The 55,324-nt window shown below is 69.7% G+C and carries 51 protein-coding genes (1 of these 51 cut by a window edge); 15 read left to right on the top strand and 36 right to left on the bottom strand.

Annotated elements, in window-relative coordinates:
• The 3 genes from BM162_RS03775 to BM162_RS03765 form a co-directional block, all read right to left on the bottom strand.
• Nucleotides 1–207, bottom strand: partial view of a GGDEF domain-containing protein gene (locus BM162_RS03775; RefSeq protein WP_093417975.1) — the beginning only. 750 nt of this gene lie to the left of the window's left edge; only the first 207 of its 957 coding nucleotides appear in the window; it begins with the start codon at nt 205–207; its stop codon lies off the left edge, out of view.
• Nucleotides 204–776 carry a heme NO-binding domain-containing protein gene (locus tag BM162_RS03770; protein ID WP_245759174.1) on the bottom strand — a complete coding sequence of 191 codons (573 nt, stop codon included), beginning with the start codon at nt 774–776 and terminating at the stop codon, nt 204–206. Before BM162_RS03770 ends, BM162_RS03775 begins: the two co-directional genes overlap by 4 nt.
• Nucleotides 777–853: 77 nt before the next feature.
• Nucleotides 854–1,564 carry an HAD family hydrolase gene (locus BM162_RS03765; protein ID WP_093417969.1) on the bottom strand — a complete coding sequence of 237 codons (711 nt, stop codon included), beginning with the start codon at nt 1,562–1,564 and terminating at the stop codon, nt 854–856.
• A 56-nt stretch (nt 1,565–1,620) separates the two neighbouring features.
• On the opposite strand from BM162_RS03765, the gene BM162_RS03760 reads away from it, so the two are divergent.
• Both BM162_RS03760 and BM162_RS03755 read left to right on the top strand, forming a co-directional pair.
• A complete protein-coding gene (locus tag BM162_RS03760) occupies nt 1,621–2,070 on the top strand; it encodes a MarR family winged helix-turn-helix transcriptional regulator (protein WP_093417965.1) in 450 nt (149 codons plus the stop codon).
• A 7-nt stretch (nt 2,071–2,077) separates the two neighbouring features.
• Nucleotides 2,078–5,275, top strand: coding sequence for a 2Fe-2S iron-sulfur cluster-binding protein (locus tag BM162_RS03755; RefSeq protein ID WP_093418644.1), 3,198 nt, complete (start codon nt 2,078–2,080; stop codon nt 5,273–5,275).
• Between the two features lie 4 nt (nt 5,276–5,279).
• Here BM162_RS03755 and BM162_RS03750 read toward each other — a convergent pair whose 3' ends face one another.
• A complete protein-coding gene (locus BM162_RS03750; RefSeq protein ID WP_093417962.1) occupies nt 5,280–5,558 on the bottom strand; it encodes a DUF3572 domain-containing protein in 279 nt (92 codons plus the stop codon).
• A 95-nt stretch (nt 5,559–5,653) separates the two neighbouring features.
• Here BM162_RS03750 and BM162_RS03745 point away from each other — a divergent pair, with 95 nt between their 5' ends.
• On the top strand, nt 5,654–7,039 hold the full coding sequence (locus BM162_RS03745; RefSeq protein ID WP_093417959.1) for a diguanylate cyclase: 1,386 nt from the start codon (nt 5,654–5,656) through the stop codon (nt 7,037–7,039).
• On the opposite strand, the gene BM162_RS03740 is transcribed toward BM162_RS03745, so the two are convergent.
• The 4 genes from BM162_RS03740 to BM162_RS03725 form a co-directional block, all read right to left on the bottom strand.
• The gene (locus BM162_RS03740; RefSeq protein WP_093417956.1) at nt 7,023–7,493 is read right to left on the bottom strand and encodes a periplasmic heavy metal sensor; all 471 of its coding nucleotides are present in this window, start codon (nt 7,491–7,493) and stop codon (nt 7,023–7,025) included. The genes BM162_RS03745 and BM162_RS03740 overlap by 17 nt on opposite strands.
• Before the next feature lie 3 nt (nt 7,494–7,496).
• On the bottom strand, nt 7,497–7,853 hold the full coding sequence (locus BM162_RS03735) for a hypothetical protein (protein ID WP_093417953.1): 357 nt from the start codon (nt 7,851–7,853) through the stop codon (nt 7,497–7,499).
• Nucleotides 7,840–8,430, bottom strand: coding sequence for an RNA polymerase sigma factor (locus BM162_RS03730; RefSeq protein WP_093417950.1), 591 nt, complete (start codon nt 8,428–8,430; stop codon nt 7,840–7,842). The genes BM162_RS03735 and BM162_RS03730 overlap by 14 nt, the downstream gene beginning before the upstream one ends.
• A 93-nt stretch (nt 8,431–8,523) precedes the next feature.
• The gene (locus tag BM162_RS03725; protein ID WP_093417947.1) at nt 8,524–9,150 is read right to left on the bottom strand and encodes an EF-hand domain-containing protein; all 627 of its coding nucleotides are present in this window, start codon (nt 9,148–9,150) and stop codon (nt 8,524–8,526) included.
• A 271-nt stretch (nt 9,151–9,421) separates the two neighbouring features.
• On the opposite strand from BM162_RS03725, the gene BM162_RS03720 reads away from it, so the two are divergent.
• Genes BM162_RS03720 through BM162_RS03710 form a run of 3 tightly spaced genes read left to right on the top strand, consistent with a single transcriptional unit; the run spans nt 9,422 to nt 12,027 of the window.
• A complete protein-coding gene (locus BM162_RS03720) occupies nt 9,422–9,817 on the top strand; it encodes a DUF983 domain-containing protein (protein ID WP_093417944.1) in 396 nt (131 codons plus the stop codon).
• Nucleotides 9,818–9,828: 11 nt separating this feature from the next.
• Nucleotides 9,829–10,512, top strand: a complete 684-nt coding sequence (locus BM162_RS03715; protein WP_245759161.1) for an NUDIX hydrolase — start codon at nt 9,829–9,831, stop codon at nt 10,510–10,512.
• 60 nt (nt 10,513–10,572) lie between these two features.
• Nucleotides 10,573–12,027 (top strand): cobyric acid synthase, encoded by a 1,455-nt coding sequence (locus BM162_RS03710; RefSeq protein WP_093418641.1) that lies wholly within the window; start codon nt 10,573–10,575, stop codon nt 12,025–12,027.
• On the opposite strand, the gene BM162_RS03705 is transcribed toward BM162_RS03710, so the two are convergent.
• The 4 genes from BM162_RS03705 to topA form a co-directional block, all read right to left on the bottom strand.
• Nucleotides 12,028–13,146, bottom strand: a complete 1,119-nt coding sequence (locus tag BM162_RS03705) for a hypothetical protein (RefSeq protein WP_093417938.1) — start codon at nt 13,144–13,146, stop codon at nt 12,028–12,030.
• Between the two features lie 100 nt (nt 13,147–13,246).
• Complete coding sequence (locus BM162_RS03700; RefSeq protein WP_093417935.1) at nt 13,247–14,620, bottom strand: TolC family outer membrane protein; 1,374 nt, start codon at nt 14,618–14,620, stop codon at nt 13,247–13,249.
• A 53-nt stretch (nt 14,621–14,673) separates the two neighbouring features.
• On the bottom strand, nt 14,674–15,327 hold the full coding sequence (locus BM162_RS03695) for a protein-L-isoaspartate O-methyltransferase family protein (protein ID WP_093417933.1): 654 nt from the start codon (nt 15,325–15,327) through the stop codon (nt 14,674–14,676).
• A gap of 180 nt (nt 15,328–15,507) precedes the next feature.
• Entirely contained in the window at nt 15,508–18,039 is a 2,532-nt protein-coding gene (gene topA, locus BM162_RS03690; RefSeq protein WP_093417930.1) for a type I DNA topoisomerase, read from the bottom strand.
• A gap of 251 nt (nt 18,040–18,290) precedes the next feature.
• Here topA and BM162_RS03685 point away from each other — a divergent pair, with 251 nt between their 5' ends.
• On the top strand, nt 18,291–18,986 hold the full coding sequence (locus BM162_RS03685) for a CoA transferase subunit A (RefSeq protein ID WP_093417928.1): 696 nt from the start codon (nt 18,291–18,293) through the stop codon (nt 18,984–18,986).
• 13 nt (nt 18,987–18,999) lie between these two features.
• Nucleotides 19,000–19,626, top strand: coding sequence for a CoA transferase subunit B (locus tag BM162_RS03680; RefSeq protein WP_093417925.1), 627 nt, complete (start codon nt 19,000–19,002; stop codon nt 19,624–19,626).
• A 74-nt stretch (nt 19,627–19,700) separates the two neighbouring features.
• Here BM162_RS03680 and BM162_RS03675 read toward each other — a convergent pair whose 3' ends face one another.
• The gene (locus tag BM162_RS03675; RefSeq protein ID WP_093417922.1) at nt 19,701–20,387 is read right to left on the bottom strand and encodes a hypothetical protein; all 687 of its coding nucleotides are present in this window, start codon (nt 20,385–20,387) and stop codon (nt 19,701–19,703) included.
• Nucleotides 20,388–20,563: 176 nt separating this feature from the next.
• Here BM162_RS03675 and cobT point away from each other — a divergent pair, with 176 nt between their 5' ends.
• From cobT to BM162_RS03660, 3 genes are read left to right on the top strand one after another with little or no spacing between them, the layout of a single operon-like run.
• Nucleotides 20,564–22,438 carry a cobaltochelatase subunit CobT gene (gene cobT / locus BM162_RS03670; RefSeq protein WP_093417919.1) on the top strand — a complete coding sequence of 625 codons (1,875 nt, stop codon included), beginning with the start codon at nt 20,564–20,566 and terminating at the stop codon, nt 22,436–22,438.
• Nucleotides 22,439–22,454: 16 nt separating this feature from the next.
• Nucleotides 22,455–24,302 carry an aminopeptidase P family protein gene (locus BM162_RS03665; RefSeq protein WP_093417916.1) on the top strand — a complete coding sequence of 616 codons (1,848 nt, stop codon included), beginning with the start codon at nt 22,455–22,457 and terminating at the stop codon, nt 24,300–24,302.
• Nucleotides 24,303–24,361: 59 nt separating this feature from the next.
• A complete protein-coding gene (locus BM162_RS03660; RefSeq protein ID WP_093417913.1) occupies nt 24,362–24,703 on the top strand; it encodes a DUF427 domain-containing protein in 342 nt (113 codons plus the stop codon).
• Between the two features lie 57 nt (nt 24,704–24,760).
• On the opposite strand, the gene BM162_RS03655 is transcribed toward BM162_RS03660, so the two are convergent.
• Nucleotides 24,761–26,449, bottom strand: coding sequence for a chloride channel protein (locus tag BM162_RS03655; RefSeq protein ID WP_093417910.1), 1,689 nt, complete (start codon nt 26,447–26,449; stop codon nt 24,761–24,763).
• 103 nt (nt 26,450–26,552) lie between these two features.
• On the opposite strand from BM162_RS03655, the gene BM162_RS03650 reads away from it, so the two are divergent.
• Nucleotides 26,553–27,926 (top strand): FAD-binding oxidoreductase, encoded by a 1,374-nt coding sequence (locus BM162_RS03650; RefSeq protein ID WP_093417907.1) that lies wholly within the window; start codon nt 26,553–26,555, stop codon nt 27,924–27,926.
• On the top strand, nt 27,923–28,375 hold the full coding sequence (locus BM162_RS03645) for an SgcJ/EcaC family oxidoreductase (RefSeq protein WP_245759160.1): 453 nt from the start codon (nt 27,923–27,925) through the stop codon (nt 28,373–28,375). The genes BM162_RS03650 and BM162_RS03645 overlap by 4 nt, the downstream gene beginning before the upstream one ends.
• A gap of 76 nt (nt 28,376–28,451) precedes the next feature.
• Here the strand turns inward: BM162_RS03645 and recN are convergent, their stop codons facing one another.
• From recN to ftsW, 13 genes are all read right to left on the bottom strand, one after another.
• Nucleotides 28,452–30,101 (bottom strand): DNA repair protein RecN, encoded by a 1,650-nt coding sequence (recN, locus tag BM162_RS03640; RefSeq protein WP_093417904.1) that lies wholly within the window; start codon nt 30,099–30,101, stop codon nt 28,452–28,454.
• Nucleotides 30,102–30,117: 16 nt separating this feature from the next.
• On the bottom strand, nt 30,118–30,960 hold the full coding sequence (locus BM162_RS03635) for an outer membrane protein assembly factor BamD (protein WP_093417901.1): 843 nt from the start codon (nt 30,958–30,960) through the stop codon (nt 30,118–30,120).
• Nucleotides 30,961–31,048: 88 nt separating this feature from the next.
• Nucleotides 31,049–31,969, bottom strand: a complete 921-nt coding sequence (gene lpxC / locus BM162_RS03630) for a UDP-3-O-acyl-N-acetylglucosamine deacetylase (RefSeq protein ID WP_093417898.1) — start codon at nt 31,967–31,969, stop codon at nt 31,049–31,051.
• 221 nt (nt 31,970–32,190) lie between these two features.
• On the bottom strand, nt 32,191–33,762 hold the full coding sequence (gene ftsZ / locus BM162_RS03625; RefSeq protein ID WP_093417895.1) for a cell division protein FtsZ: 1,572 nt from the start codon (nt 33,760–33,762) through the stop codon (nt 32,191–32,193).
• Nucleotides 33,763–33,940: 178 nt separating this feature from the next.
• Nucleotides 33,941–35,275: a cell division protein FtsA gene (gene ftsA / locus BM162_RS03620; RefSeq protein WP_093417892.1), complete on the bottom strand. Its 1,335-nt coding sequence runs from the start codon at nt 35,273–35,275 to the stop codon at nt 33,941–33,943.
• Nucleotides 35,272–36,165 (bottom strand): cell division protein FtsQ/DivIB, encoded by an 894-nt coding sequence (locus BM162_RS03615; RefSeq protein WP_093417889.1) that lies wholly within the window; start codon nt 36,163–36,165, stop codon nt 35,272–35,274. Before BM162_RS03615 ends, ftsA begins: the two co-directional genes overlap by 4 nt.
• The gene (locus BM162_RS03610) at nt 36,153–37,088 is read right to left on the bottom strand and encodes a D-alanine--D-alanine ligase (RefSeq protein WP_093417887.1); all 936 of its coding nucleotides are present in this window, start codon (nt 37,086–37,088) and stop codon (nt 36,153–36,155) included. Before BM162_RS03610 ends, BM162_RS03615 begins: the two co-directional genes overlap by 13 nt.
• 47 nt (nt 37,089–37,135) lie before the next feature.
• The gene (murB, locus tag BM162_RS03605; protein ID WP_093417884.1) at nt 37,136–38,065 is read right to left on the bottom strand and encodes a UDP-N-acetylmuramate dehydrogenase; all 930 of its coding nucleotides are present in this window, start codon (nt 38,063–38,065) and stop codon (nt 37,136–37,138) included.
• Complete coding sequence (locus BM162_RS03600) at nt 38,062–38,307, bottom strand: DUF2484 family protein (protein ID WP_093417882.1); 246 nt, start codon at nt 38,305–38,307, stop codon at nt 38,062–38,064. Before BM162_RS03600 ends, murB begins: the two co-directional genes overlap by 4 nt.
• On the bottom strand, nt 38,304–38,555 hold the full coding sequence (locus tag BM162_RS03595; protein ID WP_093417879.1) for a DUF2484 family protein: 252 nt from the start codon (nt 38,553–38,555) through the stop codon (nt 38,304–38,306). The genes BM162_RS03600 and BM162_RS03595 overlap by 4 nt, the downstream gene beginning before the upstream one ends.
• 40 nt (nt 38,556–38,595) lie before the next feature.
• On the bottom strand, nt 38,596–40,011 hold the full coding sequence (murC, locus tag BM162_RS03590) for a UDP-N-acetylmuramate--L-alanine ligase (RefSeq protein WP_093417876.1): 1,416 nt from the start codon (nt 40,009–40,011) through the stop codon (nt 38,596–38,598).
• Nucleotides 40,008–41,123, bottom strand: a complete 1,116-nt coding sequence (gene murG / locus BM162_RS03585) for an undecaprenyldiphospho-muramoylpentapeptide beta-N-acetylglucosaminyltransferase (protein WP_093417873.1) — start codon at nt 41,121–41,123, stop codon at nt 40,008–40,010. The genes murC and murG overlap by 4 nt, the downstream gene beginning before the upstream one ends.
• A gap of 1 nt (nt 41,124) precedes the next feature.
• Entirely contained in the window at nt 41,125–42,291 is a 1,167-nt protein-coding gene (gene ftsW / locus BM162_RS03580) for a putative lipid II flippase FtsW (RefSeq protein ID WP_093417870.1), read from the bottom strand.
• 146 nt (nt 42,292–42,437) lie between these two features.
• Here ftsW and BM162_RS03575 point away from each other — a divergent pair, with 146 nt between their 5' ends.
• Nucleotides 42,438–43,637 (top strand): BaiN/RdsA family NAD(P)/FAD-dependent oxidoreductase, encoded by a 1,200-nt coding sequence (locus tag BM162_RS03575; RefSeq protein WP_439332814.1) that lies wholly within the window; start codon nt 42,438–42,440, stop codon nt 43,635–43,637.
• Between the two features lie 72 nt (nt 43,638–43,709).
• Here the strand turns inward: BM162_RS03575 and murD are convergent, their stop codons facing one another.
• From murD to BM162_RS03530, 9 genes are all read right to left on the bottom strand, one after another.
• Nucleotides 43,710–45,107: a UDP-N-acetylmuramoyl-L-alanine--D-glutamate ligase gene (gene murD / locus BM162_RS03570; RefSeq protein WP_093417867.1), complete on the bottom strand. Its 1,398-nt coding sequence runs from the start codon at nt 45,105–45,107 to the stop codon at nt 43,710–43,712.
• Nucleotides 45,108–45,144: 37 nt separating this feature from the next.
• Complete coding sequence (mraY, locus tag BM162_RS03565; protein ID WP_093417865.1) at nt 45,145–46,230, bottom strand: phospho-N-acetylmuramoyl-pentapeptide-transferase; 1,086 nt, start codon at nt 46,228–46,230, stop codon at nt 45,145–45,147.
• Between the two features lie 2 nt (nt 46,231–46,232).
• Nucleotides 46,233–47,678, bottom strand: a complete 1,446-nt coding sequence (locus BM162_RS03560) for a UDP-N-acetylmuramoyl-tripeptide--D-alanyl-D-alanine ligase (RefSeq protein ID WP_093417862.1) — start codon at nt 47,676–47,678, stop codon at nt 46,233–46,235.
• Complete coding sequence (locus BM162_RS03555) at nt 47,675–49,165, bottom strand: UDP-N-acetylmuramoyl-L-alanyl-D-glutamate--2,6-diaminopimelate ligase (protein WP_093417859.1); 1,491 nt, start codon at nt 49,163–49,165, stop codon at nt 47,675–47,677. Before BM162_RS03555 ends, BM162_RS03560 begins: the two co-directional genes overlap by 4 nt.
• 17 nt (nt 49,166–49,182) lie before the next feature.
• Entirely contained in the window at nt 49,183–50,973 is a 1,791-nt protein-coding gene (locus BM162_RS03550) for a peptidoglycan D,D-transpeptidase FtsI family protein (protein ID WP_093417856.1), read from the bottom strand.
• Nucleotides 50,970–51,323 carry a cell division protein FtsL gene (gene ftsL / locus BM162_RS03545; protein WP_093417854.1) on the bottom strand — a complete coding sequence of 118 codons (354 nt, stop codon included), beginning with the start codon at nt 51,321–51,323 and terminating at the stop codon, nt 50,970–50,972. Before ftsL ends, BM162_RS03550 begins: the two co-directional genes overlap by 4 nt.
• Before the next feature lies 1 nt (nt 51,324).
• Complete coding sequence (gene rsmH / locus BM162_RS03540) at nt 51,325–52,320, bottom strand: 16S rRNA (cytosine(1402)-N(4))-methyltransferase RsmH (protein ID WP_093417851.1); 996 nt, start codon at nt 52,318–52,320, stop codon at nt 51,325–51,327.
• A 4-nt stretch (nt 52,321–52,324) separates the two neighbouring features.
• Nucleotides 52,325–52,843: a division/cell wall cluster transcriptional repressor MraZ gene (gene mraZ, locus BM162_RS03535; protein WP_093417849.1), complete on the bottom strand. Its 519-nt coding sequence runs from the start codon at nt 52,841–52,843 to the stop codon at nt 52,325–52,327.
• Between the two features lie 742 nt (nt 52,844–53,585).
• A complete protein-coding gene (locus BM162_RS03530) occupies nt 53,586–54,668 on the bottom strand; it encodes an Mrp/NBP35 family ATP-binding protein (protein ID WP_093417846.1) in 1,083 nt (360 codons plus the stop codon).
• 238 nt (nt 54,669–54,906) lie between these two features.
• Here BM162_RS03530 and BM162_RS03525 point away from each other — a divergent pair, with 238 nt between their 5' ends.
• Nucleotides 54,907–55,122, top strand: coding sequence for a DUF1127 domain-containing protein (locus tag BM162_RS03525; protein ID WP_093417843.1), 216 nt, complete (start codon nt 54,907–54,909; stop codon nt 55,120–55,122).
• The last annotated feature ends 202 nt before the right edge of the window (nt 55,123–55,324 follow it).

The following is a 55,324-nucleotide window of genomic DNA, read 5'->3' as shown; positions in this document are numbered from 1 at the left end:
CCGGCGGCCCGCCAGCCGCTCGACCGTCGGGTGCGCGACCCGCTCGTCCAGGTCGAAGAACTCGGTCAGCCCGCGCCCCGTCAGGTCCTGGCTTCGCGCCAGCTTGAGCAGGACGGGGCCCGCGTGCCGTATCGTCAGCGCTGCGTCGAGCCGCAGGTGCATCGGCATCAGGCGGTCGAGCGCGACGTCCGTGTCGGCACCGGTCATGCCGCGTCCCCCGCATACACAGGGGAGGCCGCCGCGTCCGCCGTCAGGCGCAATACGGCGCCCCCGCCCCGCAGAGGGCGGCGGCGAATGTCGACGCTGCGCCCGTATTCCGCCGCAACCGCCAGAAGTGCGCCGCGAGCCAGGTGCGTGAAGCCGTCCGGGTCCTTGAGGAAATGCAGGATGAGGCGCGTGTGCCCCGCCCGCCGCACGCGCATCGCCGGAACCCCAAGGTCGGGCAGTACCAGCTGCGCTCGGCCGGGCAAATCCTCGATCCGGCACAGGAAGTCCTCGAACGTCTCGCTTCCGAAGCGCAGAAGGTGCTTCAGCCGATAGCGGCTTGGATGGCTGACCAGGTATGCGCCGACCTGCTCCAGCAGGTCGGGCCGCGGAAGGTTCAGTCGGCGGACCGCCGCATCGAGCACCCGCGTGGTCAGCGCATCGTCATAGATGCGGAGCAGCTCGAACTCGCGTTCGTCCAGCTCCGCAAGGTCCGCGACGTCGTCCCAGACATCCCCACCATGGACGTCGCACAAAAAGCACTGCAACGCCCGGTTCACCGATCCATGCATCCCGCTCACCCACATTTCCCCGCGGCCTGCCTACCGCGGCGCGGGTTAACGAGTGGCGAATGCCGGGCGGCCTTCGTTTACACTTTTCCGGACTTGCGGTCATCCAGCCAGCGCGGCAGGTGACCGATGTCGGGCAAAACGGCGTCGGCAAGCGGGTTCAGACGGTCGGCGGGGATCGGTCCCGTCAGTACCGCCACGCACACCATCCCGGCCCCGCGGCCCGCGGAAAGGTCGTACGGACTGTCCCCGATCATCGCGACATGCGCGGGCGCAAGTCCCGTCTGCTCGGCGAAGGCCAGAAGGGGCCCCCGGTCGGGCTTGGCCCCGTGCCCGGTGTCCGAGCCGATGATCGCGTCGAAGCCGTCCGCCACGCCGGCCGCCTCAAGGTGCGCGCGCGCCGGCCCCTCGGCGTCATTGGTCACCACGCCCAGCCGAAGGCCCCGGCCCCGCAACTCTGCGAGCAACGCGGCCAAGGGCACGGCCTCGACCTGCGGCGCGCGGGCGGCCTCGCGGTTCATCCGCTCCACCAATCCCTCGACCACGTCGTCGGGCAGGTGCGGCGCCAGCAGCGCCGCGCCCTCGCCCGGCGTTCCCGCGATCACGGGGCTGTCGGGGTCGAAAACCTTGGTGGTCGTGTCGAAGCCGACCGCCCGGCCTAGGCGCGCGGCGAACGCCGCGTCGCCCTCGGCCAGGTCGTGCAGGAAACGGTCTGCCCAGACACTCCACGTGGCGTGGAAGTCGAACAGCGTGCCGTCCTTGTCGAAGATGATGCCGTCGATCCGGGCCATAAGCTCCCTCCGCGTTCGCGTTGACACCCACAGGGAAACCTTTGACCTTGTCAACCATGACCGCGCCCTACCGCCTGCACGACTCCCTCGGATACCGGCTTTCGCTCACCTCCCGCCTGCAGGAAAAGCGGCTGGACGAGGGGCTGCGCGCGCTGGGGCTGACCCGCATCACGTGGTGCGTCCTGCTCGCCGTGGGAAACGAGGGGCTGACCCAGCCCTCCGACATCGCGGGCTTCGTCGGCATCGACCGCACCGCGACCTCGCGCGCGCTCAGGCAGATGGAGGCCGACGGCCTGATCTCGCGCTGCACGGGGCGCGAGGACAAGCGCACCACGACCGTGGGCCTGACCGACCAAGGCCGCGCCGCGCTCGCCCGCGGCACGCCGATGGCCGAGGCGAACAACGCACGGATGGACGCCAAGCTGTCCGACGCCGAGCGCGCCGAGCTGCGCCGGCTCCTGTCCAAACTCACCGAAGGCGAGGACGTCTCGCTCACCCAACTCTGAGAGAATGATGGGCAAATTCCGCTCCTACGCCTCACGGCCCATGCACCTGGGGCCCTTCCCGCTGGAAAAGCTCAAGCGTGTCGACACCGCCGCCGGCCTCGACACGCTGCCCGCGCCCGAGGGCCTGTCGTTCCGGCGGCCCGGGGACCCGACCTCCATCGTCAACGCGATGCAGGAATTCCAGGCAATGCTCGACGCCACGCGCACCGGGAGCGTGAAGCGCGAGCGGGCGATCATTCCGGAAGACCCGGTGGAGCGCGCCAACCACCTCAAGGCGTTCGGCTATTACTGCGATGCGGCAATGGTCGGCGTGTGCGAGATTCCGGCCTCCGCCTGGCTCGACGAGCCGCTGACGAACCCCGACGTCGACCGGCTGGCCCGGAAGCTGCGCACGATGCAACCCAAGACGCTCGCCGCCGGCATCGACGTCATCATGGCGGGCCTGCGCGAAGCGCTGAAAGAGCCGCCCGGGGACTGCCGCCACCACACGCACGCGCTTGTCTTCCTGACCGATTACCTGCGCGAACCGGCGCCGCTGGAAGAAGGCTGCGACTGGATCCGCGACGCGCAGGAGCAACGCGCCTGCCTGCGGTCGATGGAGACGGCGGTGACGCTGGCCACCTATATCCGCCTGCTCGGGTGGGACGCCCGTGCCCACTCCGCCGCCGCGACCGACGTGCACCTCGACCGCCTGACCGTGCAGGCCGGCCTCGCCGCCGCCGAGGACGGCCGTGCCGTCAATCCGTTCGTCGGCGACCGCTTCACCGTCTCAGTCGTCACCACCACGCTGCCGATGGCCCCCGACCGCCCCATCACGCCCGGCCAGTCGCCGGCGATCAGCTATCGCCTCGGCACCGGGTCTCACGCGAAGTCGGCCCGCACCCGAGACCCCTTCTCCGACCGCCGCTTCACCGACGGCCCGCACCCGTTCGAGACGCTGAAGCGCGTGGAGGAGCCGACGACGTATATCGACCGCGCCAACGTCGCGCGGGTGCCCAAACGCGCCAACATGTTCGCCCGCGGGCTGTTCGGCGACCTGGGGCGAAACGTGCAGGAGGCCGCGAAGAACGGCAATTATGTCCGCAAGTCCGCCTCCTCCTTCGCCTTCCGCCCCTCCCTCGGCGCATTCACGCTGCTGCAGGACGGCGACGTGACGGCCGATCCGCACCCCTCGACCGCGGACCCCGCGCGCAATGCCGCGAACATCAAGGGCGCGCTCTACTTCCTCGGCCTCGATGCCGTGGGTCTTTCGGAGTGCCCGGAGTGGACCTGGTATTCCCACGACGCGCGCGGAGAGGAAATCGTCCCCTACCACGACCAGGCGATCAGCATGATCGTGGACCAGGGGCACGAGACGATGGAGGGCGCGTCAGGCGACGACTGGATCGCCTGCGCCCAGTCCATGCGCGCCTACCTGCGTTTCTCGCTGTTGGGCGGCGTGCTGGCACAGCACCTGCGCAACCTCGGCTTCTCGGCCCGCACGCACACCGTGATGGACGACGAGGTGCTGCACCCGCCGCTTCTGCTGCTCTCGGGGCTGGGCGAGGTCAGCCGCATCGGCGAGGTTATCCTCAACCCGTTCCTCGGCCCCCGCCTGAAATCCGGCGTCGTCACCACGACGCTGCCCATCACGCACGACAAGCCCATCGACTTCGGCCTCCAGCGCTTCTGCGACGCCTGCAACAAGTGCGCCCGCGAATGCCCTTCGGGCGCGATCACTGCCGGGCCGAAGCTGATGTTCAACGGCTACGAGATCTGGAAGTCCGACAGCCAGAAATGCACCACCTACCGCGTCGGCCAGAAGAACGGCGCAATGTGCGGGCGCTGCATGAAGACATGTCCCTGGAACCTCGAGGGGCTGTTCGCCGAGGCGCCCTTCCGCTGGACCGCGATGCATTTCCCCGGCACCGCCAAGGCACTCGCGAAGCTCGACGACATGGTGGGCAACGGCGAGGTCAACCACGCGAAGAAGTGGTGGTGGGACCTCGAGATGGTCGATGAAGGCCCCTATGGCCCGCCCGAAGCGCCGGTGAACGAACGTGCTCTGCAGAAGACGCTCAACCTGCGCTACGAGGACCAGACGCTCGCCGTCTACCCTGCCCCGCTTGCGCCGCCGCCCTATCCCTGGCCCTTCCCGATGGATCGCGAGGCCGGCATCGCCGCCTACAAGGCGATGATCCCGGCCGAGGAGCACAAGCGCCGCCGCGCCGCCGGCGTCCCGCCCGAGCATGTCTATGCCCCCGCGACGGACGACGCGCCGGTGATGCAGGTGGTGTTGTCGAAGGTCGAGAAGATGACCGAGGGCGTGACGAAGTACGAGTTCTCTCGCCCCGACGGGAGCGACCTGCCCGAGGCGACGGCGGGCGCGCATATCGACGTGGTCGTGGCGCCCGAGTTCTTCCGCCAGTATTCGCTCTCCGGCGACCCGGCCGACCGCTCGAAATACCAGATCGCGGTGCTTCGCGAGGATGCGGGCAAGGGCGGCTCGAAGCTCATGCACCGGATCTTCGAGGAAGGCCGCCACGTCTTCATCTCGAAGCCGATCAACCATTTCCCGCTGGCCGAGGATGCCGCCCACACCTACCTGATGGGCGGCGGCATCGGGATCACGCCGATGATCGCCATGGCCCACCGCCTGCACGCGCTTGGGGCGAGCTTCGAGATGCACTACAGCTGCAGCACCCGCGCGAACGCCGGCTTCCTCGATGATCTCGCGCAGGTCCCTTGGGCCGACCGGGTGCACCTGCACTTTTCCGACGAGGGCACCCGCGCGGACCTGAAGACCGTCCTGCGCCACCGCGACGGCGCGCACGTCTATACCTGCGGGCCCGATGCCTACATGGCCGCCGTCATGGGGGCTGCGGAGGCGAACGGCTTCCCGGAGGAGGCGCGGCATCTCGAATACTTCTCGGTCCCCGAGCAGCCGGAATACGAGAACCACGACTTCACGCTGAAGCTCGCCCAATCGGGGCGCGAGGTGCGTGTGCCGGCGGACATGACGCCCGCCGACGCGCTGATCGCGGCGGGCGTCCACGTGGACGTGAAGTGCTCGGACGGGTTGTGCGGCGTTTGCAAGTGCGGCGTCGTCTCGGGCGCGGTCGAGCACCGCGACTTCGTGCTGTCGAACCGCGAGCGCGAGGGCCACATGATCCTGTGCCAGTCCCGCGCCGCCGAGCCCGAGGGCGTGGTCGAGATCGACCTCTGACCCGTCAGGTCCAGTGGACCTGCGCGCCGCCCGGCAGGGCCTGCCGGGCGCGCATCGGCGCCTCGTAGTCTAGCCCCGCCTGGTCGCAGAACGTCGTCACCCAGGCGTCGTCCATGCACAAGAAGTCCAGCACCGCGCCCAGTACCTCGGGACTGTCGGCGGCGCCGCGCAGGTCGTCCACCGACATGCCGCTCGACCCCAGGAACACCGACAGCAGGTCCCCGGTCGAGGCCAGCCAAGCCAGCGCCTGAGCCGCTATGGTTTCGGCCTGTTCCTGCTTCATCGGCTCGTCTCCTCACTGCGGGAAAGCATTTGTTAACCCATTCCGTCGAGATCTGAACACCATTAGGAAAATCTGCATCAAAAAGCGCAGGACTCATGGCGAGTAGCATCCTCATCGCGGACGGAACGGCGAACCGCCGGATCCTGCTGAACGCGCGCCTGCAGGCCGCACGCTATGTCGTCGAACAAGCGGTGACGGTGGCAGAGGCGCTGAAGGCCATTCACGAACACCCCCCAGCGCTGGTCATCGCGCATGCCGATCTGCCGGGCGGCGGCGCCCTCGCTCTGTGCCAGAAGCTTCGGCAGGACGAGGACGCCGCGACGATCCCCGTGCTGGTCCTGACCCCGCGTGGCGCGGCCAAGGCGCGCAGCGCGGCACTTGCTGCGGGGGCGGACGACGTGATCGACCGGCTCGAACCCGAGGCATACTTCGCCGCGCGCGTGCGGGCGCTGCTGCGCTCGCGGCGCGACGCTGCGCGCTACGAATCGCATGGGGCCGTGGCCGCGCAGCTGGGCTTCGCCGAACCGGTGGCGGCATTTGCCGCCCCTGGCCGCGTCGTGCTTGTGCCCGAGGACGAGGCGCAGGCCGCCGCCTGGACCGCCGCGCTTGAGCGCGAACGCGGGCTGCGTTCCGTCGTCGCCACACCCGACGCGCTGCTGGCGGGCGACGGCCCGGCCCGCGCACCCGACGTCGTGGTGATCGCCGCCGCCCTTGCCGCGCCCGAGGACGGCCCCGCGCTGCTTGCCGAGCTCCGGACCGAGCCCGCGCTGGCCGAGGCCGAGATCCTGCTGGTCCACGGCGAGACCGAATCGGGCAGCGCCGCCCGCCTGTCCGACGTCGGCGCGACCGAGCTTCTGGAAAAGGCCTTCGTCGCGACCGAGCTTGCCTTGCGCGTCCGGGCCCGGCTTCAAAACAAGCGCACCCGCGAAAGGCGGCGGCGCGGGACCGAGACGGGGCTGCGCATGGCCGTCACCGATCCGCTGACCGGCCTGAGCAACCGCTGGCACGCCGACCGGCAGCTCGACCGCGTGGCGCGGCAGGCCACCGAGGACGGACGCGGCTACGCCGTGCTGATGATCGACCTCGACCACTTCAAGCGGGTGAACGACACCCACGGCCACGCGGCCGGCGACGTGGTCCTGCGGGCGGTTGCGGGGCGCCTGCGCGGCAACCTGCGCGGGGCGGATGTCGTGGCCCGGATGGGCGGCGAGGAGTTCCTCGTCCTGCTGGCGGGTGCCGAGGCGGGCGCGGCACATGGCGCGGCGGAACGGCTGCTCGACCTTCTGCGCCGTGAGCCGGTCGCGCTGCCGTGCGGGGCGCGGGTGCGCGTCACCGCCTCGATCGGGTTGGCCTGCGGCACCGGTGCCCTTCCCCCGCGCACGGTGCTGGAGGAGGCCGACCGCGCGCTTTACGCCGCCAAGGCCACCGGACGCGACCGGGTGGTCGCCGCGCCCGAGACGCCCTCTAGCGCCTCCGCCTGAGCGAGCGGTCCAGCCGGTCGGCGAAGGCCGCGCGCTCCTCGGGCGACATGGCGGCCAAGTGCTCGACCAGCAGCTCCTCGCCCAGCGCCTGCCGCTCGAACAGCGCGGCGCGCTGCTCTTCCAGCACCGCGCGCGTGGCCGCCTGGTCGAACGGGTGGGCCCGCAGGGTGTTAAGAAGCCGCTCGAAGCGGTGGCGCAGCGCCTCGCGGTTCTCGCGGAAGGGGCCGGCGCGTTCGGCGGCGCGGCGCATCAGCCGCTCGCGATTCTCGGGCTCCAGCGCCATGACGAAGGGCGTACCGATGTCGCGCAGGCCCGGCGGAGGGCCGCCGCGCCGATGGTCGCGCCCGTCGAACAGGGCGTCGCCCACCACCACTCCCGCAACGAGCAGGTTCACCGCCAGGGACACCGCCAGCGCCACCTTCGTCCAGCGCCCTTCGCGCGCACCGCCGTTCATCCCTCAGCCTTCCTCGTCCAGCGCGGGGTAGCCCGCCATCAGGTCCGTGATCTCGTACGCCTCGCCCTGCGTCGCGGCCGGCAAGAACGCCACCGCACCGGGCATCGCCGCACCGATCCACACGCCGCAGGCTGCCGCCGCCGTCAGCCCGGCCAGGGACGGCCAGCCGCCCACGGCACCGGCCAGCCGCGCGGCCAGCGACCACCGCTTGTGGCGCGGCGTGCCCGCCCGTGCGTCGGCCACCGCCTCGGAATCCGCAACGATCCGCGCCAGCAGCGCGGCAGAGGGCTCCGGCACGTCGGCCCGGGCGGCGGCGAAATGCGCCGCGAGCATGCGGTCGTCGTCGTCAGCAGTCGGCATATCCCAGCTCCTCGCGCCGGCCGCGCAACGCGGCCGCCAGCGCCCTTTTGCCCCGGGCGGTCAGACTTTCGACCGCCTCGACGCTGATGTCCATGATCCCGGCAATCTCGGGATTCGTCAGTCCTTCCAGGTGCCTGAGCACCACCGCCTCGCGCTGCCGGTCCGGCAGCGCCGCCAGCGCCGCGTCGAGCGCCGCCGCCCGCTGCGCCTGCTCGAGCTCCGCCGCCGCGTCGGGTCGGTCGTCCTCGGGCTCGCCCGCAACATCCAAGTCGACAGCGCGGCCGCTCTTGCGCAGGCGGTCGGTGCACAGGTTCGACACCACGCGGAAAAGCCACGTCGTCACCTTCGCCTCGCCCTGCCGCCACTCGCCCGCGACACGCCAGAGACGCAGCATCGCCTCCTGCGTCACGTCCTCGGCCTCGGCCCGGTCGCCGCCCAGCATGCGCGCGGCGAAGCTCAGAATCCGCGGCGCCAGCCGCAGGGTCAGCACGTGCGCGGCCGCCCGGTCGCCGTTGGCGAAGGCGACCAGTAGCGCCTCGTCGGGCACGTCGTCATGGACGTCGAACGGCATCAGCATCACGCATCGGGGCTAGCGCCTGAAGACGCGCCCCGCAATCGCCCGGGGCGCGCACCACCGGGCGGAGCGCGCCTGCGCCCCGCCCTGTCGCTCTCACTCGCTCTGCGGGCCGAACGGTACCATCGGCATGCCGCCGAAGCCTTGGTGCCGCCCGTGATGCTCGCCATGCTCGTGACGCGCGCCATGCTCACCATGCTCACCGTGGCGCCCGTCACGCGCGCCGTGCTCATGGCGCTCCCCGCGTGCCGAACCGCGCGCATGGTGCGCCGCGATCCGCTCGTGCGCCGCCGCGAACTCGTCGGCCGACACGGCGCCGTCCCAGTCCGCGTCCATCATGCGCAGCATCCGCACCGGCCCCTCGCCTGCGCCCGGCAGCTCCTCGGGCGACAGCACGCCGTCGCCATCGGTGTCGAGCCGGGCGACACGCTGCTCGGCCCACGCGATCCGGCGCTCCTGCTCACGCGCCTCGCGCCAGGCGACTAGCTCGGCGGCGTCCAGCGTGCCGTTGCCGTCCGCGTCGGCGGCGGCGAAGCGCTCGGCTGCGCGCGCCTCGAGATCGGCGGCCGTGACGGTCCCGTCGCCGTCGGTGTCGAGGCGGGTGAAGGCGGCGGGCGGACCGGCCGGAGCCTCGGGCGTTGTCGCCTCCTCCTGCGCGAGCGCGGTGCCCACGGCGGTCAGGGCCAGCGTGCTGCACAGCGCAGCGGTCAGAACATGTTTCATCGTCTCGCTTCCTTGTTGCCTGCGGCGCGGGGCCTGCTTCCCCGCGCCCTGTCCTGTCAAACGGGCGGGCCGTGCGCTTCCGTCGCCGCACCGGCGAAAAAATCGGCCGGATCGGGAACCCTGCCCGGCGTGACGGCTTCTTCTGCCGGCAGCGCCGCACGGTCCGGGGCGCGCCACGCGACATCCCGACGCAAGGACAGTGCGTCCTCTTTTGCAGAAGCAGCGGGCGGTTAAATTGCAGCGGTATCGCTAGAACAGGCGGGGGACGAACATGTACGATTCCGGGCAGGACCTGCCGACGGAACAGGACACGGCCGAGCGCGAACTGCGCCCGGCGCTTTGGCGCGGCTGGCGGCGGCGGTGTCCGAGTTGCGGCGCGGGCCCGGTGCTGAAGGGTTATCTGCGCGTGCGCGAAAGGTGCCCGGTCTGCGACCAGGAGCTTCACCATCAACGCGCGGACGACGGCCCGGCCTATCTGACGATCCTGATCGTCGGCCACGTGCTCGCCCCCGTCATGCTGTGGAGCTTCACGGCCTTCCGTCCCGATCCTCTGGTGCTGGCGGCGGTGTTCTCGGTCGGCGCGGTGGCGATGTCGCTTTACCTGCTGCCGCGGCTCAAGGGGGCGATGATCGCCTTCCAGTGGGCGCGGCGAATGCACGGCTTCTGAGGGCGCCGCGCGTGGCCGAGGCCCCCGTGCGCGACGCGGCGACAGTTATCGTGGTGCGCGACGCGGCCACCGCGCCCGCCGTCCTGATGGGACAGCGCGGGTCGCGCGCGGTGTTCATGCCCAGCAAGTTCGTCTTTCCCGGCGGCGCGGTCGATGCCTGCGACGCCGCGGTGCCGATGACACGGCCCTTGAACGGCCTGTGCGCGGCGCGCCTGCGCGACCGGTCCGGCGCGCTGGCGCCCGCGACGCTCGCCGCCTGCGCCATCCGCGAGTTGTGGGAGGAGACCGGCCAGGTGCTCGGCCGCCCGCGCCGCTGGGTGGGCACGCCCCCGCCGGGCTGGGAGGAGTTCGCCGCCACCGGGCACATGCCCTCGCCCTCGGCCCTGCGCTTCGTCTTCCGCGCGATCACGCCGCCGGGCCGCCCGCGCCGCTTCGACGCGCGCTTCTTCGTGGCCGATGCGGCGGAGCTTTGCACCGACCCCGACGACTTCTCGCGCGCCACGGACGAGCTGTCACACCTGCACTGGGTGCCGCTGGCCGAGGCGAAGGCGCTCGACCTGCCCTTCATCACGTCCGTGGTGCTGGCCGAGGTCGCGGCCCGCCTGCCCGACCTAGCGCCGCCCGACACGGTGCCGTTCTTCCGCAACGACGACGAGGAAAGCCTTTTTCTGCGCTTGGGCGGCAACGCGCTCTGACGTCTTCCCCGCGCCCCGCCGGACCGCTATGGCAGGACGGCGATGACAGAGGGAAGCGGCATGACCAGGGCCATCATGATCCAGGGCGCGGGGTCCAACGTCGGCAAGTCGATGCTGGTGGCCGGCCTGGCGCGGGCCTGCCTGCGGCGCGGCCTGTCCGTCGCGCCGTTCAAGCCGCAGAACATGTCGAACAACGCCGCCGTCACCGCCGACGGGGGCGAGATTGGGCGCGCGCAGGCGCTTCAGGCCCGCGCGGCGGGCCGCGACCCGGTGGTCGACATGAACCCCGTCCTGCTCAAGCCGGAAACCGACACCGGCGCGCAGGTCGTCGTGCAGGGCCGCCGGGTCGCGACGCTGAAGGCGCGTGAATACGGCGCGCGCAAGGCCGAATGGTTGCCGGCCGCCCTGCAGAGCTTCCGCCGCCTCGCCTCGACCGCCGACCTCGTGCTGATCGAGGGCGCGGGCTCTCCGGCCGAGGTCAACCTGCGCGCGGGCGACATCGCCAACATGGGATTTGCCGAGGCCGCAGGGCTACCGGTGGTGCTGGTGGGCGACATCGACCGCGGCGGCGTCATCGCGCAATGCGTGGGCACGCATGCGGTCCTGCCGGACGCGGACCGGGTGCGGATAAAGGCCTTCGCGATCAACAAGTTCCGGGGCGACGTGCGCCTGTTCGACGACGGGCTGGCCGAGATCGCGCGCCTGACGGGCTGGGACGCGCTTGGCGTGGTGCCGTGGTTCGACCGGGCGTGGCAGCTTCCTGCCGAGGATGCGCTCGACATCTCCTCCGGTCCCCGCGGCGGCGCACTGAAGATCGCGGTGCCGACGCTGAGCCGCATCGCCAACTTCGACGACCTCGACCCGCTGTCGAACGAGCCGGGGGTCGAGGTGCGCCTGGTCCGCGCCGGCGCGCCGCTGCCGGGCGACGCCGACCTTGTGCTGATCCCGGGCACCAAGGCCACCATTGCCGACCTCGCCTTCTTCCGCGCGCAGGGGTGGGACATCGACCTTCGGGCCCACGTCCGGCGGGGCGGCCGGGTGCTGGGCATCTGCGGCGGCTACCAGATGCTGGGCCGCGCCATCGCCGACCCCGAGGGCATCGAGGGGCCGCCGGCCAGGGTCGAGGGGCTAGGCCTGCTGGACGTCGAGACGGTGATGCGCCCGATGAAGCGCCTCGCCCTGTCGAACGCGGTGGACCGCGCGAGCGGCGAAGCGGTGGCGGGCTACGAGATCCACATCGGCAGGACCGAGGGGCCGGACTGCGCCCGCGCGTGGCTGGACCTCGACGGTCGGCCCGAGGGCGCGGCATCGCCCGACGTGCGCGTGAGCGGCTGCTACCTGCACGGCCTGTTCACCGCCGACGGCTTCCGCCGGGCCTTTTTGTCGGGGATGGGCGCTCCGGTCTCGGACGTGTCCTATGCCGCGACGGTCGAAGCGGCGCTCGATGCGCTGGCCGAGCATCTCGAGACGCACATGGACATCGACAGGCTGCTGACGCTCGCCGAGCCGGTCTGACTATTCGAACTCGCGGATCGAGGCGGCGCGCATTATCTCGCGGCGGACCAGCTTGCGCACGTTGCGGGTGATCCGCTCTCCCAGCGCGCCTTGCAGCTCCTCGCGCACGATCTCGGCAACCATGTCGCGAAGCACGTCCTCGTCGATGCCGGCAGGCCCGGCCGCCAGCGCAGGGGTAGCGGCCCTGGGCTCGGCGGCCTTCTCCGCGCGCTCGTCCTCCTGTGACATCGACAGGTGCAGGCGGCGCAGAAGCTCGTCCTCGCCCGAGGCCGTGGCGGGCTCGGCCTGCCCACGCGCATCGGGCGCGAACAGGTCGTCGCCTTCGTCCTGCGCCCGCGCGTCGCCCTCCGGCTCTTGCACAGAAGGTTCATCCCGCTCCGGCTTGGCCACCGCGTCGCGCACCGCCGTTTCGGCGGCATCGTCGCGCGCGTCGCCGACCGTGTGGCGAAGCACCGCACGCAAGGTTTCGTCGGCGTCCTGATCGACCTCGTCCGCCGCGGCGCTGTCTTCCACCGCTCCGTGCGCCGCGTCCTCGGGCCGCAGGCGAAGCGGCGGCGTCGGGACGTCCCCACGCTCGCGGCGCTCGGGCGCATCCGTTTGGTCTTCCGCCATCTCGGGCCGCTCGGGCGCTGTGTCCCGCTCGACCTCCTGCGGCGCGGCGGCGGGACGCGAACGGTGGGGCACCGAGTCAGGACGGTGTTGCGTCGTGTCCTCGCTGCCGTCGGGCTCGAAATCAAAGGATGACGAGGTGACGGCCGCCTCCAGCTCCGCGATCCGCTCTTCGAGGGTCATGTAGCGCGACGACGACGACGCGCTCGGGCGCGTGGGGCGAGTGGCGCTGCGCCGAAAGACGAAGGCGTCGCTTTCGGTGTAGGGGCTTCGTCCCTCCGGCGCAGTGGTCTTCGGCGGCGCGGCGGGGGCGGACGGTGCCTCCTCCGCCGCGGCTTTCGCCTCCTGCGCGGGATCGGCGATGCGCAGGTCCGAGGTCAAGACCAGCCGGCCCTGCGCGGGGGCGCGCTTCGGCTCGGCGTCCTTCTGCTCCGTACCGTCGGATGTGACCAGACGCCGGACCGACGCCAACACGTCCTCCATCTCCGACCGCGACACCGGATCGCTCATGACGCCTGCCCCTCGCTGCTCGTTCGTGGAAAGCCTAGCCAACCGCGCGGCATCGCACAACAGGTATGGCTCGCCCTTCGCGCGACCACCAGGTATGGCCTCAGTTGCGGCCGATCGCGCGCAGCACGTTCTCCAGCCGCTCGCCCTGCGGGCTGACGGTGTGCAGCGGCGCGTTGTCCACCGCCTGGTAATAGGCAGCCGGATCGTAGGTGGCGATCCCGAGGTCGAGGTGATCCACTGTCAGAAGCCCCATCGAGCGCAGCAGCGCATAGACGGCCAGGTATTCCTGGATGCGGGCCGAAATGCGGTTGGCGCGTGCGTCGAGCAGTTCCTGCTCGGCGTTGAGCACGTCCAGCGTGGTTCGCGCCCCCAGCGTCGCCTCTTCCTGGACGCCGCGGAACGCGACGGTCGCGGCGCGAACCTCTTCGTCGGTCGCCTCGAGGCTCGCCAGCGCGACGGCGAGGTTGGCCCAGGCCGTGCCCACGGCCAATTCGACGTCGTGGCGGGTGACGTGCAGGTTGGCGCGCTGCGCATCCCGCTGCGCCTGCGCCTGGCGGTAAAGCGCGGTCAGGCGCCCGCCGGTGTAAAGCGGCCCGCCAAACGAGATCCCGACCGAGGCGTCGTCCTCGAATCCCTCGCGCCACTGCACCTGAGCGTTTCCGGTGAGCGTCGGCTTCATCGCCGCCTCGGCCCGCTCGATGTTCAGGTCGGCGACCAGAACCTCGCGCATGGCGGCGCGTAGCGACGGCTGCTGCTTGACCGCAACGGCCAGCGCCGCCTGAAGAGAAGCCGGCACCTGCGGGGGTGTCGGCGGTTCGGCCAGGTTGTCGGGATAGCGGCCGACGGCGGACTGGTATTCCTCGCGCGCGACGGCAAGCTCGCCCTGCGCGGCGGCCAGGGCGCTTTGCGCGGCGGCCAGGCGCGCCTCGGCGATCGAGACATCGGTCCGCGTCACCTCGCCCACCTCGAACCGGTCACGGGCGGCGCGGAGTTCCTGCTCGATCAGGCGGACGTTGCTCTGGCGCAGGTTCACGAAGGCGGCGGTGCGGCGCACGTCGAGATAGGCCTGCACCGCACGGAACAGCACCTCCTGCTCGACCACAAGCAGCCGCTCGCGCGCGACGAGCACGGTTTCCTTGGCCGCGTCGATGGCCAGCTGGTTGGCGCCGAAATCGAACAGCGTCAGCTCGCCGGTAATCTGGCCGGTGGTGACGTCCTGATCGCCGGGGTTCTCGGGGCTGGCAACACGGTTGATCGCCCAGCTGAAGACCGGGCGCGTCCGCGCGACGGCGATGGCCACGTCCTCGTCCGCGGCGCGCAGCAGGGCGCGGTTCTGCTCGAGCAGCCCGCTGTGCCGGTAGGCGTGGATAAACGCGTCGGTCAGCGACTCGGCGCTTGCCGCCACGGGGGCCAGTGCCATGCCCAGGGTCAACGCCGCGCTTCTCAGAAGCTTTCGTCCGGCCTTGTACTGCATCTCGAAACTCCTACCCGCGCCGCCGGCGCCTGCTTATACGTCCGACACTTCCGTCAGAACTGGAACGCCGTCTCTTTCGCGAAGCCCGGCAGCACCGGTGCGCCCGCGTTGAATTCGAAGCGCCAGCTCAGGGCGCCGTCCACCTTGTAGCCGACCCGGCAGACGCCCAGCGCGCCTTCCATGAACAGCGCCACGATGCGCCCGCCGTCGGCCAGCTGGTCGGTCAGCGCCTGCGGCAGATCTTCTACCGCGCCCTCGATCACGATGACGTCGTAGGGGCCGTGCTTCGGTGCGCCCTCGGTCAAGGGCGCCTCGACCACGGCAACGTTGTCCGCGCCGTATTCGGCCAGCGCCGACTCGGCCTCGCGCGACATCTCTGGGTCTTCCTCGACGGCGACCACGGCCTCGGCAAGCTGCGACAGGACAGCGGCGGAATAGCCGTAGGCGGCGCCGATGTTCAGCGCCAGCTCGTCGGGCTGCACCGCGACCGCGTCCAGCATCTTGGCCAGCGTGCGCGGCTCGAGAATCGCGCGGCCGGGCCCGATGTCGAGGTTTTCGCCGATATAGGCGGCCTCGCGCATGCTATCGGGCACGAAATCTTCGCGCGGGACCGAAAGCATGGCCTCGATGATCGGGAATTTCGTCACGTCGGCCGGGCGAACCTGGGTGTCCACCATCATCGTGCGGCGCCGCGCGTAGTCTGTCATGAACTGAGCTCTTCCGATCCGAATGTTGATTTCGGTGTGCCACAACCGGTCTGACACGGCAACAGGGGCGAAATGCTTGCAGGGCCGGGTGATGCAGCCGCGCGGCAGCCCCGCCCGGTCCGGCAGACGAAAAGGCCGCCCCCAAGGGCGGCCATTCGGTGACGCGGGCTAACGCGTGGACTACGCCTTCTTCTTGTTCTTCTTGCGCGTCGTCTTCTTTTTGCCGCCCTTGGCCGCCTTCTCGGCGATCAGCTGCACGGCCATGTCCATGGTCACCTCCTGCGGATCGGTGTCCTTGGGCAGCGTGGCGTTGACCTTTTCCCACTTCACGTACGGACCGTAGCGCCCATCCATGACGTTCACCGCGCCCCCGCTCTCGGGATGTTCGCCCAGTTCCTTGAGCGGCGTCGCCGTCGCCCGGCCCCGCCCGCGCGAGGCTTTCTTGGCCAGCTCCTCGACCGCGCGGTTCATGCCGATGGTGAAGACGTCGTCCACTTCGGGCAGGTTGGCGTAGGTCTTGTTATGCTTCACGTAAGGCCCGTAGCGCCCGATGCCGGCCTCGACCGTCTCGCCATCCTCGGGGTGCGGCCCGATCTCGCGCGGCAGGCTCAGGAGCATGACCGCCTTCTCGAGGTCGATATCCTCGACCGCCCAGCCCTTGGGAAGCGAGGCGCGGGGCGGCTTGGGCTGCTCCTCGGTCGCGTCGCCGCGCTGAACGTAGGGGCCGAAGCGGCCCTTGCGCAGCGTGATCACGTCGCCCTGGTCCTCGCCCAGCACCTTGCCGTCGGGGCCGATGGCGTCGCCGTCCTCCATGCCCGGCGGGCCGAAGGGACGGGTGAAGCGGCACTCAGGATAGTTCGAGCAGCCGATGAACGCCCCGCCCGACCGCGCCGTGCGCATCGACAGCCGGCCCTTGCCGCAGTTCGGGCAAAGGCGCGGGTCGCTGCCGTCCTCGGTCGGCGGGAATAGGTGCGGCTCGAGCACCTCGTTGATCTTCTCCAGCACATCGGTGATGCGCAGCTCGCTCGTTTCGGCGATGGCGGCCGAGAAGTCGCGCCAGAAGCGGCGCAGCACTTCCTTCCACTCGCGCTCGCCCGCCGAGATGTCGTCGAGCTCTTCCTCGAGATCGGCGGTAAAGTCGTACTCGACGTAACGGCGGAAATAATTGGACAGGAAGGCGATCACCAGCCGCCCCTTGTCCTCGGGGATCAGGCGGTTGCTTTCCTTGCGAACGTAGCCGCGGTCCTGGATGGTCGAGACGATCGAGGCATAGGTCGAGGGCCGGCCGATCCCCAGCTCTTCCATCCGCTTGACCAGCGTCGCCTCGGTATAGCGCGGCGGCGGCTGGGTGAAGTGCTGCTCGGGCGTCACGCCCTTCTTCTCGGTCGTGTCGCCCTCGGACATCTGCGGCAGACGCTTGTCGTCGTCGTCCACCACGCTGTCGTCGCGCCCTTCCTCGTAGACGCGGATGAAGCCGTCGAAGAGCACGACCTGGCCGGTCGCGCGCAGCTGCACCTGCCCGTCCTTCGAGCCCACGTCGACCGTGGTGCGCTCAAGCCGGGCGGCCTCCATCTGGCTGGCGATGGTGCGCTTCCAGATCAGGTCGTAGAGCTTGCGCTGGTCGGCGTCGGTGATCCTGAGCGCGCCGGCATCCTTGGTCATGTCGGTGGGCCGGATGCACTCGTGCGCCTCCTGCGCGTTCTTGGCCTTGTTCTTGTACATGCGCGGGCTCTTGGGAAGGTAGTTCTCCCCGTAGCGGTCCTTGATTGCGTCGCGCGCCGCCATCACGGCCTCGGGCGCCATGTCGATGCCGTCGGTCCGCATGTAGGTGATATGCCCTGCCTCATAGAGCCGCTGTGCCGCGCTCATGGTCTGGCGCGCGCCGAAGCCGAACTTGCGGCTGGCCTCCTGCTGGAGCGTCGAGGTCATGAAGGGGGCGGAGGGATTGCGCGTGCCCGGCTTCGCCTCGACCTTCAGGACCGTCAGGTCGCGGCTCTGGATCGCCTGCACCGCAATTTCGGCCGAGGTGCTGTCCTTGAGCGAAAACTTGTCGAGCTTCTCGCCGCCCAGCACGGTCAGCCGCGCCTCGTATTCCTGCCCGCGCGGCGTGGTGAGCAGCGCCTTGACCGTCCAGTATTCCTGCGGCCGGAAAGCCTCGATCTCCATCTCGCGCTCGACGATGAGGCGCAGACAGACCGACTGCACCCGGCCCGCCGACTTCGCCCCCGGCAGCTTGCGCCAAAGGACCGGCGACAGGTTGAAGCCCACGAGGTAGTCGAGCGCGCGGCGGGCCAGGTAGGCCTCGACCAGTGGGGCGTCGACCTGACGGGGGTTCTTCATCGCCTCGGTCACCGCGTTCTTGGTGATCGCGTTGAACACGACGCGGCTGACCTCGGTGTCTTTCTTGATGGCCCGGCGCTTGCGCAACGCCTCTTCCAGGTGCCACGAGATCGCCTCCCCCTCGCGGTCGGGGTCGGTGGCGAGGATCAGCTTTTGGTCGTCCTTGAGCGCGTCGGCGATGGCCTTGACGTGCTTCTTGCTGTCGCTGCCGATCTCCCAGGTCATGTCGAAATCATGCTCGGGATCGACCGAGCCGTCCTTGGGCGGCAGGTCGCGGACGTGTCCGTAGGAGGCCAGAACCGTGTAGTCCGAGCCGAGATACTTGTTGATCGTCTTGGCCTTGGCAGGGGATTCGACAACGACAACCGGCATGAAATTCCTTTCGACTCTGGGCCCGGCACGGGCGGCGCAAGATGTGGGGGTTCCCCACGGGATGTCAATCGGGGCGCTTGACGCAGCGCACGGAGGGGGCGCTGCCCCCGCTCGCCTGCCGGCGAGCCCCCGGAATATTTCTGGACCAGAGAGTCCGGGCGCCCGGCCTCGCCTTCCGCTGCGGCGCGGCGTCGTTGACTCTCGGGCCTCCGACCTTAAAAGCGGGCCGAGGACATCCAGGGGAGAGTTTCATGAAGAAGGTCTATGGCTCGGCCGACGAGGCGCTCGACGGGCTGCTGCACGACGGGATGCTGATCGCCGCCGGGGGCTTCGGGCTCTGCGGCATTCCCGAACTGCTCATCGCGGCCATTCGTGACTCCGGCGTCAAGGATCTGACCGTCGCATCGAACAACGCGGGCGTCGACGATTTCGGGCTGGGGCTGCTGCTGCAGACCAAGCAGGTCAAGAAGATGATGTCGTCCTACGTGGGCGAAAACGCCGAGTTCATGCGCCAGTACCTCTCGGGCGAGCTGGAGCTCGAGTTCAACCCGCAGGGCACGCTGGCCGAGCGCATGCGCGCCGGCGGCGCGGGCATCCCGGGCTTTTATACCAAGACCGGCTACGGCACGCAGATCGCCGAGGGCAAGGAAGTGAAGGAGTTCGGCGGCGAACCCTACATCCTCGAGCGCGGCATCTTCGCGGACCTGTCGATCGTGAAGGCGTGGAAGGCCGACGAGACCGGCAACCTCGTGTTCCGCAAGACCGCTCGCAACTTCAACCCGCCGGCGGCGATGTGCGGCAAGGTGTGCGTCGTCGAGGTCGAGGAGATCGTCAAGCCCGGCGAGCTTGACCCCGACCAGATCCACCTGCCCGGCGTCTTCGTGCACCGTCTGATCCAGGGCGAGCACGAGAAGCGGATCGAAAAGCGCACCGTGCGCGAGGCCTGAGGGGAGAGAGACCATGTGGGACCGCAATCAGATGGCCGCGCGCGCGGCGCAGGAGCTTGAAGACGGCACGTACGTGAACCTCGGGATCGGCATCCCGACGCTGGTGCCGAACTACATCCCCGAGGGCGTGAACGTCACGCTGCAGTCCGAGAACGGGATGCTGGGCATGGGCCCCTTCCCCACCGAGGACGAGGTCGATCCCGACCTGATCAACGCCGGCAAGCAGACCATCACCGAGTTGCCGCACACCTCGTACTTCGACAGCGCCATGTCCTTCGCGATGATCCGCGGCGGCAAGATCGCCATGGCGATCCTGGGCGCGATGGAAGTGGCCGAAAACGGCGACCTGGCGAACTGGATGATCCCAGGCAAGCTCGTGAAGGGCATGGGTGGGGCGATGGACCTCGTCGCCGGCGTGCAGCGCGTGGTGGTGGTCATGGACCACACAAACAAGGCGGGCGAGCCGAAGCTTCTGAAGTCGTGCACCCTGCCGCTGACCGGCACGGGCGTCGTCAATCGGATCATCACCAACTACGGCGTGCTCGACGTGGTCGAGGGCGGCCTGAAGATCGTGGAGACCGCCGAGGGCGTGACCGAGGAAGAGATCCGAGAGAAGACCGAGGCGACAATCGTCAACTGACGCCCGCCCCGTTGCGAAATGAGAAAGGCCGCCGGATAGTCCGGCGGCCTTTTTCTTCAACGTGTGTCTTTGGCTCAGTTCTCGCTGCCGCCGCTCTGCTGCCGCATGCGGTTGCCCTGCATCCTTTCATTGTCCTCCATCATGCGCTGGATGAAGGCTTCGGGGCTCACGCCCGGGGGCAGGACGATGATCGAACCGCCGGGGCGTGCGGCGAGTTCTTCGCTGATCGGGCCGTCGCCGGGCGTGCGCATCTCGCCCTGCTGCATCTGCCCCTGCTGCTGGCCCTGCATCATCTGTCCCGGCTGCTGCCCGTCCATCATGCCGCCCTGCTGGCCCTGCATCATCTGCTGCCGGCGTACCTGCATCTCGCGCACGAACCGGTCCCGGGCGTCGGCGATGCCGCGGATATAGCCCTGGCGGAAACCGCGCTCGTAGATTTCCTGCGTGAAGCTGTCGATGTCGAGCATCACGGTCTGGCCCATCTGGTCGCCGGTCAGCGGCGGGCCGCCGACCTCGTTCGAGGCGGTTTCGTTCACCGGGTCGGTCTCGGCCGTGTCGGGGGCGTCGGCTTCCTCGATCGCCTCCTCGATCGGCTGGCCGCCGACCTGGGCGTCGTCGTCCGTGGCCTCGGCGCTCTGGTTCGCCTGGATCTCGTCGGTCTGCGGCTGCGTCGCGTCGTCCTGCGCCTGCGCAGCCAGCGGTGCAGCCAGGGCGAGTGCCAGGACCGAGGCGGTGGCGCGGGTCTTGAGCGTAACGAACATCGGGTCTCTCCTCCTTTACCGGTCGCGACTTCCGCCGCGTCACCGCCCTAACCGCCCGGTCCGTGTGAAGGTTTCGGCAGATCTCAAATCGTGATCCCGCCGGCGCAGGTTGTCCGCCCGGTTGAATCCGCCGCCGCTCCATTGTGTCCGGGGCGCAGGTCGCTAGATTGCGCCCCATGAGCAAGCCGTCCGACAACCCCGCCGATCCGTTCAAGAAGGCCCTGGCCGAGGCGACCAAGGTGCTGGCCGACGACCCCGAGCTGGCCGTCAGCTACTCGGTCGATCCACCGGGCATGTCGAACGACGGCGTGCGCTTGCCGCAGGTCAGCCGCCGGATGACCCGCGACGAGGTGATGCTGGCCCGCGGCACCGCCGACAGCTACGCGATGCGGCGCAAGTACCACGACGCGGGCACCTTCAACCGCTACGTGCCGCAGGGCCAGATGGCGCGCGATCTCTACGAGTCGATGGAGATGGCCCGGTGCGAGGCGATGGGCGCGCGCGACATGCCCGGCACCGCGGGCAACATCGATGCAAAGATCGGGTCCGAGGCCACGCGCAAGGGCTATGAACAGGTGACAGAGGCGTCGGACGTGCCGCTGCACGTCGCGGCCGGATACATGATCCGCCACCTCGCCACGGGCCGCGACCTGCCCGGCGGCGCGGGCCATGTCATGGAGCTGTGGCGCGGCTTCATCGAGGAAAGCGCGGGCGAGACGCTGGGCGACCTGCAGGACCGGCTGAATGACCAGGCCGCCTTCGCCCGGCTTGCGCGGAAGGTGATCGAGGACCTCGGCTACGGCGACCAGCTGGGCGACGACCCCGACAGTCAGGACGAGGACCAGGAGGACGAGGCCAGCGAGGAGACCGACGAGGACGAGCAGGAGTCCCTGGGCGACGACCAGGACGAAAGCGACGAGGCCGAGGCAAGCCCCGAGCAGAGCCAGGAACAGACGCAGGACCCCAGCCAGGCGCAGGTCTCGATGGACGAGGCGGCCGACTTGGAAACCGGCGACGAGACCGAGCTGCCCGAGGGCGAGGCCCCGCTCGAGCCGCCGCAGCCCGCGCCGGTGTCGGAGGCGGACCCGAACTACACCGTCTTCACCTCGGAGTTCGACGAGGAGATCCGCGCCGAGGACCTGGCCGAGACGGCCGAGCTGGAGCGCCTGCGCGCCTATCTCGATCAGCAGCTCGAGCCGCTCAAGGGTGCTGTCGGGCGGCTGGCGCACAAGCTGCAAAGACGGTTGCAGGCGCAACAAAATCGCTCGTGGGAGTTCGACCGCGAGGAAGGTATCCTCGACGCCGGGCGGCTGGCGCGCGTGGTGGCGAACCCGACGACGCCGCTGTCCTTCAAGGTCGAGAAGGACACCGAGTTCCGCGACACGGTGGTGACCCTGCTGCTGGACAACTCGGGCTCGATGCGGGGGCGCCCGATCTCGATCGCCGCGATCTGCGCCGACGTGCTGGCGCGCACGCTCGAGCGGTGCGACGTGAAGGTCGAGATCCTAGGCTTCACCACCCGCGCCTGGAAGGGCGGGCAGGCGCGCGAGCGCTGGCTGGCCGAGGGGCGGCCACAGGTGCCGGGACGACTGAACGACCTGCGCCACATCGTCTACAAGCACGCCGACGCGCCATGGCGGCGGGCGCGCCCGAATCTCGGGCTGATGATGAAGGAAGGACTGCTGAAGGAGAACATCGACGGCGAGGCGCTGGAATGGGCGCACCGCCGGATGGAGCGGCGGCCAGAGGCGCGCAAGATCATGATGGTGATCTCGGACGGCGCACCGGTGGACGATTCGACGCTCTCGGTGAACCCGGCGAACTATCTCGAGAAGCACCTGCGCGACGTGATCGCCATGGTCGAGCGGCGCAAGGCGGTCGAGCTGCTGGCCATTGGCATCGGCCACGACGTGACCCGCTACTACGAGCGTGCGGTGACGATCACCGACGTGGAGCAGCTGGCCGGCGCGATGACCGAGCAGCTCGCCGCGCTCTTCGACAGCGACCCGCGCGCACGGGCGCGCTTCAAGGGCATCAGGAAAGCCGGCTGAGGCCGCAGGAGTGACAATGACTTCCGACATCGCGCCGGCCGCGACCGGCTTCCAGAGCTTCGTCTCGACCGCCTCGCCCGAGCAGGGGCCGCCGCGCGTGGCGGCGCTGCGGGCACAGATGACGGCCGAGGGGCTCGACGCCTTCATCGTGCCGCGCGCCGACGTGCACCAGGGCGAGTACGTCGCGCCCCGCGACGAGCGGCTGGCCTGGTTGACCGGCTTCACCGGCTCGGCGGGCTTCGCCGCCGTGCTGGCGGACGAGGCGGGGCTGTTCGTCGACGGGCGCTACACCGTGCAGGCGCGGGCGCAGGTGGACACGGAGGTGATCACGCCGGTCGACTGGCCGAAGACCCGGCTGGGCCCGTGGCTTGCCGAGCGGCTGGAGCGCGGTGCCGTGGTCGCCTTCGACCCATGGCTTCACACCGCGAAAGAGATCGAGACGCTACGCGAGGCGCTGGAGCCGAAGGGCGTGGCGCTTCGGGAGACGGATAACCTCGTGGACCGGGTTTGGGAGGATCAGCCCGAGCCGCCGCAGGGCCAAGTCTCCGCCTACCCCGACGAATTCGCGGGCCGGACGCACGGCGAGAAGCGGCAGGCGGCGGCGGATGCGCTGCGCGAGGCGGGGCAGAAGGCTGCGGTGCTTACCCTGCCCGACAGCATCGCGTGGCTGCTGAACATCCGGGGCGCCGACCTGCCCCGCGTGCCGGTGGCGCAGGCCTTCTGCATCCTGCACGACACCGGGCACGCCGACATGTTCGTGGACGCGGCGAAGGTCGACGAGGTGCGCGACCATTTGGGCGACGAGGTGACCGTTCACGCTCCAAAAGAGTTCGCCGCCGCGCTGGAAGGGCTGGACGGCCCGGTGCGGGTGGACAAGGCCACCGCGCCGCTCGCCGTGTCCCGGCTGCTGGATCGGGCGGGGGTCGAGGTCACTTGGGGCGACGACCCGTGCATCCTGCCCAAGGCGCGCAAGTCCGGGGCCGAGATCGCGGCCACGACCAAGGCGCACCTGCGCGACGCCGCCGCGATGTGCCACTTTCTCGCCTGGCTGGACGCCGAGGCCGAGGGGCTGGCCGACCGCGACGCGCCGCTGACGGAGATCGACGTGGTGCGCCGGTTGGAAGCGTTCCGGCGCGACACCAACGCTCTGCGCGACATCAGCTTCGACACCATCGCAGGGGCCGGGCCGCACGCCGCCCTGCCCCACTACCGCGTGACCGAGGAGTCGAACCGCGCGGTGCAGCCGGGCGAGCTTCTGCTGGTGGATTCGGGCGGGCAGTACGTGGACGGCACGACCGACATCACCCGAACCGTGGCCGTGGGCGCGCCGTCGGACGAACATCGCGCCTGCTTCACCCGCGTCCTCCAGGGCATGATCGCCGTCAGCCGCGCCCGCTGGCCGCGCGGGCTGGCGGGCCGCGACCTAGATGCGCTGGCGCGCGCGCCGCTGTGGATGGCCGGGCAGGACTATGACCACGGCACGGGCCACGGCGTGGGCGTGTACCTGAGCGTGCACGAAGGGCCGCAGCGGCTGAGCCGCATCAGCGACGTGCCGCTGGAGCCCGGCATGATCCTGTCGAACGAGCCGGGGTACTACCGTGAAGGCGCCTTCGGCATCCGCATCGAGAACCTGATCGTGGTCGAGACGGCCCCGGCCCTGGCCGGCGGCGATGACCGAGACATGCTGCACTTCGCCACGCTGACCTGGGTGCCCATCGACCGCAGGCTGATCGACACCGGCATGCTGTCGCGCGACGAGCGGGCGTGGATCGATGCCTACCATGCCGAGGTCGCGCGCAAGCTCGCCCCCCGGCTCGACGGGGCGGCGGCGGCGTGGCTGGCGCGGGCAACCGCCCCCGTCTGACATCCGCGTGTCACGGACGCGCGGCTAACGTGCAACCGAATGGGAAAGGGAGGCCGGACATGGCAAAGCATATCGAGGTGGCGCAAAGCCCGTCGACATGGGTGGTCCGCGCGGGCGGCGCGGTGATCGCCGAAAGCGGCCAGGCGCTGGAGCTGAAGGAAGGCGACCTGCCCACGGTGATCTATTTCCCGCGCGAGGATGTGGGCGACGCGTTCCTCGAACGCTCGGAGACGCACACGCACTGCCCCTACAAGGGCGACGCGACCTACTACACGCTGGTCACCAAGAGCGGCGCCATCCCGGACGCCGCCTGGAGCTACGAGGCGCCGAAGGACGAGCGGGCGGACATCGCCGGCTTTGTCGCCTTCCACGACGACAAGGTGACGGTCGAACAGCTCTGAAAATCCGAATTTTCGTTGAAAATTTGGGGACGCGATTTTTTGAGAAAAATCGCTGGGTCAGGAGTGTTCTTCCGCCGCGGTGGCGGCGAGGGCGCGGTTGTAGGCGCGCAGCGCGTCGACTTGGAACAGCGCGCCGAGGATCTCGGGCGCCTCTCCCTTGGCGCCCAGGCGCACGACGGGGATGAAGGGGCGGTTGGTCTGCTCGAACAGCGGCATGGCTGTCTCCAGCGTGGCGTTGCCCTCGACCGTTACGCCCTCTTCGATCGCCGCCCAGAGCGCGTCGTCGGGCGCGGCCCGAGGGTCCTCGGGCTTGCGCATGACGTTCGACACCCGGAACATCGACAGAAGGTATGCCTGCGGCCCGGCGGCGAGATGGATGTTGCGCCGCTCGAGCTGGGTGAGGAAGAACGACCGGTGCACCATGCGCGAGGCCAGCGCGGTGGACAGCGACACGGTGACCATCACGGCAAGCCCCGTCTGCCAGTCGCCCGTCAGCTCGAAAACGATCAGCGTGGTCGAGATCGGCGCGCCCAGCACCGCCGCCGCCACGCCCCCCATGCCCGCCAGGGCATACAGCGTGGGCGAGCCCGACACCTCGGGGAAAAGTGCCGTCGCCACCAAGCCGAAGGACAGGCCCGTGAGAGCGCCGACCATCAGCGAGGGCGAGAAGACGCCGCCGCCCATCCGCCCGCCCACGGTGATCGCGACCGCGACCGTCTTGACCACCGCAAGCGCGATCGCCTCGTAGAGGAACATCCGCCCGGTAAGCGCCAGCGACGTCGTCTCGTAACCGACCCCGATGATGTGCGGGAACGGGATGGCGATCAGCCCCAGCAGAAGCCCCGCCGCCGCCGGACGCAGCATACGAGGGATCGAGAAGCGCGTTTGCAGGTTCGTCGCGACGTCTTCGGCGAAAAACATCGCGCGCATCAGGATCACCGATGCGACGCCGCAGACCAGCCCGAGAAGCAGGAAGGCCGGGAGCTCGACATAGAAGGCGAGGACGCCGTCCTCGCTGAGCACGAACTCGGTGACGTCGCCGAATTCGAGCCGGTTGATGACGGTGCCCGCCGCGCTGGCGATGACGATGGGGGCGAAGGCGTGCACGGCGAAATGGCGCAGCACGACCTCGAGCGCGAAGAGCGCGCCGGCGATGGGCGCGTTGAAGCTGGCCGAGACGGCGGCGGCCACGGCGCAGCCCAGCAGGTCGCGGCCCGTGATGCCGTCGGCGGCGATGCGGCGCGACACCCAGGTCGAGATCACCGCCGCGAGGTGCACCACCGGCCCCTCCCGCCCCGTGGAGCCGCCCGAGCCCAGCGTGATCAGCGAGGCTGCGGCCGAGGCAAGGCCGGCGCGCCGCTCTACCCTCCCCTCGTTCAGCGCCGCGCCCTCGATGACGTCGGCGACCGAACGCACGCGCCCGTCCGGGGTGAAGCGGTCCAGGATCAGGCCGACCACGGCACCGCCCGCCACCGGGATCAGCAGGATCCAGTACCATGGCAGCGTCTCGGCGAAGCTGTGCAGGCGGTGAATGTCCTCGGTCCCGTAGAGCGTGATCTGCAGCCACTCGATCCCCTTGCGGAAGAAGAGCGCCGCGAAGCCGGCGGCGATGCCGATGATCAGCGCGATGAACCAGAACTGCAGCTTGTCGGGGCCGCGGGTCTTGAGGATATGCCATGCCTCGCGCACCGAGGCGCTGGCGCCCTGCACGTGTTCCGCGATCATCGATGGGCTCTTGCCCGACATGCCCCTCTCCGGCTCCGCCCGTTCGCGGGCCGCCTCCCCGGTCTTTCCCCGGCCGCGCGCTTCGCCTAGGGTCCCGCCCGGCAGGATGCAGGGGACCAGACAGATGACGATACCGGACGCTCTCGCCGAGTTATCCACACTTCTAGGCGATCGGCTGAGCCGGTCCAAGAGCGATCTGGACCTGCACGGCCGGTCCGAAACGCACTTCGCGCCGACGCCGCCGGACGCGGTCGCCTACCCCGAGACAACCGAGGAGGTGCAGGCACTGGCGCGGATCTGCGCGCGCCACGGCTGCCCGATGGTCGGCTGGGGCGCGGGCACCTCGCTCGAAGGGCACGGGCTGGCGGTGCGCGGCGGCGTGGTGGTGGATTTCGCCCGGATGAACGCCGTGCTCGAGGTCAACGCCTCGGACATGGATTGCCGCGTGCAGCCCGGCATCACGCGCGAGGCGCTGAACACCGAGCTGCGGGCCACCGGCCTGTTCTTCCCCGTCGATCCCGGCGCCAACGCCTCGCTGGGCGGCATGGCCGCGACGCGGGCGAGCGGGACCACCGCCGTGCGCTATGGCACGATGCGCGACAACGTTCTGGGGATGAAGGTCGTGCTGGCCGACGGGCGGGTGATCCGCACCGGGTCGCGGGCGCGCAAGTCCTCGGCGGGCTATGACCTGACGGGGCTGATGGTCGGCTCGGAGGGCACGCTTGGGCTAGTGACCGAGCTGACGCTGCGGCTTTACGGCCAGCCCGAGGCCATATCGTCCGCGATCTGCGCCTTCCCCGACATGGGCTCGGCCGTGGACGCGGTGATCGCGACGATCCAGATGTGCGTGCCCATGGCGCGGATCGAGTTCGTGGACCAGGCCACGGTCGAGGTGTTCAATGCCGCTGCGGGCGCCGACCTTCCGGCAGCGCCGCACCTGATGGTGGAGTTCCACGGCTCCGACGCCTCGGTCGCCGAGGACGCGCGGCGCTTCGGCGAGATCGCAGGCGAGTTCGGCGCGACCGGCTTCCGCTGGGCTACGCTGGCCGAGGAGCGCAACAAGCTGTGGAAGATGCGCCACGACGCCTACTGGTCGATCCTTCAGTCGCGCCCCGGGGCCACGGCCATCGTCACCGACATCTGCGTGCCGTTGTCGAAGCTGGCCGAGGCGGTGGAAGAGACGCGGGCGGACATCGCAGGATCGTTCATTCCGGGACCGATCCTGGGCCACGTGGGCGACGGCAACTTCCACGCCATCCTGATGGCTCGCCGCGACAGCGCCGAGGAGATGGACGAGGCGAAGCGGCTGTCGGGCCGCTTGGCCGACCGGGCGCTGCGGCTGGGCGGCACCGTGACCGGAGAGCACGGCATCGGCATGGGCAAGCTGGGTTACATGGAGCGCGAGCACGGCGCGGGCTGGAGCGTGATGGGCGACATCAAGCGCGCGCTCGACCCGCAGGACCTGATGAATCCGGGCAAGCTGGTGCCCCCGGCGTGACGCTGGCCGCGCCCGAGGAGATGCCGCACGCCTTAGCCGACGCCTGGACGGCGCGAGACGCGGACGCCTTGGCAGCCCTTTTCGCCGAGGACGCGGATTTCGTGAACGTCGTGGGCATCTGGTGGGAGGATCGCTCCGCGATCCGGGCGGCGCATGATTACGGCCTGACGACGTTCTTCCGGGACTCGCGGCTGGCGGTGCGGCGGGTGAAGCTGCGGCGGCTGGGCGCGGATGCGGCGGTGGTGCACGCGAGGGTCAGCCTGACGGGTCAACTGACGCCGGACGGCCGGCGGGCGGGGCCGCGCTCGGGCGTGCTGACCCTCGTGATGGAGCGGCGCGGGGACGAGTGGCTCTGTGTCGCGGCACAGAACACCGACATCGTGCCGGGGGCGGAGACGTTGCGGCGCGGAGACGCGGGGCTCGCCCCGGAGGATTACCGGGAGAAGTAGAGCTCAGAAACTGCCGCGCCTGCGGCGCGATGCCTCCGGCGGGGATATTTCCGGACCAGAGATGCAAAGGGCGTGCCTATCCGGCCAGCAGGGCGCGGGCGGCGCCGCGCGCTTCGTCGGTGACGATGTCACCCGAGATCATGCGGGCGATTTCGTCGATGCGTGCGCCGGGGTCGAGGGGAACGACGTTGGAGGTCGTCATCTCGTCGGTCTCACGCTTCTCCACCCGCCAGTGGTGCTGGCCCAGCGCGGCAACCTGCGGCGAGTGGGTCACGACCAGGACCTGCGCGTCGCGCGCGAGCGCGGCGAGGCGGCGGCCCACGGCGTCGGCAGTGGCGCCACCCACGCCGCGGTCGATCTCGTCGAAGATCAGCGTCAGGCCGGCGGTGTTCTGGGTCAGGCAGACCTTGAGCGCGAGCAGGAAGCGCGAAAGCTCGCCGCCGGAGGCGATCTTGTCGAGCGGGCCGGCCGGCGCGCCGGGGTTGGTGGCGACGGTGAAGGCCACCGCGTCGTGGCCTTCAGGCCCCGGCTCGGCGGCGGCGAGCTTCGTGGTGAAGACCGCGCGCTCCATCTTGAGCGGGGCGAGTTCGGCGGCCATGGCGGCGTCGAGCCTGGCGGCGGCGGCCTGTCGCGTCTCGCTCAGCGCGGTCGCGGCGGCGGCGTAGGCGGCTTGCGCCTCGCGCACGGCTTTCGCCAGCGCGTCGCGGTCGGCCTCGCCCGCATCGAGGGCGGCAAGCTTGCTGCGCAGGGTGTCGGCGAAGGTGGCGAGGTCGTCGGGCAGCACGTCGTGCTTGCGGGCCAGCGCACGGATGGCGAAGAGCCGCTCTTCCGTCGCCTCCAGCTCCGAGGGGTCGAAATCGAGCGCCTGGAGGCAGTCGGCGACGCCCTGCTCGGCCTCTGCCAGTTCGTTCTGTGCCCGGGCGAGCGCGGCGAGCGGCTCGTCCAGGCGGCCGTCGGCCCCTTCGGCGGCACCGTCGAGCCAGCGCATGGCGTCGGTCAGCAAGCTTTCGGCCCCGTCGCCGGCGAGCGCGGCATGGGCGCGGGTGATGTCCTCGCGCACGCGTTCGGCCGACTGCATCAGGCGGCGGCGGGTGTCGAGATCGGCTTCCTCGCCCGGTTCGGGCGCTAGCTTGTCGAGTTCCTCGACCGCGTGGCGCAGGAAGTCCTCCTCGGCGCGGACGGCGTCGAGCGCGGCCTCGGCCTCGGCCTGCTTGCGGCGGGCGTCGGAGAGCGCGCGCCAAGCTGTGCGGGCGGCGTCGAGCTGCGGCGCAGCCCCGGCGAAGGCGTCGAGAAGCTGGCGGTGGCCGCGGGGGTTCAGCAGGCCCCGGTCGTCGTGCTGACCGTGCAGTTCCACCAGCCGGTCGGACAGGCGGCGCAGCACCTCGCCCGAGCAGCGGCGGTCGTTGATCCAGGCGGTCTTGCGCCCGTCCCTCGTGTTCACGCGGCGCAGGATCAGCTCGTCGCCGTGGTCGAAGCCAGCCTCTTCCAGCACCTCTTGGGCGGGGTGGCCGTCGGGCAGGTCGAACACGGCGACGACCTCGCCCTGTTTCGCGCCGGCCCGCACCAGCTCGGCCCGACCGCGCCAGCCCAGCACGAAGCCGAGGGCGTCGAGCAGGATCGACTTGCCGGCGCCGGTTTCCCCGGTCAGCACGTTGAGGCCGGACTGGAAGTCGAGTTCCAGCCGGTCGATCAGCAGCATGTCCCGGATATCGAGACTTCTGAGCATCAGAGGTGACCCCGTTTCAGAGCCACTCGCCGCGGATGACCTGGCGATAGACGGTGGTCAGCCAGTTGTCGCCCGCGGCCTCGAGCGTCAGGCCCCGGCCCGTCAGCAGCGCGTAGCTGTCCTGGTACCACTCGGTCGAGCGGTAGTTGTAGCCGAGGATCGCGCCGGCGGTGCGGGCCTCGTCCTCGAGCCCCAGCGACAGATAAGCTTCCACCAGACGGTGCAGCGCCTCGGGCGTGTGGGTCGTGGTCTGGAACTCCTCGACCACCACGCGGAAGCGGTTGATCGCCGCCGGGTAGTGCTTGCGCTTGAGGTAGTACCGCCCGATCTCCATCTCTTTCGCCGCGAGGTGATCGAAAGCGAGGTCGAATTTCAGCACCGCCGAACGGGCGTATTCGCTGTCGGGGTAGTTCTCGATCACCGCGCGCAGCGCCTGCAGGGCCTGGAACGTCAGGCCCTGATCGCGGCCCACATCGTCGATCTGATCGTAGTAGCTGAGCGCGAGGAGGTACTGCGCATAGGCCGCGTCCTCCTCCATCGGGTAGAAGTCGAGGTAGCGCTGCGCGGCCGAGCGGGCGCTTTCGTAGTCGCGGTCGCGGTGATAGGCGAAGGCCTGCATGATCAGCGCGCGCTTGGCCCAGTCTGAGTACGGGTAGAGCCGCTCGACCTCGGAGAAGTAGCGCGCGGCCTCTTCCTCGTCCTCCTTCTCGAGCTCAAGCTCGGCCCGCTGATAGATCTCTTCGGCCGAGAGGCTGTCGAGGGGCGCGTCGCGGCTGACCGTTCCGCCGCCGCAGCCCGCCAGCATCGCCAGTGTCACAAGGAACGCCGCGCTCTTTCCGCCCGAGATGGGACCGAACATCCTGCTACCTCACCCAAGTCTCCGCCGCCGGGTCTAGCACAGAAGATCCCGGTGCAAAACGCCTTAACCGAGGTCCCCTGCCCGCGCCTCAGGCGGCTAGCGGCAGGTCCGCCCGGCGCAGCCCCGAGCCCGGCAGGCGGGCCGCCAAAGTGGCGTCGCAGGTGACCATGCGGCAGGCACCCGGCCGCGCGAAAAGCGCCCGCAGGAGCGCGTTGGTCATGGCGTGCCCCGCGCGGATGCCGGTGTAGCGCGCCAGCAGCGGTGCGCCTGCGAGCGCCAGATCGCCCAGGGCGTCGAGCATCTTGTGGCGCACGGCCTCGTCCGCGTGGCGCAGGCCTCCAGGGCTGAGCACCGCGTCGCCGTCGACGACGACGGCGTTCTCGTAGGTGCCGCCGAGCGCCAGGCCCGCGGCTTGCATCGCCTCGACATCCGCGCGGCGGCAGAAGGTACGGCTGTCGCTCAGCTCGCGCACGAACGCGCCGTTACCCAGGTTCAGGCGACGGGCCTGCCGCCCTATGGCGGCGTCGGCAAATTCGATGCGGAAGTCGATTTCTAGCGTGTCGGCCGGGTCGAGCCGCGCCACCGCCGCGCCGTTGCGCACCTCGACCGGTTCGAGCACCTGGAGCGCGCGGATCGGCGCATTCGTCTGGCGCAGGCCCTTCTTGAGAATCGCGGCAACGAACGGGGCGGCCGAGCCGTCGAGGATCGGAACCTCGGGACCGTCGATCTCGATCAGCAGGTTATGGATGCCGCAGCCAGCAATGGCGGCCATAACGTGCTCGATGGTCGAGACGGTGACGCCGTCGGCGTTCGCGATGCGGGTACACAGCTGCGCGGGCTCGACGTTGTCCCAGCGCGCGGGGATCAGGTTGTCACGGTCGGTGACGTCGGTGCGCCGGAACCAGATGCCGTACTCGGCCGAGCCCGGGCGCAGGACGAGCCGCGCCGGACGGCCCGAGTGCAGGCCGACGCCGGTGAACGCGACCGGTGATTTGATCGTTGTCTGCATCTCTGCCCCACCACGTTATCGAGCCATTCGCGCGTCCCCATCGCGGCTCGTTTTCTCCAGCTAGAAGCTGGGGCGGGTCATCACAACTCAATCTTTGTGACGCTTTGTAACATCGCCGCCCGGGTCTGGCGGGAACATGCCGCTGGTCCAGCAAGGGATTGGCGGACAAAGAAAAAGGGCCGGCTTGCGCCAGCCCCTCAAGACGTGGTCCGTGAGTGCGTTCAGTTGGCCTGGCGGCGCAGGAAGGCCGGGATCTCGATCCGCTCCTGCTCGGCAGACAGCTCGGGGTCGTCCTCGTACTGCTGCGCGGGCTGGCGGCGCACGGCGGGCTGGGCCCCGCCCGCGGCACGCTCGTTCTGCGCTTCGTGACCGGTCATCCGGTTGATCAGCGAGTTGATGCCGAAGCGCGGGCGCTCGCCCGCCGCGGCACCGCCCTGCGAGGGCACGGCGCGGGGCGCGGCACGCGGCGCGGCCGGTTCTTCGCCGTACTCGGTGCCGGGCGTCTTGTTGACGGCGGCGCGCAGGCGGGCCATCGCCTCGGGCGACGGCGTGCCGGGGGCACGGCGCTGCGGCGCTTCGGCGGCGGTCGGCTGCGCCTCGGCCGGGCGCGGCTGGTAGGCCGGCGGCGGCAGGTCGTCCTGGCTGTCCTGCTCGATCACGGTGTCGTCCTGGCGGCGCGGCGCCTCGAAGTCCGAGAAGAAGTCGGGCTCGGACGCCTGTGCGGCCTCCGTCTGTGCCTCGGCCTGCGGCGCCTCGCCTTCCATTTGAGCGGCCGGGAGCGGCTCGGCCAGGCGGCGGCGCGGCACGGGCACCTCGTGGGTCGCGGCCGAGGCGTCGATGCCGGTGGCGACGACGCTGACGCGCATGCGGCCTTCCATCGTCTCGTCCAGCGTCGAGCCGACGATGATGTTGGCGTCGGGGTCGACCTTCTCGCGGATGACGTTGGCGGCCTCGTCGAGCTCGAACAGCGTCAGGTCGTGTCCGCCGGTGATGTTGATCAGAACACCCTTGGCGCCGTTAAGGCTGATCTCGTCGAGCAGCGGGTTCGCTATGGCCTTCTCGGCCGCCTGCATCGCGCGATCCTCGCCGTCGGCTTCGCCGGTGCCCATCATCGCCTTGCCCATCTCGTCCATCACGGCGCGGACGTCGGCGAAGTCGAGGTTGATGAGGCCCGGACGCACCATCAGGTCGGTCACGCCCTTCACGCCCTGGTAGAGCACGTCGTCGGCCATCGCGAAGGCGTCGGTGAAGGTCGTCTTCTCGTTGGCGAGCCGGAACAGGTTCTGGTTCGGGATGATGATCAGCGTGTCGACCATCTTCTGGAGGTTCTCGACCCCCTCCTCGGCCTGGCGCATCCGCTTGGTGCCTTCGAACTGGAAGGGCTTGGTCACCACGCCGACGGTCAGCACGCCGAGCTCGCGCGCGGCCTGCGCGATGATCGGCGCGGCGCCGGTGCCGGTGCCGCCACCCATGCCGGCGGTGATGAAGCACATGTGCGCGCCGGCGAGGTGATCGACGATCTCCTCGATGGTCTCTTCGGCGGCGGCGGCGCCGACCGACGGACGCGCGCCCGCGCCCAGCCCCTCGGTCACCTTCACGCCCATCTGCACCTTCGCCTGGCTCAGCGATTGCTGAAGCGCCTGCGCATCGGTGTTGGCGACGACGAACTCGACGCCGTCGAGCTGCTTCTCGATCATGTTGTTGACGGCGTTGCCGCCGGCACCGCCAACACCGAACACGGTGATCCGCGGCTTCAATTCGTCCTGCTGGGGCATCATGAGGTTCAGTGTCATTTTGATCTGTCCGCCTGCTTTGTTGTGTCCGCCTGCGTGAGGGCCGGTCTGCCTGATTACTTCAAATCCTAGAGGTTGGGGGCTCTCGCGTCACCCAAAAAACACAGTTCCGCAACAAAATCTGCCTACAGAAACAAGCCGGTCAGCGGCATTTGGGCATCACGTCAAGATGTAGCGATTACCAGTTGTCCTTGAACCATTTTACCGCCCGGCGCAGCGACCGGACGGGGTACCTGTCGGTCGGAATCTCGAAATCCCACCACTCGTCCTGGGGATGTGCGGCGAAAAGGCAAAGGCCGACCGCACTGGAAAAAGCCGAGTCCGACGCCGCCTGCGGCAGCCCCTGAACCCGCAGCGGGCGGCCGATTCGCACCTGCTGACCGAGGATCTTGGGCGCCAGCCCGTCGAGCCCCGGAATCTGGCTGGCCCCACCGGTCAGCACGATCTGCTGGCTCGGCAGGTATTCGAACCCCGCCGCGTCAAGCCGGGCGCGGACCTCTTCGAGGATCTCCTCGACCCGGGGACGCATGATGCCAATAAGCTCGGCCCGGCTGACGGTGCGCCGGTCGTGTTCCCAATCGCCGGTCTCTCCGCCCAGCTCGATCATCTCGCGGTCGTCCATGCTGGTGGCGACGACGCCGCCATGCACGGTCTTGATCCGCTCGGCTATGGCGAGCGGCACCTGCAAACCCTTCGAGATGTCGCTGGTCACGTGATCGCCGCCCAGCCGCACGCTGTCGGCATAGATCATGTGCTTCTTGATGAAGATTGACAGGCCGGTCGCCCCGCCGCCCATGTCGACGCAGGCCGCGCCCAGCTCTTGCTCGTCCTCGACAAGGCTTGAGACGCCCGAGACATAGGCCGATGACGCCAGCCCTGCGAGTTCGAGGTCGCAGCGTTTCACGCAGTGCAGGATGTTGCGGATCACGGTGCCGTCGATGGTCAGCAGGTGCATGTCGCAGGCTAGCCGGTTGCCGATCTGCCCGCGCGGATCGCGCAGGCCCGAGCGGTGGTCGAGCGCGAAGTTCACCGGCTGGGCGTGCAGCACCTCGCGCCCCGGCCCGAAATCCGGCACGTCGCACGAGGCCAGCACCCGCGCCACGTCCTGCTCGCTCACCGCCTGTCCGTCCAGATCGATGGCCCCGGCCAGCCCGTAGGAGCGCGGCTCGCCGCCGCCGATGCAGGCGATCACGTGGTCGACGCGTACTTCGGCCATCTTCTGCGCGGCCTGTACGGCGGTGCGGATGCCGCGCTCGGTCTCGTGCATCGCCTCGATCTCGCCGAAGCGCACCCCGCGCGAGCGGGTCGTTGCCGCGCCGATGACCCGGAACGACGACTGCCCCGCCATCGAGCCCACGCCGTCGCCGTCGCGGAAGCGCTCGGGGCCGTCGAAGCGCAGGACGAGACAGGCGATCTTGGACGTGCCCACGTCGAGGATCGCGATCACGCCCCGCTGCATCGCCGCCTTGCGCATCGCGCGCATTGCACGCTGGGACTCGTAGAGCGCGGTCATTCGGTGCGGACTCCCATTTCGATCTGCTTGATGCGGCGCAGGTTCTCGGCGGCGGCCTGCGCCAGGCGTACGGTCGGGCGGCGCGGGTTGCGCATGTCAACCAGCTCCACGTCGCGGTCCAGGATCTCCTGCGCCTGGTGCAGCGCGAGCACCTGTTCCAGCGCCCGGACGGGCGAGACCTCGGGCAGAAGGATGCGTCGATCATCCTCGAGCATGACGTCCCAGCGCCGCTCCCCCACCCGCACGAGCCCGCGCAGCCGGTCGTCCAGCGGCCGCGCCGCGGCGACAAGTTCCAGCGCCTCGTCCACCAGCTGCTGCGCCCCGCGGCCCGCGATCAGCGGCAGATCCGGGCGGTCGGTCCGGGCATCCAGCGTGGCCACGCGCTGGCCGGTGACGTCCAGCATCTCGATCCGGCCGCGTTGACGCCAGACCACGACCGGCATGCGCTCGGACACGCGCACCTGGAGGATACCGCCGGGCCGGATGCGCAGGTCAGCGCGGGCCACGGCGTCCAGGCCCGCGATCGTCCGCTGCATCGCCGGCAGGTCCAGGTCGAACGAAGAGACGGGGAAGTGCACCGGCACGATCTCGCGGATCGCCTCGGCAACCCGGTCCGACGCGCCGTCGATCGCCATGAGCTTGACCATGAACTCGGGCCGTTGCTGGACCGAAAGCTTCACGTCCTCGACCCACAGCGCCACCGTCTCGCGCCGCTCAGGGCTCAGCGCCACGACCGCGACCGAAATCGCCAGAATGCAGAGCGGCAAACCGATCCGGAGCGAACGGTGAAACAGCGGCGTCAGCAGAAGCCGGTTCAGCCGGTAGGCCAGGCGCGACGGTGCGGGATCGGCCCGGTCGCCGCGGGAAAGCTGCGGGATCAGCGATCGCATGAGGCATCCTCCGCGATCCATCGGCAGAGCGTGCCGAAGTCGATGCCGCACTGCGCCGCCTGCTCGGGGACGAGCGAGGTGGGCGTCATGCCGGGCTGGGTGTTCGTTTCCAGCAGGATCAGCCCGTCGACGCCCCGCGCAGCGTCCCAGCGGAAATCGGTGCGCGACACGCCGCGGCAGCAAAGCGAGTCGTGGGCCCGCAGCGCGTAGTCGAGGCAGGCGTCGAAGACCTCCCGCGGGACCTCGGCCGGAACCACATGTCGCGACCCGCCGGCCTTGTACTTGGCGTCGTAGTCGTACCAGCCGTCGGTCACGATATCGGTCACGGTCAGGGCGCGCGCGCCCTCGCTCCCCAGCCCCGCGCCCAGGACGGTCGTCGTCAGCTCGCGCCCCGGCGCGTAACGTTCGACCATCACCGTGCCGGGCATGTCGTCGGCCAATTGCGGCGGCCCGTTCGCCGCCTCGTTCACGAGGTAGACGCCGACCGAGGACCCTTCGTTGTAGGGCTTCACGACATAGGGCGGGTCCATCACGTGGCGGCGCCGCACCTCGTCGGCCGAAGCCAGCATTGACGGCATTACCGGCAGGCCGGCGCGCGTGAACGCGTCCTTGCTGCGGATCTTGTCCATGGCAAGCGCCGAGGACAGGACGCCGGAATGGGTATAGGGCAGCCGCATCCACTCAAGCAGGCCCTGCACGCAGCCATCTTCGCCCCACCGGCCGTGAAGCGCGTTGAACACGATGTCGGGAGAGATTTCGAGCAGACGTGCAGGAAGGTCCGGACCCGCGTCCAGTTCGACGACCTCGAAGCCTTCACCCCGCAGCGCGGCTGCACATTCGCGTCCCGAGGACAGTGACACCTCGCGCTCGGCCGAGGGTCCGCCCTTGATCACCGCTACTTTGGGGGCTGCCCTGCTCGACATGCCCGCACTCTTGCCACTCGGGTCCTGCCTTGGACCCTGATTTCTTTTTATTCGGCGGCCGGTTCTCCGATCCGCATCACTTCCCATTCTAGCGAGATCCCGGACATTTGAAATACTTTTTCACGAACCTGCTCGCCCAGCCCCTCCAGGTCGGCGGCTGTCGCGTCTCCCGTGTTGATGAGGAAGTTGGGGTGCTTCTCCGACATCTGTGCCCCGCCCCGCCGCGCGCCGCGCAAGCCGGCGTCATCGATCACCTTCCAAGCCTTCAGCTCGTGGCTGTCGTCGGCCCGGCCGGTCGAGGAATAGCCGGCCGGATTGCGGAAGGTCGACCCCGCCGTCCGCTCCTTCGTGGGCTGCGTGGCGTCGCGCTTGGCGAGCTGCTCCTGCATCTTCCGCTCAAGCGCTTGGGGCTCGCCCTCGGGCGCTTCGAACAGCGCCGAAACGATGACCGCGCCCTCGGGCAGTTCGCTGTGGCGATAGGCCAGCCGCAGGTCAGCGTTCGACAGCGTCTCATGGCTGCCGTCGCGCAGGATCACGTCGGTCGAGAGCAGCACGTCGGCGACATAGGTGCCGTAGCAGCCGGCGTTCATGCGCACCGCGCCGCCGATGGCGCCGGGGATCGTGCGCAGGAAGGTCAGGTCACGCCCCGTCTCGGCCGCCGCCTTGGCCACACGTGCATCGAGCGCGGCGGCCCCGGCCCGGACGCGGCCACCCTCGATAGTGGTGTCGTTGAAGCCGCGCCCCAGCCGGATCACCACGCCGCGCACGCCGCCGTCGCGCACGATAAGATTCGAGCCCACGCCCATCGGGAAGATCGGCACCTCAGCGGGCGCGTCCCGCAGGAAGCAGGCAAGGTCGTCCACGTCGGCGGGTTGGAACAGCCAGTCGGCCGGACCGCCCACACGCAGCCACGTCAGGTCGGCGAGCGCTCGGCCCTTGGTCAGCCGGCCGCGCACGGGGGGCAGTGCCACGCTCATCCGCCCCTCCGCGTCAGCCAGCGGCCGAGATAGAGGAGCGGCCAGCGCAGGATCGACGCGCCGGCCGCCAGCGCCACCAGACCCACCCAGGGGCCGTGTTCGTAGGTGACGAAGCCCAGAAGCGGCACGCCAAGGGCGATCAGGACGTAGGCCGCGAGCCAGTGGCTGTGGCGGCTCGGCAACATGCCCAGCACGTTCGCCACGACGATCCAGAGGAAGGCCAGCACCAGCGACAAAGTCATGGCGCATCCCCCATACCGGGTACGGCCCGGCGCAGCAGCGCCAAGAGCGGGCGGCGGAACATCGAGACGGCGGCGGCGGTGCCGGCGAGCGCCGGCAGCGTCCCGTGCGCCTGACCGATCCAGCCGATAAACAGCGGCGCGGCCAACAGAAGCGCCAGACCCGGCAGGATCTGCATCCGCATCGGCAACAGCGCCACGACGGCGGCGGCGAACACCCACAGGCAGGCAAGCAGAAGCGGAAGACTCATGCGGCATCTCCCCGCGCCGGATATGCGCGCCGCGCCAGCGTCACGCCGTCATCCGCTCGGCCGCCAGGCGTTCGGGCAGGTTGTTGGCCCAGGCGCTGATCGTGCCAGCGCCCAGGCACACCACCATGTCGCCCGGCGCCGCCTGCTCGCGCACCAGCCGCTCGAGGTCGTCCTCGGAGACGATGGCGCGCGCGTGGCGGTGGCCGTGACGGATCAGCCCGGCCACGAGGTCGTCGCGAGTCGCCCCCTCGATCGGATCCTCGCCCGCCGCGTAGACCTCGGCGATGGCCACCACGTCGGCTTCGTTGAAGCAGGCGCAGAAGTCGTCGAACAGCGTGTGCAGGCGCGAGTAGCGGTGCGGCTGATGCACCGCGATCACCCGGCCCTTCGTCGCCTGCCGCGCGGCCTTGAGCACCGCCGCGATCTCGACCGGGTGGTGGCCGTAATCGTCGATGACGGTGACACCGTTGACTTCGCCCACCCGAGTGAAGCGCCGGTTCACGCCGCCGAAGGCCGCGAGCGCGTCGCGAATCTCGGCGCCCTTCATTCCCAGGTGCCGCGCCACGGCCACGGCGGCCAGCGCGTTCGACACGTTGTGATCGCCGGGCATCGGCAGGGTGCAGCCCTCGATCACCTTGTCCTCGGCCTGAAGTGCGATGTCGAAATGTGCGATGCCGCCTTCATAGCGCAGATTGGTCGCGCGCACGTCGGCTTGCGTGTTAAAGCCGAAGGTGATCACGCGGCGATCGGTGATCCGCCCGACGAGGTTCTGCACCTCGGGATGATCCGTGCAGCACACCGCCACGCCGTAGAACGGGATGTTCGACACGAAGTCGTAGAAGCCCTGGCGCAGCCGGTCGAAGTCGCCCCAGTGCTCCATGTGCTCGGGGTCGATGTTGGTGACGATGGCGATGGTCGCCGGAAGGCGGTTGAAGGTGCCGTCGCTCTCGTCGGCCTCGACCACCATCCAGTCGCCCTCGCCCACCCGCGCATTCGAGCCGTAGGCGTGGATGATCCCGCCGTTGATCACCGTGGGATCGATCCCGCCCGCGTCGAGCAGTGTGGCGACCATGGTCGTCGTGGTCGTCTTGCCGTGGGTGCCCGCGACGGCGACGTTCGACTTGAGCCGCATCAACTCGGCCAGCATCTCGGCCCGGCGCACCACGGGCAGGCCGCGCTTGCGGGCTGCGTCGAGCTCGGGGTTGTCGCACTTGATGGCGGACGAGATGACCAGCACCTCGGCCTCTTCCAGGTTCTCGGCCTTCTGCCCGATGAACACCCGCGCGCCCAGCTTCTCGAGCCGGTCGGTGATCTTCGACGGCTTCAGGTCCGACCCCTGCACGATGTAGCCGTGGTTCAGCAGCACCTCGGCGATGCCCGACATGCCGATGCCGCCGATGCCGACGAAGTGGATGGGGCCCATCTCGGTGGGAAGCTTGGTGACCGCCGCGTTCATGCCTGTCCCTCGATTGCGCCCTCTCCGGGGCTTGCCAGTTGCTCGACCATCCGCACCAGACGCTCGGTGGCGTCGGGGATGCCCTGCCGTGCCGCGTTGCGCGACATCTCGAGGGCGCCGTCCGGATTCGAGAGGATCAGGTGTATCTGCTCCGAAAGCGGCTGTACCTCAAGCTTGGATTCAGGGATTCGCACCGTCGCCCCTGCGGCAACGAGTCCCTTGGCGTTGGCGCTTTGGTGGTCGGCGGTCGCGGCGGCATAGGGGATCAGGATCGAGGGCCGCCCGATCACGCTGATGTCCGCCACCGACGACGCGCCGGCGCGGCTGATGACAAGCTGCGCCTCGGTCATGCGGCGGGGGATGTCGGTGAAGAACGGCTTGACCTCGGCGTCGATGCCGTGCTCGTCATAGAAGCGGGTGACGCGGTCGTTGTCCTCGTCCCGCGCCTGGTGCGCCACGCGGATGTTCTTCAGCATGTCGAGCGGCAGCGCCGCGATTGCGGGCGGCACCGTGTCCGACAGGACGCGCGCGCCCTGGCTGCCGCCGATCACGAGGATCGACATCGGGTAATCGCCCGGCGGGATGTACGCCGCGCCCGCCCGTTCCAGCACCGCCGCGCGCACCGGGTTGCCGGTGTGCACGGCCTCGACCCCCTCGGGCAGCCTGGTGGGCCAGGTGCCGCAGGCCACGGCATCGACGCGGGGCGCGAAAATCTGATTCACCCGTCCCAGCACCCCGTTCTGTTCGTGGATCATGCGGGGGATGCGCAGCGTCCACGCCGCCGCCATCGCCGGGATCGAGGGGTAGCCGCCGAAACCCACCACCACCGCCGGCTTGTCGCGCAGCATCTTGAGCTGCGCCGCCGCGACGCCGCCCAGCACCTTCAGCGGCACACCCGCCTTCGCCAGCACCCCGCCCCGCGCGAAGGTGGCCGAGGCGATCTGCACGATCTCCACCCCGTCTGGAAAGCCGCCGGTATAGCGTGCACCTCGGGCGTCGGTCGTCAGGCGAACGCGCCAGCCACGCTCCAGCATCGCCTCGGCCAGCGCCTGCGCCGGGAACATGTGCCCGCCGGTGCCGCCCGCGGCGATCACGAGAAGCGGCGCCGCCACCTCAGCGCCCCCGCTGGATCAGGATGTCGCCGATCTCGCCCTGCGGGCGGGTGCGGGTGAAGGCCAGGAGCATGCCGACCATGATGCCGCCCGCGATCAGCGACGAGCCGCCGTAGCTGACGAAGGGCAGCGTCATGCCCTTGGCCGGCAAGAGTCGCACCGCGACGCCCATGTTGATCAGCGCCTGCACGCCAAAAGTGCAGGCCAGCCCGGTGCCGGCCAGGCGGATAAACGGGTCCCGCTCGCGCATCAGGCGGATGAGCGAGCGCACGACGATGGTGGCGTAAAGCGCGATGATGCACAGGACCAGCACGAGGCCGTATTCCTCGGCCGCGACGGCGATGATGAAGTCGGTATGCGCGTCGGGCAGCGACCACTTCACCTGCCCCTCGCCCACGCCGACGCCGAAGAACCCGCCCTCCTGGATCGCGTTGGTGGCGTAGCCCAGTTGCGTCGTCGGGTCGACGTCGGGCGACAGGAAGCCGTCGATGCGCCGCGCGAAGTGCTCGGAGCTGTTATAGGCGACCGTGCCCGCCAGCACGACCGCGCCCGCCAGCACTACCAGCAGCGCGATCGGCGCGCCCCCCACGAAGTACATCACGCCCCAGGAAAACAGGATCAGGCAGGCCTGTCCGAAATCCGGCTGCATCGCCAGCATCGCCACGATCAGGATCGTCAGCCCCAGCGACCACGCCCGGCCCGGCGGCCCGCCCAAGTCCTGGCTCGCCGCGATCAGCCACGCGGCCACGACGACGAAGCCCGGCTTGAGGAACTCGGACGGCTGAACGGACGCGAAGCCCAGCGAATACCACCGCACCGCCCCCTTGCCGAAGTCGGTGCCAAGGGCGGGAAGCAGCGCAAGCGCCACGAACGACAGGGCGAAGCCCAGCACCGCCAGACGCCGGACGAGCTGCGGCGACATCATCGTCGTCATCCAGAGCGCGAGAAGCGCCGCACCGCCGAACACGGCCTGTCGCTGCACGTAGTGGAACGGCTCGAACCCGTTGCGCGCGGCCAGCGGAGGCGACGAGGCGAGGCCCAGAAGAAGGCCGATGCCGAAGAGCAGAAGCACGCAACTCAACGACCACTTGTCCACGGTGCGCCACCACCGGGGAAGCACCGGCTCCCCCGCACGCACGGGCACGGTGCCATAGACCATCTCAGTCATGGGAATCCGCCTTCCACTGCCTCTTTCGCGCCCGTTTTCCGGGTCTGCGGAAAGCCTAACCGATGCGGTAGGGCGAGGCCAGCGTTTTACGGGTGCGGCGCGCCGTCCGCTTGCCTTCGCCCGCCCCGCCTGTCACTGCCCCGGCCATGAGCGACGGCCTGACCTACGACACCCTGATCCTCGGCGCTGGCGCGGCGGGCCTGATGTGCGCCGCCCATGCCGGCGGCCGAGTGCTGGTGGTGGATCACGCCAAGGCGCCGGGCGAGAAGATCCGGATCTCGGGCGGCGGACGCTGCAACTTCACCAACATGTACGCGGACCCCGAGGCGTTCCTGTCGGGCAACCCGCATTTCTGCAAGTCCGCGCTAAAGCGATACACGCAGTGGGATTTCATCGACCTTGTGCAGCGGCACGGCATCCCCTGGCACGAGAAGACGCTGGGCCAGCTGTTCTGCGACCGCTCCGCCAAGGACATCATCCGGATGCTCCTGGACGAGATGGAGGCGGCTGGGGCCGAGCTGTGGCTGCGCACGGAGATCGGAGAGGTGTCGCACGGCCCCGACGGCTTCCGCGTCACGCTCGACCGCGAGGGGCGGCGGCTCGAGGTAACGGCGCGCACCCTGGTCCTGGCAACCGGCGGCAAGTCGATTCCGAAAATGGGCGCGACCGGCCTCGCCTATCGCCTGGCGGAGCAGTTCGGGCTTAAGGTGACCGAGACGCGCCCGGCCCTCGTGCCCCTCACCTTCGGAGAAGAGGCCGGGTTCAAGCCGCTGGCCGGCGTCGCGACCCCCGCCCGCGTCTCGGCCGGCGGCGCGGGGTTCGAAGAGGCGCTGCTGTTCACTCATCGCGGGCTGTCGGGGCCGGCAGTGCTTCAGGCGTCGTCCTACTGGCGCGAAGGGCAGCCGATCACGGTTGACCTCGCCCCTGGCGGGGCCTTGTTCGACACGCTGAAGGCGCGCCGCGCCACCGACGGGCGCAAGGCAATGGCTACGGTGCTGGCCGACCTTCTGCCCGCGCGATTGGCCGCGGACCTGGCGAAGCGGCATGGGCTGACCTGCAACCTTGCCGACATGTCCGACGCCGCCCTGCGGGATCTGGCCGGGGCGCTGACGGCGTGGGAACTCAAGCCCGCGGGCTCGGAAGGCTACCGGACCGCGGAGGTGACGCTGGGTGGCATCGACACCGCCGGGCTCGACAGCCGCACGATGGAAGCGAAGGCGGTGCCGGGATTGCATGCCATCGGCGAGGCGCTGGACGTCACCGGCTGGCTTGGCGGCTATAACTTCCAATGGGCCTGGTCCTCGGGCTGGGCCGCCGGAACGGCCATCGCGGCGCGAGGCCGGTAAGCGCCGAGGGGGGCCGTCCGCCCCCCGCGCCCTGCGGGCGCTCCCCCCGAGGATATTTCGAGACCACAGATGTCAGGGGAGCGCGGCGACGTGGGCGACGAAATCCTCGCCGCGCTTTTCGAAATCCGGGTACTGGTCGAAGCTGGCGGCCGCGGGCGCGAGCAGCACCGTCTCGCCCGGCTCGGCCTCGGCGGCGGCGCGGGCGACGGCGGCTTCCATCGTCTCGCAGATCTCGTGCGGCGTCTCGCCGAGTTGCAGGGCAAACTCGCGCGCCGAATGGCCGATGAGATAGGCCTTGGCGACCCGGTCGAAGTGCGGCGCGAGCGAAGCGATGCCACCTTCCTTGCCCAGCCCCCCGACGATCCAGCGAATGCGGCCGAAGGCCTGCAGCGCCTTCGCGGCGCTGTCGGCGTTGGTCGCCTTGCTGTCGTTGACGAAGCGAACGCCCCCCCGCTCGGCGACCAGTTGGCTGCGGTGCGGCAGGCCGGCGAAGGTGTGGAACGCCGCCTCGATGTCCTTCGGCGACAGCCCCAGGCCGCGCACGGCGGCATAGGCCGCGCAGGCGTTCTGGTGGTTGTGCGTGCCGGGCAGACCCTTGATGTCGCGCAGGTCGAGGCTGGCGACCTGCCGGCCCTTGCGCCACTCGGTCAGGAAATCCTTCCGCGCGAAGACCAGCCAGCCGGGGCCGGTGAGCTTGCGGTCGACCGATACGCGGATCAGCCGGTCGTCGGTCGGCCCCTCGGCCATCTGGTTGGCGAGGAAGCGTCCCTCGGGCTCGTCCACGCCGATCACCGCGCGGTCGGGGCCGCCTTCGGCGAAGAGCCGGCGCTTGGCGGCGAAGTAGCCGCCCATGCCGCCGTGGCGGTCCAGGTGGTCTGGCGTGAGGTTGGTGAACACCGCGACGTCCGGCGTCAGCGCGCGGGCAAGCTCGGTCTGGTAGGACGACAGCTCAAGCACCACGACGCCGCCATCCGCCGGCGGGTCGATGTCGAGCACGCCGCGGCCGATGTTGCCGGCCAGTTGCGAGGGGCGGCCACACTCCGTCAGCACATGATGAATGAGGGCCGAGGTCGTGGACTTGCCGTTCGAGCCTGTGACCGCGATCACCCGCGGCGGCTGGTCGTGCATGTGCCAGTCGGTGGAGCCGAGAGAGCGGAAGAAGAGGCCGATGTCGTTGTCGACCGGCACGCCTGCCTCCATCGCCCGCGCGATCCACTTGTTCGGCTCGGGATAGAGGTGCGGGATGCCGGGCGAGACAACCAGCGCCGCCACCTGCTCCCAGGCATCGGCGCGCGCGGGATCGTGCAGCGTCAGTCCCGCCGCCTCGGCCTTCGCCCGCGCTTCGGGGCTGTCGTCCCAGCAGAGCGCCCGCGCGCCACCGACCTCGAGCGCGCGGGCGGTCGCGAGCCCCGAGCGGCCGAGGCCCAGGACCATGACGCGCCGCCCCTCGAAGCCCGCGACCGGGATCATGCGTCGCCCCTCCGGGCGAGAGTCGGCGAGACCTTCATCAGCGCACCTTCAGCGTGGCCAGCCCGATCAACGCCAGGATCAGCGAGATGATCCAGAAGCGGATCACGATCTGGGGCTCCGCCCAGCCGCGCTTTTCGAAGTGGTGGTGGATCGGGGCCATGAGGAACACGCGCTTGCCCGTCCGCTTGAAATACAGCACCTGGATGATCACCGACAGCGCCTCGACCACGAACAGGCCGCCGACGATGGCCAGCACGATCTCGTGCTTGATCGCCACCGCGATGGCGCCGAGCGCGCCGCCGAGGGCCAGCGAGCCGGTGTCGCCCATGAAGACGGCCGCCGGGGGCGCATTGTACCACAGGAATCCCAGCCCGCCGCCGATCAGCGCGGCGGCGAAGATCAGGATCTCGCCCGTGCCGGGGACGTAGTGCACCTCGAGGTAGTCGGTGAAGTCCACCCGGCCCACGGCATAGGCGATGACGCCCAGCGTCGCGCCCGCGATCATCACCGGCATGATGGCGAGCCCGTCCAGCCCGTCGGTCAGGTTCACGGCATTGGCCGCGCCCACGATCACGATCATCGCGAAGGGCACGAACAGGAAGCCCAGGTTCAGCAGGAGTTCCTTGAACACCGGGAAGGCCAGTTGCCACGACAGCTCGGCCGGGTGGAAGAACGCGGCCCACGTCCCGGCGATGGCGGCGATGGTGAAGCCCAGGAGCAGCCGGACCTTGCCGGGCACGCCCTTGTGGTTGTTCTTCGACACCTTGGCGTAGTCGTCGGCGAAGCCGATCAGCCCGAAGCTGGTCGTCACGAAGATGATCATCCAGACATACGGGTTGTCGAGCCGCGCCCAAAGCAGCGTGCCTACCCCCAGCGCACCCAGGATCAGCACGCCGCCCATGGTGGGCGTGCCCGCCTTCGACACCACATGGCTTTCCGGCCCGTCCGAACGGATCGGCTGGCCGTGGCGCTGCCGCTTGCGCAGCAGGTCGATCAGCGGGCGCCCGAACAGGAAGCCGAAGATCAGCGCCGTGAAGAACGCCCCGCCCGCACGGAACGTGATGTAACGGAACAGGTTGAAGACGTCCCCGCCGTCAGAGAACTCGGTCAACCAGTAGAGCATGTTCAGCGGTCCCCTTCGCCTTCGGTCGCGCGGCGATGGCCCAATTTTCGGATGGCGTCAACGACGAGAGAGACGCGGCTGGACTTCGACCCCTTCACCAGCACGATGTCGCCGGCATCGGCCAGCGTGTGGGCGCGCGTGGCGAGTTCCTCGGCCGTTTCAGCCCAGGCGCCGCGGCGGTCCTCGGGCAGCGCGTCGTGCAGGTGTCGCATGAGCGGCCCAACGCAGTGCACGACGGCGACCTTGTCCATCGCCGGCAGGTCGGCCAGGTCGGCATGCATCCGCGCCTCTTCCCGCCCGAGCTCCAGCATGTCGCCCAGGATCGCGATGCGCCGCCCGCGCGACACCCGGCCCTTGCCGTCCTGCGGCTTGGCCGAGGCCAGCATGTCGAGCGCGGCGGACATCGAGGCGGGGTTGGCGTTGAATGCGTCGTCGATCAGGTCGATCGTCAGGTGGTCGTCCACGGTATCGAGCACCAGCGTCTCGCGCGTGCCGCGCCCCTCGGGCGGCGTCCACGTGGCCAAGTCGCAAAGCGCGCGGGCCGGGTCGGCGCCGACGCCGCTCGCTACCGCCAGCACGCCGAGCGCGTTCATCGCGAAGTGACGTCCCGGCGTGGCGACCTTCAACAGCACCTCCGCCCCGCCCGAGACGGCGCGCGCCGTGGTCGTGGTTTCGCCCACGGCGACCTCTCGTAGCCGGTGGTCGGCGTTTTCGCCTTCCCCGAAGGTTTCCAGCCGCGCGCCCGCCCGCTGGGCGGACGCCGAGAGAATCGGCGTCGTGGCAAGGTCGGCGTTGACGACGGCCAGACCGCCGGGCTCGAGGCCCTCGAAGATCGAGGCCTTCTCGTGCGCGATGCCCTCGACACTGTCGAAGGCCGCCAGGTGGGCCGGCGCGACGGTGGTGATCAGCGCGGCGTGCGGCCGGGCCATGCGTGACAGCGGCGCGATCTCGCCCGGGTGGTTCATCCCGATCTCGATCACCGCGAAGTCGGCGTCGGCGGGCATCCGCGCCAGTGTCAGCGGGACGCCCCAGTGATTGTTGAAGCTCTTCTCGGCCGCGTGCACCATGCCCTGCCCGCCGAAGACGACGCGCAGCATCTCCTTGGCCGAGGTCTTGCCGACCGAGCCGGTCACGCCGACCACCTGCGCCCGCGTCCGGGCGCGGCCCGCGCGGCCGAGCGCCTGGAGCGCCGTCAGCACGTCGTCCACGATCAGGAGCGGCGCGTCTTCGTCCACGCCCTCGGGGAGGCGCGAGACCAGTGCCGCGGCGGCCCCCTTCTCCAGCGCCTGCGCCACGAAGTCGTGGCCGTCGCGGACGTCCTTGAGCGCCACGAAGAGGTCGCCGGGTGCCAGGCTGCGGGTGTCGATCGACACGCCGTCGGCCGACCAGTCCCGCGTGGCGCGGCCGCCGGTGGCCGCGGCGGCTTCGGCCGACGTCCAGAGTCTCATGCGAGGTGACCGTCCAGCGCCGCGACGGCGACGCTCGCCTGTTCGGCGTCGTCGAACGGATAGACCGCGTCGCCCACGATCTGCCCGGTCTCGTGCCCCTTGCCCGCGACCAGCAGTGCGTCGCCGGGTTCGAGCGCGTCGACCCCGCGCAGGATAGCCTCGGCCCGGTCGCCGACCTCGAGCGCGTCGGGGTCGGCGGCAAGGATCTGGGCGCGGATCGCGGCCGGGTCCTCGCTGCGCGGGTTGTCGTCGGTGACGATGCGGAGGTCGGCATGCTCGGCCGCCGCCTGCCCCATCATCGGGCGCTTGCCCCGGTCGCGGTCGCCGCCCGCCCCGTAGACGACGATCAGCCGCCCCATCACGTGCGGGCGCAGCGCGCGCAGTGCCGTGGCAACGGCATCGGGCGTGTGGGCATAGTCGACGAACACCGCCGCGCCGTTCTCGCGCCGGGCGCACAGCTGCATCCGGCCGCGGACGGTGGTCAGGCGCGGCAGCGCGTCGAACACGCGGTCGGGGTCGGAGCCGCTCGCAATGGCGAGCCCCGCGGCGGCCAGCACGTTCTCGGCCTGGAAACCGCCGATGAGATTGAGCCGCATCTGCACCGCCTGCCCGTTCCACGCGCAGCGCAACTCCTGCCCCGTCGCGTCGTAGCGCTGCGCGACGATGCGCAGCGCCGCGTCGGGGCCGCGCCCGATGGTCAGCAGGTCCTGCCCCCGGTCGGTAGCGATTGCGGCGACCTCGGGGCCGCGTGGGTCGTCGATGTTGACGACGGCGACGCCGTCCTCGGACAGAAGGCGGTCGAACAGGCCGGCCTTGGCGGCGAAGTAGCTGTCGAGATCGCCGTGATAATCCAGGTGATCCTGGCTTAAGTTTGTAAAGGCCGCCGCCGCCAGGCGGATGCCGTCGAGCCGCCGCTGGTCCAGCCCGTGCGATGATGCCTCCATCGCCGCGTGGGTCACGCCGGCCTCGGCGGCCTCGGCCAGCACGCGGTGCAGCGTGATCGCGTCGGGCGTGGTGTGGGCAAGCGGGGCCTCGAACGCACCCTCGACGCCCGTGGTGCCGACGTTGACCGCCGCACGCCCCAGCGCCGTCCAGATCTGGCGGGTGAACGTGGCGACCGAGGTCTTCCCGTTGGTGCCCGTCACGGCGACCATCGTCTCGGGCTGCCGACGGAACCAGAGCGCCGCGGCATAGGCGAGCGCCTGGCGCGGATCCTCGGCCAGCACCAGCGCGGCATCGCTGCCCGCCAGCGCGTCGGCGGCCAGCCGCGCCCCTTCGCGGTCGGTCAGCACCGACCCCGCGCCCTGTTCCAGCGCCGTCGCGATGTAGGCCGCGCCGTGTACGCGCGATCCGGGCAGCGCCGCGAACAGGTGTCCGGGCCGCACCGCGCGGCTGTCCAGCGACAGCCCAGTCACCGGCGCGTCGCGTCCGCCCTGCGCCGTCAGTCCAAGTTGGGTGAGAGTGCTCGCCCGCGCCTCGCCTGTCATGGAGGCCCCGCCTTTCGTTACTGGCTCGAGACGAGTGTTAACCCGGAAGGCTCGGCAGGTTCAATGACGGGGCGAAGGCCGAGAAGCGGCGCGGTGCGGCGGATCACCTCGGCGGCCACGGGCACGGCGGTCCAGCCGGCGGTGCGCCGGGGCTCGGAGCCCGAGGTTTCGACCGGCTCGTCGAGCGTCAGGATCAGCACGTACTTGGGGTCGGACGCGGGGAAGACGCTGGCGAAGGTCGCGATCACCCGGTCGTTATAGTATCCGCCCGTGGGCCGCGGTTTATCGGCGGTGCCGGTCTTGCCGGCGACCTCGTAGCCCTCGACCTCGCCGAAACTTGCGGTTCCGCGCACGACGACCTGCCGCAGCATGTTGCGCGCCGCCTCGCTCACTTCTTCGCGCACGATGCGGGGTCCGTATTCCACACGCGACTTCTTGATCAGCGTGGGCTCGACCTTGCGGCCGCCGTTGAGCAGCGACGAATACGCCGTCGCCAGGTGCAGCGGGCTGGCCGACATGCCGTGCCCGTAGGACGCGGTGATGGTGACGATGTCGCTCCAGTTCTTCGGCAGAAGCGGTGCGCCGGTTGGCGCCTCGACCATCTCGACCGGGGTCGGCTCGAAGAAGCCGAGGCTTTTCAAGAACTCCTGCTGCCGCTTCGCCCCGATCTGGAGCGCCATGTTGGCGGTGCCCACGTTCGACGACTTCACGATCACGTCCGTGACGCTCAGCAGAGGGCCGTAGTTCTTGCCCTGGAACTCCTTGATCCAGTAGCGGCCCCACTTCATCGGCGCATCGGCGTCCACCTTGCTGTCAGCGTTGACCAGGCCCAGCTCCATCGCCTGCGCGGCGGCAAAGATCTTGAAGGTCGAGCCCAGCTCGTACACGCCCTGCACCGCGCGGTTGAACAGCGGGCTGTCCGAGGCGTCGCCCTGCGTCAGCGGCGCGGGGCGGTCGTTGGGGTCGAAGTCCGGCAGGCTCGCCATCGAGATGATCTCGCCCGAATGCACGTCCATCAGCACCGCCGCCGCGCCCTTGGCGTTCATCAGCTTCATGCCGCCGGCCAGCACCCGCTCGATCGCGGACTGGATCGTCAGGTCGATGGAAAGCTGCAGCGGCCGGCCGTCATGCGCCGGGTCGCGCAGGTAGTCGTCGAACGCCTTCTCGACCCCGGCCACGCCGATGACCTCGGCCGAGTGCACGCCCTCCTGCCCAAAGCGCGCGCCGCCCAGGATGTGGGCCGCGAGTTTGCCGTTGGGATAAAGCCGCATCTCGCGGGGGCCGAACAGAAGGCCGGGATCGCCGATCTCGTGCACGGCCTGCATCTGTTCGGGGCTGAGTTTCTTCTTGATCCACAGGAACTTGCGCTTCCCGGTGAAGTCGCGGATCAGCCGCTCCTCGTCGAGGTCCGGAAAGATTTTCACCAGTTCCTTGGCTGAACGCACCTTGTCGATCATGTGCGGCGGCTGGGCATAGAGCGAATAGGTGTCGAGGTTCGTCGCCAGCACCCGGCCGTTGCGGTCGGTGATGTCGGCGCGCTGCGCCAGAATCGACGCACCCGAGGCCGCCGCGCGCGGCTCTTCCGGCACCGAGGCGGCAAGCACGCCCATCCGCGCCCCCACCGTGCCGAAGGCGCAGAAGAAGAAGACGGCCAGCACCAGAAGCCGCCCCTCGGCCCGCACGCGGGCGCGATCACGCATCTCCTCGTGGCGCAGGCGCAGGTTCTCGCGCTCGATCGCGTCCGGGTTCTCCCCCGTCTCGCGGGCGCGCAGGATGCGGGCGAGCGGACGAAGTGGCGTGCGGATCATGGAAACTCTCCGTCCGGTGCGCTGACGGTGACGGGCGCCGTCAGAAGCTCGAGCTCGGGTTCGGGGCTCGGATAGGCCACCTGGTCGACCTCGGCGAACTGCTCGGGCGCGAGCGGCAAGAGGCCCAGCCGGTCGAAGTTCATAAGCGCCAGTTCGCGCAGCCGGTCGGGCCGGTTCAGGTAGGCCCACTCAGCGCGCAGGATGCCCAGCGTCTCGCGCTTGTCGGCGATCTGGCGGCGCAGATCCTCGACCTCGGCCAGCGAGTCCTGCGTCTCGTAGTTCTGGGTGTAGGCCCAGAAGGCCAGCCCCATCACGGCGAGGGCGGAGAGGATGTAGAGAACGCTGCGCATGTCAGACCTTGCCCCTGATCTCGAATTTCGGAAGCCCCAGCTTCGCCCGGTCCACCGGCCCCGCCGGCGCCTCGGTCCGCCGCCCCAGCCGCAGCCGCGCCGAGCGGGCGCGCGGGTTGTCTTCCAGTTCCTGCCTGTCAGGGCCGATGCCCTTGGTGACGCGCTCGAAGCGCGGTTCGGCCTTCTCGATCTCGGGGGCGTGGCGGCTGCCCCGGCCGCCGCCGCCCGAGCGGTCCTGGAAGAACCGCTTCACCACGCGGTCCTCGAGCGAGTGGAAGCTGACCACCGCCAGCTGCCCGCCCGGCCTCAGCGCGCGCTCGGCCGCCTCCAGGCCGTCGACCAGTTCGCCGAACTCGTCGTTCACCGCGATGCGGAGCGCCTGGAAACTGCGGGTCGCCGGATGGCTCTGCCCCGGCTTCTGACGCGGCAGGCAGCCCTCGACAATCTCGGCCAGCCGCATGGTCGTCTCGATCGGCGCGTCGGTGCGCGCCCGGACGATCGCGCGTGCGATGCGGCGCGCGGCGCGCTCTTCGCCGTAGTGAAACAAGATGTCGGCCAGTAGCCCCTCGTCGGCGGTGTTGACGATATCCGCGGCCGTCGGCCCGCTTTGCCCCATCCGCATGTCGAGCGGCCCGGCTTTCTGGAACGAGAACCCGCGCTCGGCCTGGTCAAGCTGCATGGACGATACGCCGAGGTCCAGCACCACGCCGTCGAGCGGCGCGCCGGCATACGTGTCGAGCTGGCTGAACGTGCCTTCGACCAGCGTGAGCCGGTCGCCGAAATCGCCTTTCCACGCGGCGGCCATGTCAAAGACGGACGGGTCGCGGTCGACCCCGATCACGCGGTCGGCCCCGGCCTCGAGCAGGCCGCGCGCATAGCCGCCCGCGCCGAAGGTGCCGTCGAGCCAGAAACCTTCGACCGGCGCGACCTCGGCCAGAAGCGGACGCAGCAGGACCGGCACGTGAGGAGCGGACGGTGCGGCCGACGCTGATGGCATCGCCTTACTCCTCCTCTCCGTCGTCTTCCAGGTCTCCGCCTTCGAGATAGACGGACGGATCTGCATCGGGATCGAAATCGTCATCCTCGTCAAGGCCGGCATAGGCCTCTTCGTCGTACGTCTCGGGCTTCCAGATCTCGAAGGTGTCGCCGTTGCCGATGAAGAACGCCTCGCCGTCGAGCCCGATCTTCTCGCGCAGCTTGATCGGCAGGACCAACCGGCCGGTTTCGTCGACCGAGGTGGGCACCGCCTGGCCGTTGTAGAGCCGCTGGAGCGCGCGCCGCTTCTTCGAGGCGCGGGGCATCTTGCGGATCTTCTTGTCGACGCTCTGGATGGCCTTGACGGTGAAGCACTCAAGGTAGTGGCGGCGCTGGTCGCCGTAGACGATGACGAGCTCGGGATTGCGGCCTTCGACCCAGCTGGGATCGCCGCTTTCGAGGACGCGCCGAAAGCCGGCCGGGATCGAGACCCTGCCCTTCGTGTCCACCTTGTGGACGCTTTCGCCTCGAAACGTGCGGACCACTTTTTCGTGGCTCCTTACCCTGCCCGTCCCCAAATTGCCGCCCGCAAACGAAAAGCGGCGGACCGAACTGCTGCCACCGTTCGATCCGCCGCCGTTCTCCCGTTTCCGGGGTACGTCCGACTGCGCGCGCCACCTGGGGGGATGTCTGCTCGCCCGCGCGCCGGATCTCTTTTGTACGAATGTCGGGGCGCCTGTATGAAACCTGCTCGGGTTCTTTTTGCTTACCGCGAGGTCTTTGCGCCTCTCGTTGTCTGCCCGTCCATTCGATGATTTAGGGATGCCACGGGAATTCGTGGGAAGCAACAAAAATCTGCGGCTGCGGACGGGCTCGGGCTGGCTGTCCGGCCTGTTTTCAAGGCGATTCCGAGGGCAATACGCTATGCGCAGCACAACCTGAGGTGCGCCAAGGCCGACACCCGCGCAAGATGTAGTTATCTTCCTAGGGGAGGAAAAAAGTTCCGCGGCTTGGCGAAAATGTGACTCAGCGCGCCCGTTTCGGCGCGTCTGGAACCGCGCCTCGCACCGCTAGTAGAAGGACGGGTTTGCTTGAACGGCGCAGTTTCCTGAGGTTTCGGGCGGGTCGTCGAATATTCGGCATCTCCTGCGCCCATCCGGTGCCCACGAGATGGAGGAGCCATTCCCTCGAAGTCCCGTGGCCGCCCCTCGCCCCCGCGCCGGTGCCGCGGGATCCCGCCCCGGCCCACCGATGCGGGCCGGGACCATAAATTCCCGTCCCGCGGGCTCAGGCCATGCCGCCGGCGACCAGGCGGTGCGCCAGCCGGTCATAGGCCTCGGCCTCGGGACGGTCGGTCGCCGCGATGGGCGTACCCTCGTCCCCCGCGATCCGCACGTTGACGCTCAGGGGAAGCTCGCCGAGGAAAGGCACGCCCAGCCGATCGGCCTCGGCTTTCACGCCGCCCTCCCCGAAGGGATGAGAGGGCTTGCCGCAATGGGGGCAGTGGAAGATCGACATATTCTCGATCAGCCCGAGCACCGGCGTCTTCAGCGTCTGGAACATGTTCAGCGCCTTGCGCGCATCCAGCAGCGCCACGTCCTGCGGCGTCGACACCACCAGCGCGCCCGTCAGCGCCGTGCGCTGGCACAGAGTCAGCTGCACGTCTCCGGTGCCCGGCGGCAGATCCACCAGCAGGATGTCCAGCTCGCCCCACTGCACCTGCCCCAGCATCTGTTGCAGAGCGCCCATCAGCATCGGCCCGCGCCAGACCACCGCCTTGTCCGGGTCCACCATCAGCCCGATCGACATCATCGTGACGCCGTGGGCCTTCAGAGGAATGATGGTCTTGCCGTCGGGCGAAGCCGGGCGCTGGTTCACGCCCATCATGCGCGGCTGACTGGGCCCATAGATGTCGGCGTCGAGCAGTCCGACCCGCCGCCCCTGCCGTGCCAGCGCCACGGCGAGGTTCGACGACACGGTCGATTTTCCCACGCCGCCCTTGCCAGAACCGATGGCGATGATCCGGTCGACGCCAGTGACCTTCTGCGGCCCGCCCTGCTGTTGCGGCGTCGGGTGCCGCCCGACCTTCAGGCCCGGCGGCTCTTGCCCGGGCTTCTTGGCCGGCCCGTGCGCGGTCAGCACGGCCGAGACCGCCTCGACCCCCTCGAGCCGGGCCACCGCCGCCTCGGCCGCCTCTCGGACAGGGCCGAGCGCGCGGGCCACGTCGGCGTCGGGCGCCTCGATCACGAATCGTGCGGTGCCGCCTTCGACCGCCACGGCGCGCACGAGGTCGCGGGAGACGAGGTCGCCGCCGTCCGGCAGTTCGACCCCGCGCAGGGCGTTAAGGATGTCTTCGCGTGTCGCCGGCATGTCGCCTCCGTCCGTTTGGTTCCGCTTCAGGGTGCACCGTTTGCCCCGCGGGGCAAGATGGGGGCGCGGCTGCCGCAGGGACAGGCGATGTGCCTGAAAAATAGGTCAGCACTACATATGCAATTGCTGCATGGCAGCATTGAGCTTTTCCGGGATTGTGGCGACGGGCCAGCCGCTTATCTTCGGTCTCAAGCGGCGCACGATGCCGATGCAACGAACTGACCGAGGCGCAAGAGCAATGGCCTATGCAAACTATTCCCGCACCGTCGAAGCGGGTCTTCTGGACCGGATCGCGTCGTTCCTGAAGGACGCGGGCGAGCGGCTGGAGCGCTATCGCCTGTACCGCCGGACCCTGACCGAACTCGACGCGCTGAGCAACCGCGAACTTGCCGATCTCGGCATCGGTCGCTCGGGCATCCGCCGGGTGGCCTACGAGGCGGCGTACCAGAACTGAGTTTTCCGGTTCGGAGAGCCCCTCCTCCTCCCTGGGTTCTCTGACTGGCGCGGCGGCATCCTCCTCCTCCCTGATGTCGCCGCTACTTCTTCGGAGCCACAGCGCTCCACCGGATACGGACCGCCCCTCCTCCTCCCTGGGTGAGTTCGTTGACAGAGCGGCGGCGTCCACCTCCTCCCGGGCGCCGCCGCGCTCAAGACAC

It is taken from the genome of Tranquillimonas alkanivorans (assembly GCF_900115595.1).
Classification (GTDB): domain Bacteria; phylum Pseudomonadota; class Alphaproteobacteria; order Rhodobacterales; family Rhodobacteraceae; genus Tranquillimonas; species Tranquillimonas alkanivorans.
This window is presented reverse-complemented; position numbering and strand designations above follow the sequence as displayed.

What these genes read in the sequence shown, in the direction of transcription:
- BM162_RS03555 (WP_093417859.1), bottom strand. Translation starts at nt 49,165, where the DNA reads ATGACAGGCGAGGCGCGGGCGAGCACTCTCACCCAACTTGGACTGACG.
- BM162_RS03760 (WP_093417965.1), top strand. Translation starts at nt 1,621, where the DNA reads ATGACCGCGCCCTACCGCCTGCACGACTCCCTCGGATACCGGCTTTCG.
- BM162_RS03650 (WP_093417907.1), top strand. Translation starts at nt 26,553, where the DNA reads ATGACGATACCGGACGCTCTCGCCGAGTTATCCACACTTCTAGGCGAT.
- lpxC (WP_093417898.1), bottom strand. Translation starts at nt 31,969, where the DNA reads ATGCAGACAACGATCAAATCACCGGTCGCGTTCACCGGCGTCGGCCTG.
- BM162_RS03635 (WP_093417901.1), bottom strand. Translation starts at nt 30,960, where the DNA reads ATGTTCGGTCCCATCTCGGGCGGAAAGAGCGCGGCGTTCCTTGTGACA.
- BM162_RS03655 (WP_093417910.1), bottom strand. Translation starts at nt 26,449, where the DNA reads ATGTCGGGCAAGAGCCCATCGATGATCGCGGAACACGTGCAGGGCGCC.
- mraY (WP_093417865.1), bottom strand. Translation starts at nt 46,230, where the DNA reads ATGCTCTACTGGTTGACCGAGTTCTCTGACGGCGGGGACGTCTTCAAC.
- BM162_RS03735 (WP_093417953.1), bottom strand. Translation starts at nt 7,853, where the DNA reads ATGCCGACTGCTGACGACGACGACCGCATGCTCGCGGCGCATTTCGCC.
- BM162_RS03680 (WP_093417925.1), top strand. Translation starts at nt 19,000, where the DNA reads ATGTGGGACCGCAATCAGATGGCCGCGCGCGCGGCGCAGGAGCTTGAA.
- BM162_RS03525 (WP_093417843.1), top strand. Translation starts at nt 54,907, where the DNA reads ATGGCCTATGCAAACTATTCCCGCACCGTCGAAGCGGGTCTTCTGGAC.
- BM162_RS03685 (WP_093417928.1), top strand. Translation starts at nt 18,291, where the DNA reads ATGAAGAAGGTCTATGGCTCGGCCGACGAGGCGCTCGACGGGCTGCTG.
- BM162_RS03710 (WP_093418641.1), top strand. Translation starts at nt 10,573, where the DNA reads ATGACCAGGGCCATCATGATCCAGGGCGCGGGGTCCAACGTCGGCAAG.
- BM162_RS03615 (WP_093417889.1), bottom strand. Translation starts at nt 36,165, where the DNA reads ATGCGATCGCTGATCCCGCAGCTTTCCCGCGGCGACCGGGCCGATCCC.
- BM162_RS03600 (WP_093417882.1), bottom strand. Translation starts at nt 38,307, where the DNA reads ATGACTTTGTCGCTGGTGCTGGCCTTCCTCTGGATCGTCGTGGCGAAC.
- BM162_RS03560 (WP_093417862.1), bottom strand. Translation starts at nt 47,678, where the DNA reads ATGAGACTCTGGACGTCGGCCGAAGCCGCCGCGGCCACCGGCGGCCGC.
- BM162_RS03700 (WP_093417935.1), bottom strand. Translation starts at nt 14,620, where the DNA reads ATGCAGTACAAGGCCGGACGAAAGCTTCTGAGAAGCGCGGCGTTGACC.
- ftsA (WP_093417892.1), bottom strand. Translation starts at nt 35,275, where the DNA reads ATGACCGCGCTCTACGAGTCCCAGCGTGCAATGCGCGCGATGCGCAAG.
- BM162_RS03595 (WP_093417879.1), bottom strand. Translation starts at nt 38,555, where the DNA reads ATGAGTCTTCCGCTTCTGCTTGCCTGCCTGTGGGTGTTCGCCGCCGCC.
- BM162_RS03530 (WP_093417846.1), bottom strand. Translation starts at nt 54,668, where the DNA reads ATGCCGGCGACACGCGAAGACATCCTTAACGCCCTGCGCGGGGTCGAA.
- BM162_RS03660 (WP_093417913.1), top strand. Translation starts at nt 24,362, where the DNA reads ATGGCAAAGCATATCGAGGTGGCGCAAAGCCCGTCGACATGGGTGGTC.
- BM162_RS03750 (WP_093417962.1), bottom strand. Translation starts at nt 5,558, where the DNA reads ATGAAGCAGGAACAGGCCGAAACCATAGCGGCTCAGGCGCTGGCTTGG.
- BM162_RS03765 (WP_093417969.1), bottom strand. Translation starts at nt 1,564, where the DNA reads ATGGCCCGGATCGACGGCATCATCTTCGACAAGGACGGCACGCTGTTC.
- BM162_RS03730 (WP_093417950.1), bottom strand. Translation starts at nt 8,430, where the DNA reads ATGCTGATGCCGTTCGACGTCCATGACGACGTGCCCGACGAGGCGCTA.
- BM162_RS03705 (WP_093417938.1), bottom strand. Translation starts at nt 13,146, where the DNA reads ATGAGCGATCCGGTGTCGCGGTCGGAGATGGAGGACGTGTTGGCGTCG.
- BM162_RS03770 (WP_245759174.1), bottom strand. Translation starts at nt 776, where the DNA reads ATGCATGGATCGGTGAACCGGGCGTTGCAGTGCTTTTTGTGCGACGTC.
- topA (WP_093417930.1), bottom strand. Translation starts at nt 18,039, where the DNA reads ATGCCGGTTGTCGTTGTCGAATCCCCTGCCAAGGCCAAGACGATCAAC.
- BM162_RS03695 (WP_093417933.1), bottom strand. Translation starts at nt 15,327, where the DNA reads ATGACAGACTACGCGCGGCGCCGCACGATGATGGTGGACACCCAGGTT.
- BM162_RS03575 (WP_439332814.1), top strand. Translation starts at nt 42,438, where the DNA reads ATGAGCGACGGCCTGACCTACGACACCCTGATCCTCGGCGCTGGCGCG.
- murB (WP_093417884.1), bottom strand. Translation starts at nt 38,065, where the DNA reads ATGAGCGTGGCACTGCCCCCCGTGCGCGGCCGGCTGACCAAGGGCCGA.
- ftsZ (WP_093417895.1), bottom strand. Translation starts at nt 33,762, where the DNA reads ATGACACTGAACCTCATGATGCCCCAGCAGGACGAATTGAAGCCGCGG.
- ftsW (WP_093417870.1), bottom strand. Translation starts at nt 42,291, where the DNA reads ATGACTGAGATGGTCTATGGCACCGTGCCCGTGCGTGCGGGGGAGCCG.
- rsmH (WP_093417851.1), bottom strand. Translation starts at nt 52,320, where the DNA reads ATGCCATCAGCGTCGGCCGCACCGTCCGCTCCTCACGTGCCGGTCCTG.
- BM162_RS03610 (WP_093417887.1), bottom strand. Translation starts at nt 37,088, where the DNA reads ATGTCGAGCAGGGCAGCCCCCAAAGTAGCGGTGATCAAGGGCGGACCC.
- BM162_RS03720 (WP_093417944.1), top strand. Translation starts at nt 9,422, where the DNA reads ATGTACGATTCCGGGCAGGACCTGCCGACGGAACAGGACACGGCCGAG.
- BM162_RS03745 (WP_093417959.1), top strand. Translation starts at nt 5,654, where the DNA reads ATGGCGAGTAGCATCCTCATCGCGGACGGAACGGCGAACCGCCGGATC.
- BM162_RS03740 (WP_093417956.1), bottom strand. Translation starts at nt 7,493, where the DNA reads ATGAACGGCGGTGCGCGCGAAGGGCGCTGGACGAAGGTGGCGCTGGCG.
- BM162_RS03755 (WP_093418644.1), top strand. Translation starts at nt 2,078, where the DNA reads ATGGGCAAATTCCGCTCCTACGCCTCACGGCCCATGCACCTGGGGCCC.
- murC (WP_093417876.1), bottom strand. Translation starts at nt 40,011, where the DNA reads ATGAACGCGGCGGTCACCAAGCTTCCCACCGAGATGGGCCCCATCCAC.
- cobT (WP_093417919.1), top strand. Translation starts at nt 20,564, where the DNA reads ATGAGCAAGCCGTCCGACAACCCCGCCGATCCGTTCAAGAAGGCCCTG.
- ftsL (WP_093417854.1), bottom strand. Translation starts at nt 51,323, where the DNA reads ATGCGCAGCGTTCTCTACATCCTCTCCGCCCTCGCCGTGATGGGGCTG.
- murD (WP_093417867.1), bottom strand. Translation starts at nt 45,107, where the DNA reads ATGATCCCGGTCGCGGGCTTCGAGGGGCGGCGCGTCATGGTCCTGGGC.
- BM162_RS03725 (WP_093417947.1), bottom strand. Translation starts at nt 9,150, where the DNA reads ATGAAACATGTTCTGACCGCTGCGCTGTGCAGCACGCTGGCCCTGACC.
- recN (WP_093417904.1), bottom strand. Translation starts at nt 30,101, where the DNA reads ATGCTCAGAAGTCTCGATATCCGGGACATGCTGCTGATCGACCGGCTG.
- BM162_RS03675 (WP_093417922.1), bottom strand. Translation starts at nt 20,387, where the DNA reads ATGTTCGTTACGCTCAAGACCCGCGCCACCGCCTCGGTCCTGGCACTC.
- BM162_RS03665 (WP_093417916.1), top strand. Translation starts at nt 22,455, where the DNA reads ATGACTTCCGACATCGCGCCGGCCGCGACCGGCTTCCAGAGCTTCGTC.
- BM162_RS03550 (WP_093417856.1), bottom strand. Translation starts at nt 50,973, where the DNA reads ATGATCCGCACGCCACTTCGTCCGCTCGCCCGCATCCTGCGCGCCCGC.